Raw genomic sequence first — 57,671 nt, 5'->3', positions numbered from 1 at the left:
ATGCGCCAGCTCGAGCGTGAAGGTTTCGAAGTCACCTACATCGAGCCCGGTGAAGATGGCCTGATCACCCCGGCCATGGTCGAGGCGGCCCTGCGCGAGGACACCACGCTGGTGTCGATCATGCACGTCAACAACGAGATCGGCACCGTCAACGACATCGCCGCGATCGGCGAGCTGCTGCGTGCCCGTGGCGTGTTCTTCCACGTCGATGCTGCCCAGTCGACCGGCAAGGTCGAGATCGACCTGGAGAAGCTCAAGGTCGACCTGATGTCCTTCTCGGCGCACAAGACCTACGGCCCGAAAGGCGTCGGTGCGCTGTACGTGCGTCGCAAGCCGCGTATCCGTCTGGAAGCCCAGACCCACGGTGGCGGCCACGAGCGCGGCATGCGTTCCGGCACCCTGGCGACCCATCAGTGCGTCGGCATGGGTGAAGCCTTCCGCATCGCCAAAGAAGAGATGGCCGCCGAGAGCGCCAAGGTACTGGCGCTGCGCGATCGCTTCTTCAAGCAGGTCGAGAGCCTGGAAGAGCTGTACATCAACGGCAGCATGACTGCCCGTGTACCGCATAACCTGAACCTGAGCTTCAACTACGTCGAAGGCGAGTCGCTGATCATGGCCCTCAAGGACCTGGCGGTATCGTCCGGTTCGGCCTGTACCTCGGCGTCCCTGGAGCCTTCCTACGTCCTGCGTGCCCTGGGCCGCAACGACGAACTGGCGCACAGTTCGATTCGTTTCACCTTTGGCCGCTTCACCACCGAAGAAGAAGTCGACTACGCCGCACAGAAGGTCTGCGAGGCCGTTACCAAGCTGCGCGAACTGTCGCCGCTCTGGGATATGTTCAAAGAAGGTGTCGACATTTCCAAGGTGGAATGGGCAGCACACTAAAAGCTGCCGGTGAGCGGCGCCTGATGAGAGAGGATTGAAAAATGGCTTACAGCGAAAAGGTCATCGACCACTACGAGAACCCGCGCAACGTCGGCAAGATGAACGCGGAAGACCCCGACGTGGGCACCGGTATGGTCGGCGCGCCGGCCTGCGGCGACGTGATGCGTCTGCAGATCAAGGTCAACGAGCAGGGCGTCATCGAAGATGCCAAGTTCAAGACCTATGGCTGCGGTTCGGCCATCGCTTCCAGCTCCCTTGCCACCGAGTGGATGAAGGGCAAGACGCTGGACGAGGCGGAAACCATCAAGAACACCCAGCTCGCCGAAGAGCTGGCGCTGCCGCCGGTGAAGATACACTGCTCGGTACTCGCCGAGGACGCCATCAAGGCGGCTGTGCGCGACTACAAGCAGAAGAAAGGTTTGCTCTAAGGAGGTTTGTCGATGGCCATCAGCATGACTCAAGCCGCTGCCCAGCATATCCGTCGTTCGCTCGACGGTCGCGGCAAGGGTGAGGGCATCCGTCTCGGCGTTCGTACCACCGGGTGTTCCGGTCTGGCCTACGTGCTGGAGTTCGTCGACGAAACCGCCAGCGAAGATCAGATCTTCGAGAGCCATGGCGTCAAGGTGATCATCGATCCCAAGAGCCTGGTCTACCTCGACGGCACCGAACTCGATTTCGTCAAGGAGGGGTTGAACGAAGGCTTCAAGTTCAACAACCCGAACGTGCGTGGCGAGTGCGGCTGCGGCGAAAGCTTCAACGTCTGATGAAGAACGCCGGCCCCTGTCACTTCGCCCTGTTCGAGCTGCAGCCCAGCTTTCGCCTGGATCTCGATCAGCTCGCCGCTCGCTACCGCGAGCTGGCGCGCAGCGTGCACCCGGACCGTTTCGCCGATGCCTCCGAGCGTGAGCAGCGCGTGGCGCTCGAGCGCTCGGCGAGCCTCAACGAGGCTTACCGCACACTGAAGAGTGACTCGCAACGTGCGCGTTACCTGCTAGCCATGCGCGGGCCCGAGCTGCCGCTGGAAGTCACCGTGCAGGATCCCGACTTCCTGCTGCAGCAGATGCAGTGGCGTGAAGAGCTCGAAGATCTGCAGGATGAAGCCGATCTGGCTGGCGTGGCGGCTTTCAAGGGACGTCTCAAAGTCGCTCAGCAGGAACTCAACGAACGCTTCGCCGAAGTTTGGGAGGACGATGCGCGCAGAGAAGAGGCCGAACGCCTGATGCGCCGCATGCAGTTTCTCGACAAGCTTTCCCACGAGGTGCGCCAGCTGGAAGAGCGCCTCGACGATTAACGCTCGCGCGGCTGCCGTGGCCGTGCCTGATACCCAGATAAGCACCGACTACCTATGGCTTTATTGCAGATTGCTGAGCCCGGCCAGAGCCCTCAACCCCACCAGCGTCGCCTGGCGGTAGGGATCGATCTGGGCACCACCAATTCCTTGGTCGCAGCCGTGCGCAGCGGCGTCAGCGAGCCGCTGGCCGATACAGAGGGTCGCCTGATCCTGCCGTCAGCCGTGCGCTATCACGCCGATCGCGTCGAAGTCGGCGAAGCCGCGCGCGCCCAGGCTTCCAGCGACCCGTACAACAGCATCCTATCGGTCAAGCGCCTGATGGGGCGTGGCCTAGCTGATGTGAAGCAACTGGGCGAGCAACTGCCTTACCGCTTCGTCGCCGGCGAGTCGCACATGCCGTTCATCGACACCGTGCAGGGCCTGAAAAGCCCGGTGGAAGTGTCCGCCGATATCCTCAAGGTGCTGCGTCAGCGTGCCGAAGCGACGCTGGGGGGTGATCTGGTTGGTGCGGTCATCACCGTGCCCGCTTACTTCGACGACTCTCAGCGCCAGGCCACCAAGGATGCCGCACGTCTGGCCGGCCTGAGCGTGCTGCGCCTGCTCAATGAGCCGACTGCCGCTGCCGTGGCCTACGGTCTCGACCAGAAGGCCGAAGGCGTTGTAGCGATCTACGACCTAGGCGGCGGCACCTTCGATATTTCCATCCTGCGCCTGACCGGCGGCGTATTCGAAGTGCTGGCGACCGGTGGCGACAGCGCACTGGGCGGCGACGATTTCGATCACGCCATCGCCGGCTGGATCGTCGAGCAGGCGGGCCTCTCCGCCGATATCGAGCCCGGTGCCCAGCGCAGCCTGCTGCAGGCGGCCTGCGCCGCCAAGGAAGCGCTGACCGCTGCCGACAGCGTCGAGGTGAGTTACGGGCAATGGCGCGATGTGTTGACCCGCAGCCATTTCCAGGCGCTGATCGAGCCGATGGTGGCGCGCAGCCTGAAGTCTTGTCGCCGTGCGGTGCGTGATGCCGGTATCGAGGTCGAGGACGTCGGCGCTGTGGTCATGGTCGGTGGTTCGACCCGCGTGCCGCGTGTGCGTGAGGCGGTCGGCGAGCTGTTCGGCCGTCAGCCGCTGACCGATATCGACCCGGATCAGGTGGTTGCCATTGGCGCCGCAATCCAGGCCGATGCCCTGGCCGGCAACCGCCGCGCCGATGGTGAAGAATTGCTGCTGCTCGACGTCATCCCGTTGTCCCTGGGGCTGGAAACCATGGGCGGGCTGATGGAGAAGGTGATTCCGCGCAACACCACCATCCCGGTGGCGCGCGCTCAGGAATTCACCACCTACAAAGATGGCCAGAGCGCCATGATGATTCATGTGCTGCAAGGCGAGCGTGAGCTGGTCAGCGACTGCCGCTCACTGGCGCGTTTCGAGCTGCGCGGCATTCCGCCGATGGTGGCGGGAGCTGCGAAGATCCGCGTGACCTTCCAGGTCGATGCCGACGGTCTGCTCAGTGTCAGTGCTCGCGAACTCGCCTCGGGCGTCGAAGCCAGCATCCAGGTCAAGCCGTCCTATGGGCTGACCGATGGCGAGATCGCGCGCATGCTGCAGGATTCCTTCCAGCATGCCGGTGGCGACAAGGCTGCCCGTGTGCTGCGTGAGCAGCAGGTCGATGCCCAGCGTCTGCTCGAAGCGGTCGAAGGTGCGCTGCAGGCCGATGGCGAGCGCTTGCTGGATGCCGAAGAGCGCATGGTCATTGAGCTGCAGATGCAGGAGTTGCGAGATTTGTTGACGGGCACCGATGGCCTGGCCATTGAGCAGCAGACCAAGCGTCTGTCGCAGGTGACCGATGCCTTTGCCGCCCGGCGCATGGATTCGACGGTAAAAGCCGCGCTGGCCGGGCGCAGCCTGAATGAGATCGAGGAATAAGCGATGCCCGTGGTAACTTTTTTGCCCCACGAGAAATTTTGCCCCGAAGGGCTGGTGGTCGAGGCGCCGTCAGGTACCTCGATCCTGGAGCTGGCCCACGAGCACCATATCGAGATGGAAAGTGCCTGCGGCGGCGTGTGTGCCTGCACCACCTGTCATTGCATCGTGCGCAAGGGGTTCGACTCGCTGAACGAAGCCGACGAACTCGAAGAGGATTATCTGGACAAGGCCTGGGGGCTGGAAGCGCAGTCGCGCCTGGCCTGCCAGGCGATCGTCGGTGAGCAGGACATTACCGTCGAGATTCCCAAGTACTCGCTCAACCACGCCGCTGAAGCGCCGCACTGATCAGGAAGCCACGACATGAGCCTGAAATGGGTTGATGTGCTCGAAATCGCCATCCAGCTCGCTGACAGCAAGCCGGACGTCGATCCCCGTTATGTCAATTTCGTCCAGCTGCACCGCTGGGTGGTCGAGCTGCCGGAGTTTTCTGACGACCCGCAGCGCGGTGGCGAGAAGGTCCTCGAAGCCATTCAGGCTGCCTGGATCGAAGAAGCGCAGTAAGTCAGGGCCGGACGATATCCGCCTCTTTTATGCCGAGCAGATGCCACCTTGGGGCATCGCTCTTATGCTTTTGACTGGAACCCGCGTATAATTCGCGGGTTTAATTTTTGGCTTTAATCCACCGTTTCTGGAGTTTCACATGGCTGTTCAACGTACTTTCTCCATCATCAAGCCGGATGCCGTTGCTAAAAACGTTATCGGCAAGATCACCACTCGCTTCGAAGAAGCCGGCCTGCGCATCGTTGCTTCCAAGCAGCTGCAACTTTCCGAGCGCGAGGCTGCTGGCTTCTACGCCGAGCACAGCGAGCGTGGCTTCTTCAAGGATCTGGTTGCTTTCATGACTTCCGGTCCGGTCATCGTTCAGGTTCTGGAAGGCGAGAACGCCATCGCCAAGAACCGCGAGCTGATGGGCGCTACCAACCCGAAAGAAGCGGCTGCCGGCACCATCCGTGCTGACTTCGCCGTCTCCATCGACGAGAACGCCGTTCACGGCTCCGACTCCGAAGCTTCCGCTGCTCGCGAAATCGCTTACTTCTTCTCCGCTACCGAGATCAACGCCCGCATTCGCTAAGGCGAAGCGTGCGAAGGTGACGTCATGACCGACACGAATGGCAAAATCAACCTGCTGGGCCTGACCCAGCCGGAAATGGAGCAGTTCTTCGAGAGCCTCGGGGAGAAGCGCTTTCGTGCCGGTCAGGTCATGAAGTGGATTCACCACTTCGGCGTCGACGATTTCGCCGCCATGACCAACGTCGGCAAGGCCTTGCGCGAGAAGCTCGAGGCCGCTGCCTACATTCGCGGGCCTGAAGTGGTCAGCGAAGACATTTCTTCCGATGGCACGCGCAAGTGGGTCGTGCGTGTGGCGTCGGGCAGCTGCGTGGAAACCGTGTACATCCCCCAAGGTGGGCGTGGCACCCTGTGCGTTTCCTCGCAAGCCGGCTGTGCCCTGGACTGCAGCTTCTGCTCCACGGGCAAGCAAGGCTTCAATAGCGACCTGACCAGTGCCGAGATCATCGGCCAGGTGTGGATCGCCAATAAATCCTTCGGCAGCGTGCCGGCCAAGATCGACCGCGCCATCACCAATGTGGTGATGATGGGCATGGGCGAGCCGCTGCTGAACTTCGACAACGTCGTCTCCGCCATGAAAATCATGATGGATGACCTGGGCTACGGCATCTCCAAGCGCAAGGTCACCCTGTCGACCTCCGGCGTGGTGCCGATGATCGACAAGCTCGCCGAGGTCATCGACGTGTCCCTGGCGTTGTCGCTGCACGCGCCCAATGACGAGCTGCGCAGCCAGCTGGTACCGATCAACAAGAAGTACCCGCTGGACATGCTGTTGGCCGCCTGCAAGCGCTACATTTCCCGCCTTGGCGAGAAACGTGTGCTGACAATCGAATACACCCTGCTCAAAGATGTCAACGATAAACTCGAGCACGCCGAGCAGATGGTCGCACTGCTGGCGGACGTACCCTGCAAGATCAACCTGATTCCCTTCAACCCGTTCCCCCATTCGGGTTACGAGCGCCCGAGCAACAATGCCATCCGCCGCTTCCAGGAGCTGCTGCAGAAGGCCGGGCACAACGTCACGGTGCGTACCACCCGTGGTGAAGACATCGATGCGGCCTGTGGGCAACTGGTCGGCCAGGTCATGGACCGCACCCGTCGTAGCGAGCGCTACATTGCCGTGCGCCAGCTGAATGCCGACGCCGAGGCGGCGCGTCCCATCGCCAGCCGTAACTGAGAGGATCTCCATGACCGTGCTGCGTTCCCTGCTGTTCCTGTTCGGCATCAGTCTGCTCACTGCGTGCGTATCGACCGGTGACGTCGACCCGATGAAAACCTCTGAAGGGCGCAAGAAGGCCTACGATTCGTTCGTGCAACTGGGCATCGGGTATCTGCAGCAGGGCGAGACGGGGCCGGCCAAGGTGCCGCTGAAGAACGCGCTGGATATCGACCCGTCGGGCTCCGATGCCCACGCGGTGCTGGCCCTGGTGTTCCAGCGGGAAATGGAGCCCAAGCTGGCCGATGAGCACTTTCGCAAGTCGCTGTCCAAGAATCCCAAGGACGCGCGCCTGCTGAACAATTACGGCGGCTTCCTGTTCGAGCAGAAACGCTACAAGGAAGCCATGGAGCGTTACAGTCTGGCCGCCGAGGACAGCCTCTATCCCGAGCGCGCTCGGGTCTTCGAGAACATGGGCATGACCGCCATGATGCTCAACCAGCGCCAGGAGGCCAAAGGCTATTTCGAGCGCTCGTTGCGCCTCAACAGCCGCCAGCCGCGTGCCTTGCTGGAAATGGCCAACTTGTCCTTTGAAGATCGCGAGTACGTGCCGGCGCGCAGCTATTACGAAAGTTTCAGCGCCATTTCCGAGCAGAACGCCCGCAGCCTGCTGCTGGGCGCCCGCCTGGCGACGATCTTCGACGATCGTGACCGCGCTGCCAGCCTCGGCCTGCAGCTGAAACGTCTTTATCCCGGTACGCCGGAATATCAGCAATATCTGTCGGAGCAAAGATGAAAGCGGCCCAACCCGAAGTTGCAGCAGCTCATCGCGTCAATCCTGGAGAAGCCCTGCGTGCAGCGCGCGAGAGCCGGGGCTGGTCGGTGGCCGAAGTCGCCACCCAGCTCAACCTCACCCCGACGCGCCTGAGCCAACTGGAGGCCGGCGAGTTCGAGAAGCTGCCGGGTAATACCTTCTCTCGTGGTTACATTCGCGCCTACGCCAAATTACTAGGGCTCGAGCAGGCGCCGCTGGTGGCTGACTTCGACCAGTTCACCGGCAGTAACGCAACCGGCGCCAGCGTGCATGCGTTGGGCCGTATCGAGGAGCCGACTCGTTATTCGCAGAGCATCCTGCGTCTGGTCAGCTTCCTGTTGCTGTTAGGCGTGGGGAGTGCCTGTTTCTACTGGTGGCAGGAACAAGGCTGGCAGCTCGACGACCTGAAGAACGTCGGCCTTGGCCACGTCGAGGTCGAAGGTGCCGATGGCAGCACACAGATTCATCAGCTCGACGAGCCGGAAGATCAGGCCGTTGTCGAGGCGCAGAGCCAGGGCACCGAACTGCCGCTGCCAGGCGTGTCGAGCGAGCAGACCCAGGAAGAAGCGCCGAGCGAAACACCGCCGGCGACCGCCACCGAGTTGCTGCAGCAGAATCCGCCCGCCCAGCAGCAATCCGCACCTGCCGAATCCCATGCTGCCGCGCCGGCTGCTCAGGCACCTGCTGCAACCACGGCTCAGCCGCAAGCCGCTGCTCAGCCGCAAGCGCCGGTCGCTGCCGGTGAAGGGTTGATCAGCCTGAAATTTACCGCTGACTGCTGGATCCAGGTAACCGACGCCAATGGCAAGGTCATCGCCAGCGGCCTGAAACGCGGTGGCGACAGCCTCGATGTTCGTGGCCATGCGCCCATGGAACTGCGTCTGGGCTTTGCCCGTGGCGCCCAGGTGACTTACAACGGCGCTGCCGTCGACGTGACGCCGTATATCTCGAACGAGACCGCACGTATCAAGTTAGGTGGGCAGTAATATGCACGGTGAATCGCCGATCAAACGTCGTCTGTCTCGCAAGATCTGGGTGGGCTCGGTGCCGGTCGGTGGCGATGCCCCGATTGCCGTACAGAGCATGACCAACACCGACACCAACGATGTCGCCGCCACCGTCGAGCAGATCCGTCGCCTCGAAGCGGCCGGTGCCGACATCGTGCGTGTTTCGGTGCCGGACATGGACGCCGCCGAAGCCTTCGGGCGCATCAAGCAGCAGGTCAACCTGCCGTTGGTGGCCGACATTCACTTCGATTACCAGATCGCCCTGCGCGTGGCCGAACTGGGCGTCGATTGCCTGCGTATCAACCCGGGTAACATCGGCCGCGAAGATCGCGTCAAGGCGGTGGTCGAAGCTGCCCGCGACAAGGGCATCCCGATTCGCATCGGCGTCAACGCCGGCTCCCTGGAAAAGGACCTGCAGAAGAAGTACGGCGAGCCGACGCCCGAAGCGCTGGTTGAGTCCGCGCTGCGCCACGTCGAGCACCTCGACAGATTGAACTTCCCGGACTTCAAGGTCAGCGTGAAGGCCTCCGACGTGTTCATGGCCGTCGAAGCCTATCGCCTGTTGGCCAAGCAGATCGAACAACCCCTGCACCTGGGCATCACCGAAGCCGGCGGCCTGCGCTCCGGTACCGTGAAGTCCTCGGTGGGCCTGGGCATGCTGCTTGCCGAAGGTATCGGCGACACCATCCGCATCTCCCTGGCCGCCGATCCGGTGGAAGAGATCAAGGTCGGTTTCGATATCCTCAAGTCGCTGCGCCTGCGTTCGCGGGGCATCAACTTTATCGCCTGCCCGAGCTGCTCGCGCCAGAACTTCGATGTGGTCAAGACCATGAACGAGCTGGAAACCCGGGTCGAGGACCTGCTGGTGCCGCTGGATGTGGCGGTGATCGGCTGCGTGGTCAACGGCCCAGGCGAAGCCAAGGAAGCGCATATCGGCCTGACCGGTGGTACGCCGAACAATCTGGTGTACATCGACGGCAAGCCGGCTTCCAAACTGACCAATACCAATCTGGTGGATGAGCTGGAAAAGCTGATCCGCGAAAAGGCGGCCGAGAAGGCCGCAGCCGATGCGGCTGTGATCGTGCGCGGCTGATCCGTGCTTAAGGAAAACAAGTGAGCAAGTCCCTGCAAGCCATTCGTGGCATGAACGATATCCTGCCGCAGCAGACCCCGGCCTGGCGCTATCTGGAAAGCACGTTGGCGACCTTGCTGGATAGCTATGGCTATCAGGAAATTCGCCTGCCGATCCTAGAGTTCACCGACCTGTTTGCCCGTGGCATCGGCGAGGGCACCGATGTGGTCGACAAGGAGATGTACACCTTCCTCGACCGCAACAACGAATCCCTGACTCTACGCCCCGAAGGCACCGCAGGCTGCGTGCGCGCCGTGCTCGAACATGGCCTGACCGGGGGCGGCCAGGTGCAGAAGCTGTGGTACGCGGGCCCGATGTTCCGCTACGAGAAGCCGCAGAAGGGCCGTTATCGCCAGTTCCACCAGATCGGTGTGGAAGTGTTCAACCTGCCCGGGCCGGACATTGACGCCGAGCTGATCACCCTGACCTGGCGCCTGTGGAAGCAGCTCGGCCTGGCCGATGCGGTGACTCTGCAGCTCAACAGCCTGGGCTCCAGCGAAGCCCGCGGTGTGTATCGCGATGCGCTGGTGGCCTATCTTCGCGAGCGCTTCGATCAGCTCGACGAAGACAGCCAGCGCCGCCTGACTACCAACCCGCTGCGCATCCTCGACAGCAAGAATGCCCAGACCCAGGCGCTGCTGGCCGATGCCCCGACCCTGCACGACTATCTGGACGACGAGTCCCGCGCTCACTTCGAGGGCCTCAAGGCGCGTCTGGATGCCGTCGGCATCAAATACGAAATCAATCCGAAGCTGGTGCGTGGCCTGGATTACTACGGCCGCACCGTATTCGAGTGGGTGACTGACAAACTCGGTTCCCAGGGCACCGTATGTGCCGGTGGCCGCTACGATGGCCTGATCACCCAGTTCGGCGGCAAGCCGACCCCGGGTGTGGGCTTCGCCATGGGCGTAGAGCGCCTGGTGCTGCTGCTTGAAACGCTGGAATGCGTGCCCGCCGAACTGAGCCGTCCGGCCGATGCCTTTATCTGCGCGTTCGGCGAAGCGGCCGAGCTGGCAGCCCTGGCCCTGGCCGAAGACATTCGTAACCAGGTTCCGGGGCTGCGTCTGCTGGTCAATGCCGGCGGTGGCAGCTTCAAGAGCCAGTTCAAGAAGGCCGACAAGAGCGGAGCCCTGTATGCTCTGATCCTCGGTGAGGACGAACTGGCCAAGCGCGTGGTAGGTTGCAAACCTTTGCGCGGCGACAGCGAACAACAAAGCATTGCCTGGTCGGATCTTGCCGACCATCTGGCATCCTGCACCCAGCAGGCTTGAGCGATTTAGCGATTAAGGAGTATTGGGGTGGCGTTGAACAGCGATGATGATGAACTGGCCGGCCTGAAAGACTGGTGGGATCGTAACGGCAAGCCACTGCTGGCGGGCGGCGCCCTGGCGCTGATCGCGGTATTCGGCTGGCAGGGCTGGCAGAAGTACCAGGCCAACCAGGCGCAGGGCGCATCGGTGATCTATCAGCAACTGCTGGAGTCGGCCATGACCCCGAGCGGTCAGCCGGACGCCGCCAAGGTGGCCTCGCTTGCCGGTGAGCTGAAGAAAGACTTCGGCGGCACCCAGTACGCTCAGTACGGCAGCCTGTTCGTAGCCAAGGTTGCGGTCGAGTCCGGCAAGCTGGACGATGCGGCAGCCGAGCTGCGCAGCGTGGTCGACAAGCCCGCCAACGACACCCTGGGCGAGCTCGCCCGTCAGCGTCTGGCTCGCGTGTTGGCCGCCCAGGACAAGGCCGACGAAGCGCTCAAGCTGCTCGACGGCGACGCCGACCAGGCGTTCGTGGCCAGCCGTGAAGAACTCAAGGGCGACCTGCTGGTGAAACTGGGCCGTACCGACGACGCCCATGTCGCCTATGTGAAAGCCAAGGGTGCGCTGGCCGAAGAAGCTGCCGTCGGTGGTCTGCAGATGAAGATCGACGACCTGGCCAAAGGGGATGCATGACGTGATGCGTTGGAAGAATGCCGCAATGCTGGCCCTGGCCGTTCTGGCCGTAGGTTGCAGCAGCAACAGCAAGAAAGAACTGCCGCCTGCCGAGCTTCCCAAGTTCACCGAGGAAGTGAAGCTGCAGAAAGAGTGGAGCCGCTCGATCGGTGACGGTCAGGGCGACATCTACAACATGCTCGAGCCGGTAGTCGATGGCGAGCAGATCTTCGCCGCCGACGTCGAAGGCCTGGTCGTGGCCATGGACCGCATGACCGGCAAGGTCGCCTGGAAGAAGAAGCTGGAAGTTCCGGTTTCCGGCGCCGTGGCGGCTAGCTATGGCATGGTCGTGGTCGGCACCCTCAAGGGTGAGGTGATCGCCCTGGATTCGTCCAACGGTGAAGAGAAATGGCGCGCCCGCGTGCCGAGCGAAGTGCTCTCCGCCCCGGCCATCAGCAGCGACACCGTGCTGGTGCAGACCCAGGACGACACCCTGGTTGCGCTGGACGCCTACAGCGGCCAGCAGCGCTGGATCTTCGAGAACACCCCGGCGGTACTGACCCTGCGCGGCACCGGCAGCCCGCTGCTGACCAACCAGTTGGCCATCGCCGGCCTGTCCAGCGGCAAGGTGATTGCTCTGGATGCGCAGCGTGGCATCCCGGTATGGGAACAGCGTGTGGCCATCCCGCAAGGTCGCTCCGAGCTCGATCGTATCGTCGATATCGACGGCGGCTTGCTGCTTTCCGGCGGCCAGTTGTACGTGGTCAGCTACCAGGGCCGCGTTGCGGCGCTGGATCTGCAGAGCGGCCGGGTGATCTGGCAGCGCGAAGCCTCCAGCTCCATGGGCGTGGCCCAGGGCTTCGGTAACGTCTACGTGACCTTGGCCAACGGCACCGTGGAAAGCATCGACGAGCGCTCCGCCTCGGCGCTGTGGACCAACGATGCTCTGGCACGTCGCCAGCTGTCCTCGCCGGCGGTGTTCTCCAGCTACGTCGCGTTCGGTGATTTCGAAGGCTACCTGCACCTGGTCAGCCAGGTAGACGGTCGCTTCGTCGGCCGTACCCGTATCGACAGCGACGGCCTGCGTGCCCGTCCGCTGGTGGTAGGCGACTGGCTGTATGCCTTCGGCAACGGCGGCAAACTGGTGGCCCTGACCATCAAGTGAGCCCCGGCTCTGTTCGCCCGATAGCATCGGGCGAGCGGGGCAGATAGTGCGAGATTTGCGGCCGCTGCCTGTGCAGCGGCTTTTGTATTTTTTGAAATAACGAAGTGGAGAGCCGAATGGTTCCCGTAATTGCCCTGGTGGGCCGGCCGAACGTCGGCAAATCCACCTTGTTCAACCGCCTGACCCGCACCCGCGACGCGATCGTCGGGGACCTTTCGGGTCTGACCCGCGACCGCCAGTACGGCGAGGCCAAGTGGCAGGGGCGCACCTACATCGTGATCGACACTGGCGGTATCTCCGGTGACGAGGAAGGCATCGACGCCAAGATGGCCGAGCAGTCCCTGCAGGCCATCGAGGAAGCCGACGCCGTGCTGTTCCTGGTCGATGCCCGTGCCGGATTGTCTGCCTCCGACCAGATGATTGGCGAGCACCTGCGCAAGCGCAACAAGCGCAGCTTCCTGGTGGTCAACAAGGTCGATAACCTCGACCCGGACCTGGCCCGCGCCGAGTTCTCGCCGCTGGGCATGGGCGAAGCCCTGCCGATCGCCGGTGCCCACGGCCGTGGCATCACCCAGATGCTCGAAGCGGCCCTGGGCAGTTTCCCCAAGGATGCCGGTGAGCCGGAAGAAGGCGAGGAGGCCGAAGAGGTCGCCGAGGGCGAGGAAGCCAAACGGATTCCCGGCCCGAGCGAGAAGGACGGCATCAAGCTGGCCATCATCGGCCGCCCCAACGTCGGCAAGTCGACCCTGGTCAACCGTATGCTCGGCGAAGACCGGGTCATCGTCTACGATCAGGCCGGCACCACCCGCGACAGCATCTACATCCCGTTCGAGCGTGACGACGAGAAGTACACGCTGATCGACACCGCCGGCGTGCGTCGCCGCGGCAAGATCTTCGAGGCGGTGGAAAAGTTCTCGGTGGTCAAGACGCTGCAGGCCATTCAGGATTCCAACGTGGTGGTGTTCGTCATGGACGCCCGCGAAGGAGTGGTCGACCACGACCTCAACCTGCTCGGCTTCGTGCTCGAGAGTGGCCGTGCGCTGGTCATCGCGCTCAACAAGTGGGATGGCATGGAGCCCAGCGAGCGCGATTACGTGAAGACCGAACTGCAGCGCCGGCTGTTCTTCGTCGACTTCGCCGATATCCACTTCATCTCCGCCTTGCACGGCACTGGCGTTGGCCATCTGTACAAGTCGGTGCAGGCCTCGTTCAAGTCGGCGATCACCCGCTGGCCGACCAGCCGCCTGACGCAGATTCTCGAAGACGCCGTGCAGGAACACCAGCCGCCGCTGGTCAACGGTCGCCGCATCAAGCTGCGTTACGCCCACCTCGGTGGCGCCAACCCGCCGCTGATCGTGATCCACGGTAACCAGGTCGACGCTGTGCCGCGTGCCTATTCCCGCTACCTGGAGAACACATACCGTCGCGTGCTCAAGCTGGTCGGTACGCCGATCCGCATCGAGTACAAGGGCGGCGAGAACCCCTATGAAGGCAATAAGAACACCCTGACCGATCGCCAGGTGAACAAGAAGCGTCGCCTGATGAGTCACCACAAGAAGGCCGAGAAGAAGCGCAAGGACAAGCGCTGATTCATAGCCTGCAAAAAACAACAGGGGTAGCTCTCGAAAGGAGCTACCCCTGTTTCGTTTCAGCCTCCGCAAAGCAGCGCCCCATTTGAGGGGCGCCGCCTTGTCGCTGGGTCAGAACCGCGTGCGCAGGGTGACGGACATGCTGCGCGGGTCGCCATAGATGGCGCCGGCATAGAAGCCATAGCGGGTGTAGTAGGTCTTGTCGAACAGGTTGTTGATGTTCAGCGTTACGTCGGTGTCATCGTTGATGTCGTACTTGGCCATGGCGTTCCAGATTGCGTAGCCGGACCAGTTGACCTCGGTGGCGCTGCGGCTCTGGCCATTGGTTGGAATGCCGGCCGGACTGGACAATGCGCGGATATTGCTTTGCGCACTGACCCCAGTGCCCAGGGTTACGCGATCCAGCATGCCGCTCAGTCGGTAGGTGGTCGAGGCCTTGAACAGGTGCGACGGGTCGCTGCGGCCATCGCTGTCCAGGCGGCGGAAGTGCAGGTAGGTGTAGCCGCCGTAGACGTTCCAGTTTTCGGTCAGTGCACCGGCCACCTCGATATCGATACCGTCGGTTTCGGTGCCGCTGCCCGACACGTAAGCCTGGGCGCCGGATGGCGTCAGGCTGCCGGGATCGGTGACCGCCTTGTTCTCCTGCTTGGTGCGGAAGTAGGCGACCTGGGCGTTCAGGCTGCCGTCGAACCACTCACCCTTGATGCCGGTTTCGTAGCTCTGACCGATGATGGGTTCCACTCGGCTGCCGCCGGTGGTTTCCTCTGTCTGAGGGGTGAACAGATCTGTGTAACTGGCGTACAGCGAGTAGGTGTCGTTGAGGTCGTAGACCACGCCCGCGTAGGGCGTGACGATGCCTGACTCGGTCTGGCTGGTCTTGACGCCCGCGGCGGTTGCGCTCTTGGTGTGGTAGTCGCTGACCCGCGCGCCGAGGATGACCGACAGCGGGTCGGTGATGCTCAGGCGCGTGGCCGCGTACATGCCTTGCAGGCGGGTGACGCTCTTGCCGTGGCGGCCGGTCTTGCTGGCCGTCATATACAGGTCGTCATCCACGCCGTTGTGCCAGTTGGTGATCGGCAGGCCGTTGTTGCTGCGGAACTGGCAGCCCACCACCGGGGCAGTCTGGCGGCTTGCGCTGGACATGATGCAGCTGTATTCAGGCGTCCAGCCCACGGTACGGCTGTCGCTGTAGCCGAACATGGCCTGGTGGCTGCGGCCGAACAGCTCGAAGGCGCCGCTCAGGTTGAACTGCACGGATTGCTGGGTGGTGTCGCTGGAGCTGTGCAGGCCGTTGAGGATCATGCCGCTGCCGTCGCGCTCCGGGTAGCCGGTGTAGAGGCCACGACTGAACTGGTTGACCTTGCCCAGACCGTAATGGTTGAGCGCCTCGGTGACGCTTTGCGCGGCCTTCACGTCCAGCGTCCAGTCTTCGTTGAAACGATGGCTGAGGGAGCCGAAGGTGGTGCGCGTTTCGTTTTCGCCGTGGCTCCAGCTCGGCACCAGATTGGTACTGCGCGACCACTTGGTCTTGCTGCCGTCGGCGTACCAGATCGGGATGTTGGCGCCCCAGCCACCACCGACCGTCTTGTCGTATTCGTATTGATAGCCGGCGCCCAGGGTGGTGGCGTCGGTGAGATCAAACTCGAAGTTGGCCAGGGCAGCGCGCGAGCGCTCGGACTGGTGGTCGCGGAAGGAGTTGGCGTCTTCCTGAGTGATCACGAAGCGCGAGCGCAGGCGGCCGTCTTCACTGAGCGGCATGTTGAGGTCGGCGCCCAGACGCGTGCGGTCCCAGCTGCCATAGGTCATGTAGGCGCTGCCGCCGAAGTCCTTGCGCGGGGCCTTGCGGATCAGGTTGACAGTCGCCGACGGGTCGCCAGTGCCGCCGAGCAGGCCGTTGGCGCCACGTACGATATCAATGCGCTCGTACATGTCCATGTTCAGCGAGTTGCCGGCGCCGCTGAAGCCCGAATCGCCCTGATACTGCAGGCCGTCGACCTTCCAGTTGGTAACCTTGTAACCGCGGGCGCGGAAGTCGGTGCGGCCGCCCACTTCGTACTTGCTGGCCGTTACGCCCGGAGTGACTTCCAAGGCCTGCTCGACGTTGGTGATGCCACGGTCGGTCATCTGCTGGTTGGTGATGGTGGTGACGCTCTGCGGCGTCTGCCGCGGCGTCAGCGCCATGCCCGTGGAGCTGGTGGTGCCGCGCACCGTGTAGCCCAGCTGTTCGGTGACGTCGTCGATGGCGTTGTCTTCGATACTGATTGCGCCCAGCTCAAGGGCGCCGCCGGATGCGGGCTCTTCAGCGTAGCCGAGCGGGCTGCACAGCAGGCTGCTCAGGCTGCTCAGGCTGACGGCAGCCGCCAGCAGGCTGCGTTGCGACGGAAAACGGGCGAGGGTACGACGATGGGAAATGGCGTTCATGATGGCTCGTGTTGGTTGGCATTCATTCTCATATGCATGAGATTTTTGTTACGATTCTAAATACAGCGCAGGCTGGCTAATTTCTCGATTTGTACGGGCGTGTAATGGAATGTAATCAGGGGCGCTCACTGCTCTCGCACGGGGCGCAGGCAACGCAGGAAACCGTGTTGGTGGTGGACGATGACGACGAGATTCGCGAGCTGCTCTGCGAGTACCTGAGCGACTCGGGTTACCACGTGCTGGCGGCTGCCGACGGTCGACAGATGTGGCCGCTGCTCGAACAACACAGTGTGCAGTTGCTGATTCTCGACCTGATGCTGCCGGGCGAGGACGGCCTCAGCCTGTGCCGCCGTTTGCAGGCGCAAGGTGGCCCGGCGGTGATCATGCTGTCGGCCCGGGGCTCGGCGCTGGATCGCGTGGTGGGTCTGGAAGTGGGCGCCGACGATTACTTGGGCAAACCCTTCGAGCCACGCGAGCTGCTGGCGCGGGCCAAGTCGGTGCTGCGCCGTTCGGCTGCCGTGCCATCGCGTCCGGAACCGGTGAGCCCGTTCGAGGCGCCGGTGTTCTTTGCCGGCTACCGGCTCGATCCGGTCAAACGCACATTGAGCCAGCTCGACGGCTCTGCGGTGCTATTGCCACGTTCCGATTGCCGCGTGTTGAGCGAGCTGCTGGCCGCGCAAAACCGTGCGCTGAGCCGAGATCACCTGACCCGTTGTGCCTTCTCCCGGCCCCATCTGCCCGATGACCGCTCGGTAGACATGTGCATCAGCCGCTTGCGCCAATGTTTCAAGGGCAGCGCCGAGCGGGTGCAGATCCTCACCATTCGCAACGAGGGTTATCTGCTCAGCGTCACCGCCAATGATTCGGTGAGTTGAGGTGCCCGCGTTTGCCGCTGCCTGGCTCAAACGCCTCTGGCCACAAACCCTGTTTGCCCAACTGCTATTGATCATGGTCTGCGGCGTACTGGCCATTCAGCTGTTGTCGAGCAGCATCTGGTTCGACGTGCGTTTCGCCCAGGCGCTGGAAGCGCCGGTGCGTTTGGCTGCCAGCCGGACCGCCACTCTGGTCGCCCAAGGCTGTGACGCCGTGGAGACGCAGACCGTGCCAACCGGTTACCAACTGAACTGCATGGATCAACAGCCCCATGTCGAGGCCGCGGACAAGCGCGGTCTCAGGCGCATCGAACCACTGCTGCGCCAGGCGATGGCCCACGAACTGGGCCACGAGCCAACTGTGCACCTGCTGGAAGCACGGCTGACCGATACCCAGGGCCAGCCGCTGGTCTGGCGCAGCCTGTTCGGCCTGGATACCGCTCAAGCCCATCTCCGCTTTGCTGTCGCCCAGCCCGATGGACGTTGGCTGCAGGTGGACGGCCACGAGCAGCAGGGCTGGAGCGGTGAGTCGGCCTGGGCATTGATTGCCGATTACGTGCTGCGCGTCTACGTGCTGCGCATCCTCGCCGTACTCGGTATCTGCTGGCTGGCGGTGCGCCTGTGCCTGCGCCCGCTGCAGCGCCTCGGCGAGGCGGCCCGCGGCCTGGGCGACAACCTCGAACGGCCACCGCTGCCGCTCAACGGACCGTTTGAGGTACGCGAGGCAGCCCAGGCCTTTAACGTCATGCAGCAGCGGCTGATCGCCATGCTGCGCGAGCAGGCGCATTTTCTCGCCGCGGTGTCCCACGACCTGCGCACGCCGCTGACGCGCATGCGTCTGCGCATCGAGCGCCTGACCGATGATGAGCAGCGCGAGCGCCTGAAAAACAGCATCAATCAGATGGACGCCATGATCGCCCAGGTACTCGACTTTCAGCGTGCCGCCGAGCCTGGCGTGGCGGAGCCCGTGGATGTCATGCAACTGGTCACGGCGCTATGTGACGAGCTGGCCAGCTCCGACGAACCTTTGCCCGTCAGCGGCAGTGCAGCGCCGATACCTGGCAACCCGCTGTTGCTGCAGCGTTGCCTGCAGAACCTGATGGAGAATGCCCTGCGTTATGCCCGTGCGGTCGAGGTGGTGGTGATTGAGAAAGAGCAGGGCGTCGCCATTCGCATCCAGGATCGCGGGCCAGGCATCGAACCGGCGCTGCTGGAACGCATCACCGAGCCCTTCGTACGGGGGGAAACCTCGCGCAATGTGCGCTCCGGCGGCTATGGCCTCGGTCTGAGCATCGCCAGCCGTATCGCCCTGGCCCACGGTGGTACGCTCAGTCTGGAAAATCGCGCTGGAATCGGCCTGGCTGTCGAGCTGTGGTTGCCAGCCAGCAATGGGTGAAAAGCTTCGGGCACTCCGCGGCGTTTTAGTCGACTAACTCAGAACCCTAATCGCCACAAGCAAGGAGTTCATGATGAAAGTACTGATGGTGCTGACTTCCCACGACCAGCTCGGCAACACTGGCGCGAAAACCGGCTTTTGGCTCGAGGAGTTCGCTGCTCCTTATTACGTGTTCAAGGATGCCGGTGCCACGATCACCCTGGCTTCGCCAGCCGGTGGCCAGCCGCCGCTGGACCCGAAGAGTGACGCGCCCGACGCGCAGACCGACGCCACCCGCCGCTTCAAGGCCGATGCCGAGGCGCAGCGTCAGCTGGCCAGCACCGTGAAACTCGCCTCGGTGAACCAGCAGGATTTCGACACCGTGTTCTATCCGGGCGGCCACGGCCCGCTGTGGGATCTGGCCGAGTCCCGCGAATCCATCGCCCTGATCGAGTCCTTCGAGCGCGCCGGCAAGCCTATCGGTTTCGTCTGCCATGCGCCGGGCGCACTGCGCCACGTCAAGGCGGCCGATGGCAGCCCGCTGATCAAAGGCCGTCGGGTCACCGGCTTCAGCAACAGCGAAGAAGCCGGCGTGCAGCTGACCGACGTGGTGCCGTTTCTTATCGAAGACGAGTTCCAGAAGCTCGGCGGCCAGTATGAAAAAGGCGAGGACTGGAGCTCGTTCGTGATCGAGGACGGCAAGCTGGTCACCGGCCAGAACCCGGCCAGCTCGGAGGCTGCTGCCGAAGCGCTGCTGGCAAAGCTCAAGTAAGTCTCGGCCCGCTACGGCGCCACTTCCTGTCGCCGTAGTCAGGGCACTTGAAGCGGTCCTGATGAAAGGGGATGAAGGTGATTATTTAATGCAATTGTGAGCGAATCGCAGTTGGATTATGATCGCGACCCCTCCCATCTGGACCGTCTTTTCATGCGCTGGAGTCGTGCTTCAATCTGCCTGTTGTCCCTGTGTTCCGTCGGCGTTCATGCCGCTTTGCTGACAATGCCGGAAGATGGCACGCTGGAGTTGCCCGACTCCGTCGTGACCGGCAGTGCAGAGAGCGCAACTGGCCCTGTACAAGGCTATGCGGCGACTCGCTCGGCCAGCGCCACGCGCACCGATACCGCCCTGCATGAAACGCCCCAGTCGGTCAGCGTGGTGCCGCGCGACGTGATCGACGACATCTCCGCCACCCGCCTACAGCAGGCGCTAGACCAGGCCGGCGGTGTTGGCCGCGCCAACAACTTCGGTGGCCAGGGCCTGACCAACTTCACGGTGCGTGGTTTCACCTCTTCCGAGTTCTACCGCAACGGTTTCCCGATCAACCGCGGCTACCCCAATTCGCCGGATGCCAACACTCTGGAGCGTGTGGAAGTGCTGCGCGGTCCATCCGCGACCCTGTATGGCCGTGGCGACCCCGGCGGCACCTTCAACGTGGTCACCAAACAACCGCTCGACGAGCAGCGCACCACCATCGGCAGCCAGTTCACCGACCAGGGCATTCGCCGTGGCACCCTGGACACCAGTGGCCCGCTGGACGAAGACGGCCGCCTGGCCTATCGCCTGAACGTGGTAGGCGAGGGCGGCGACAGCTTCCGTGATGATGTGCAGAGCGAGCGCTACGGCATCGCCCCGGTGCTCAGCTGGCAGGTGTCGGATACCACGCGCATCACCTTCGAAGGCGATTTCATGCGCAACAACCACCCACTCGACCGTGGCCTGACGCACTTCCCCGGCCAGCGCGGCACGCCCAGCCATTCCACCTATTACTGGGGCAAGGGCAGCGACAACATGCTGCATAACGACAACGATATGGTGCAGCTGCGTTTCGAGCATCAGCTCAATGACGACTGGTCCCTGGCCGGCGGTTATCAGTACCTGGACGGTTCCCTCAAGGGCAACGCGGTCGAGGGCAATGGCATCGCCGCCGATGGTGTGACCCTGGGCCGTAACTTCAACTATCGCAAGCTGGAGTGGACCGACCACAACTACCAGCTGAACCTGACCGGTCACTTCGAGACAGCAGGTTTTGCCCATACGCTGATCACCGGCGTGGAGTACGAAGATTACGACTACCGCTCGATCATCAGCCGCTCGGCTACAGGCATTAACTATCCGGTCGATATCTTCGACCCGGTGTTCAACCAGCCACGGCCTGCACTGACCCGCACACCGACCCACGACCATGAAACCCTGAAAACCTGGGCCGCTTTCGTGCAGGACCAGGTCGCGCTGACCGAGCGTTTCAAAGTGCTGGGAGGCGTTCGCCTGGAGCGTTTCGAGCATAAATACGATGACCTGCGCCCGGTCAATGCCGACTGGAGCAAGGCCGACAACGCCGTGACCCCGCGTGTCGGCGCCATCTATGACCTGACCGACAGCGTCGCGGTCTACGCCAACGCTTCCAAGTCCTTCAAACCCAACTCCGGCGCGGCGCGCCTGGGCGGCGGTTTTGACCCGGAAGAGGGCAAGGCTTACGAACTCGGCATGAAGTGGGCAGCGCTGGACGGCCTGCTGAATATCGACGCGGCGGTTTTCCATACCATCAAGGAAAACGTGCAGACCGTCGACCCAGTCGATCCCAACTTTCGCATCGCCGCGGGTGAAGTGCGCAGCCGTGGTTTCGAGATCAACGTGGCGGGCGAGCTGACGCCTGAATGGCGGGTGATCGGTGGCTACGCCTATGTGGATGCCGAAGTCACAGAGGACAGCACGCTGCCCAAAGGCACGCGTCTGGTCAATATCCCGCGCAATGCATTCAACCTGCTCAACGTCTACGAGTTCCAGGATGGCGTTTGGCGCGGTCTGGGTCTGGGTGTGAACATCAAATACGTGGACGAGCGTGCCGGGCAGACAGCCGTACCGACCTTCACCATGGACGACTACACCGTCACCGACCTGCTGAGCTTCTACAAGGTCAACGAGCAGCTGCGGCTGAATCTGGATGTGCGCAACTTGTTCAACAAGGGCTACGAAGAAAGCTCGTGGAACAACTACGCCTACCCGGGCGAGCCACGCACCGTGCAGACCGGCTTCACCTACACTTTCTGATCACCCGTGGCGCTCAGGCGAAAGCCTGAGCGCTTAGCGGTTGCACCACCGGCCGCCCCTGACGGTCCTTCAGAATATCCACCGCCACGCCATAAGTGCTCTGCAGCAGTTCTGCGGTTACGATCTCGCCTGGGTGGCCGCTGGCGGCCAGTTGGCCTTCGACCAGTACCAGCAGGTTGTCGGCGTACTGGCAGGCCAGGTTCAAGTCATGCAGCACCACTACGGTCACCAGGTTGCGGCTGCGGGTTTCCTGGCGCACGCGGTCGAGCAGGGCGATCTGGTGGCGCAGGTCCAGGGCGCTGACCGGCTCGTCGAGCAGCATCACCTTGGGTTCGCGCATCAGTACCTGGGCGAAGAACGCCATCTGTCGCTGGCCGCCGCTGAGCGAGCCGATGCTGCGCCCGGCCAGGTGGGCGATGCCTACCTGGGAGAGCTTTTCCATGGCGCGCTGCAATTGCTCATCGTCCAAGCGCAAGCCGATCTGTCCGAGGTTGCCCAGCACCACCACTTCGAGCACCGACAGCGACACCTCGGTGCTGCAGTCCTGCGGCATATAGGCGAAGTCGCGGCGCCAGGCTTCCAGGACGCGCCGGCCTGGCGACTGAGCGCCGCGGCTGTGTTCGCCATGGGTGATGGCACCGCCGGCCAGCGGCAGATCGCCGGCCATGGCGCGCAGCAGGGTGGTCTTGCCGGTGCCGTTGGGGCCCAGCACCACATGGATGGCGCCCGGCTCCAGGGTGGTACTCAGGCCATGCAGGATGGTGCGCCCGGAGCGGGCGAGGGCGAGGTTGTCGAGCTGGATCATGAGCGGCCTCGCTGTGGGGCGAAGATCAGCCAAAGCAGGAACGGCACGCCGACGATGGCCGTGACGATGCCGATGGGAAACAACGCGCCCGGCACGATGGATTTGGACAGCACCGAGGCCGCCGACAGCATGAAGGAGCCGCAGATGGCCGACAGCGGCAGCAAGAAGCGCTGATCCTCGCCGACCATCATCCGCGCGATATGCGGTGATACTAGGCCGACGAAGCCGATCACGCCGACGAAGCTAGTTGCCGTGGCGGTCATCACCGCCACCAGAATCAGGATTTTCAGGCGCAGCACGCGGATGTTCACGCCCAGGCTCACCGCACGAGTTTCGCCCAGGCTCAGGGCCGCCAGCTTCCAGGCATCGCCCATCAGGATCACGCAGCACAATAGGGTCACGCCGGCGGTGATGCCGAGGGTCGTCCAGGTCGCCTTGCCGAGGTTGCCGAACAGCCAGAACAGGATCTGTTGCGACAGCTCCGGCGAGGACAGAAACTGCACCAGCGACAGCAGCGACTGGAACAGAAACAGCATGGCGATGCCACCGAGGATGATCGTGTGGCTGCCGGCGTGGCGCAGGGTGGCCAGGGCGAACAGGAACACCACCGCGAGCATCGAGCAGGCGAAGGCACCCAGCGGCACGCCGATCAGCGGGCCCAGGCCAAAGCTGCCGAAGGCCAGGCTCAGCGCCGCGCCAAAGCCGGCCGCGGCGGCCATGCCCAGGGTGTAGGGGCTGGCCATGGGGTTGTTGAGCAGCGTCTGCATCTGCGCACCGCCAGCGCCGAGGGAGGCTCCGACCGCCAGCGCCATCAGCGCCACGGGCAGGCGCAGGTCATGGACGATGGTGTCGGTCATCGCCGGGCGCTCGCCGATATCCAGCAGCGAGCGCAGCACGTCCCACGGCGAGAGCATCGACGGCCCGGTGGCGATATCCAGCACTAGGCAGGCGCCGCACAAGAGGGTGAACAGCAGGCAGTTGCGCCAGCGCTTGCGCTCACGCAGGCGGTGCTCGGCGATGGCGTCGCGCTCGACCGCCGCCGGCAGCGCGGTTTCCGGCTTATTCATGGGCGCTGATGGCATAGGTGCCCTCTAACGGAATCGGCAGGTACTTGCGGTAGTAATTCTGGTAATTGGCCATCGGGTCGAGGTCGGCGAACAGATCCGGGTACAGCTGCTTGGCGATGAACTGCAGCATGGTGAAGTCGCCCAGGCTGCGCGACGCGCCTTGGTAAACGCCGTACAAGCGACCATCACGAATCGCCGGCAGTTCCGACCAGCCCGGTCGTGCGGCGAAGGCCTGCAGCTGTTTGCGCGCCGTGGCTGCGTCCACGCCTGGGCCCATGGACAGGGCGGTGGGGTTGGTGTTGTCTTCACGGCCGGAAATGATGATCACCTCGGGGCGCGCGACCAGCACCTGCTCCGGGTTGATCTGGCCCCAGTCGCGCACGTACGGCGCGGCGATATTGTCGCCACCGACCGCAATTGCCATGGCGCCCCACATGTTCTTGCCGTAGGTGAAGGAGTATTCGGCCGGGCCCTTGTTGCCGAACTCGATATAGATGCGCGGCTTGGACTTGTTGGCCTTGGCAATGCGCGACTCGATATCCTTGACCGCCTCGCTGTACAGGTCCGCCAGCTCACGGGCGCGGGCCTGCTGGCCGGTCACTTCGCCGAGCAGTAGGGTGGACTGCACATGGCGTTCGAGGGTCTGGGCGTTGTAGTCGATCACCAGCACCGGCACGCCGGCCTTCTCCAGCCGCGCCACCTCATCGGGCAGCGCCTGGAATTGCCAATCGGTTAGCACCAGCAGATCCGGCTCCAGGCTCAGCACCTTCTCGACCGAAAAACTCTGGGTTTCCACCTCACCAACATCGGCCAGGGTGTTCAGCCGCGGGTAATGCTCTACATAGCGCTTCCAGATCGTCGGCACCTTGCGCTCCCAGGCGCCACGGGAAATCCCCACCACCGAATCGAACGCCTTCTCGCCACCGACCGCCGCGTAATCCTCGAAGTTGAACCCCAGCACCACCCGCTTGGCCGGCAACGCCACCGTCACGCTTCGGCCCAGCACATCGACCACCTGCCCGGCGTGACAAAGGCTAGAAAAAAGAAAAGCGATAACCATTACTACTAGCGGGTAAGCGCGTTGCTTGCTCATCGTCTTGTTGTCCGTTTTTACCGTGGTGTGCGGGTTTTGCCGTTGGGCCAGAGGGGCGCGAAAAACTCTGCGAGGGCGGGGCTTTGGTGGGGAAGGTAAGTAAGGGATTCGAACCCTTCTTCAGCTCACGCAACGCCCCTGCCGTACTCGTGTGCGCGCGGATTTTACACGCTTTCCGCTGTGGCCGCGCTGCAGCGGTTTCGGCACCGGAATGCTCGGGGGTGGCTAGGCTGCAAAAGGGTTATCACGCAGCTACCGCCCGGCAGCCAATTGAAGGGAGATACGCCATTGGCGTACTATTGCGCATGATCTTTATCGAGACCCCGGTGTTCACTAGGCGCTTGAAAGAGCTGTTGGCAGACGACAGCTACGCCACGTTTCAGCGCGCCTTGGCGGAGCGCCCGGATTTGGGCGATGTGATCGAAGGCACGGGCGGTATTCGCAAAGTGCGGGTTGCTTCCAGTGGCCACGGCAAGCGCGGTGGATCCAGAGTGATTTATTACCACTTCACGTCGGCGTCGCAGATCGCCTTGTTGCTGATCTACCCCAAGAACGAGAAGGACGATCTGTCGGCAGACGAGCGCAGGGCGCTCAAGCAAATCATAGAGCGGTGGAGGTAATCACCATGAGCAAGTTCTTCGACGAGCTGCTGGAAAGCGTCCAGCAAATGGACGAAATTCACCGCGGCGAACGGCAGCCATCCCGAGAATTCACCGTGGACGCCCTGCAGGTGAAAGAGATCCGCAAGGCCACTGGCCTTACCCAAGCCAAGTTCGCGGCCATGATCGACGTACAGCTCGGCACCTTGCGCAACTGGGAACAAGGCCGCCGCGAACCCACCGGCCCGGCCAAGGCGTTGCTGCGTGCCATTTATAACGATCCTAAACACGTTATTCAGGCGCTGTCTGGCTAGCAGTCTTTGGGCGCTAAATGAATCTGTACTTCTTTTTTGACTCTTGGCATCCAGAAATTCACTCGGAGAATATCAGATGAAAGCTGTAGGACTTTCCTGTGGATGGGGCTTCACGGCCGAGTACCAATTCGTAAATGCGTTGACAGCCATGTTGTAAAAGCTCTTTTTCCTCATTACTAAGCGGCCCGCCGAAGTGCAGTTCAATGCATCCACTGAACCGGGCCGCATCAGGATTGTTTTCACGGGCATAGTATTGAATGAGTCCGTCATCAAGAGCAGCCAACGATTGGCGTAATAGCTTAGAAAAAGCGGCCTCTCCAGAGAAGTTAATTAATAAGTCGAAAACCTCTCCGTGCTCACGCTTCTCAACCTGAAATAGTGGTTGCTCTAGTTCTAGGCGTGGGCAGCCGTTGTGACGGATGGTCAAAGTTAAAGCGTAGATTAGTCGCCTGTCGTGGCTGGGAGCACGCAAGTAACCGACCATTTTTCCTTTTTCTGCATGAAGAGAGCTAAAGGAATATTCTGGCAATGGAATAGCTATTTCATCACGTACGTGCTTCAGCTCATGATCATAGAGGCGTACTGCGCTTTCATCCTCGAAAAAAATACAGATCCCCTGCGCGTTGAGATAGAATCCTCCAATGGTACGTCCCGGTAATACCTGTTCGACAACTTCTCCGTTAAAGTGGAAGAGCGTACTTCCCCATTGGAAGTACCATCCTTTTTCATGTCTATAAATGTCTGATGTATATCCTGGGTGGTGATCAAAAGTGAAAATGCCAATAGCTTTTTTGGCCACTAGGTCGAAAATTTCACAACACGCTTTGCGATTAGTTTCATTGCCAAAAACTAAAATATGATCGCCTAAAATTTTTGCATATTTGGCTCTGGACATAGTTGGAGAAAAAAGTGTGCGCCAATTACCATTCGTGTCTAATGTGATAACACCTACTCCAGTTGCTCTGAATAATAACTGCTTTTTCCACTCGCCTATATAGGTGAGTCCTGCGCCTATATACTCAGCAACCAGCGAATCACTAGCGTTCTTAATTTGATTAACTATGCGGGTGGAGTCTGTTGGATCATACTCCAAGAAATATTCACCACAGCGGCCATTGCCGAATTTATCCCATGTGTCTGGTTGAACTGAAAACACACTGTCACCAATGAGTTCATAAAAAAAATCCGAACCGCAGTTTATGCCTATGTCACCATTTTTTCTTGAGTAAACAAACGTCACATCATCACTCAATCGCCACACTCGTTCCGATGTCTCGGAGAGCTCAAGAAGCATATCGAAAATAGCTAGAAAAGCTCGGCCTTCCTGTAAGTAAACTATGCTCCCCGTGAATGGGCAGATGTATCCAAAATCATTATTTTGAGGCTTCATTTAATGACCTTTTAGCTACTATTTAAGTGCGTGTACGAGTTGAAAATATTTTTTGATGGGAAATGGTTTTTCCATTTTGAGAAAAGGGGACTGAGAAAAGGGGACACCCATTAGCCGGCCCTGCGTCAAGACTCAAAGCCACCCGCTCTGCTTTTTAAGAGCAGAGTTTTCCAGCGTCGAACCTGATGGGTTGATCCGGTCGAGTCCGTTTCCTCGTTCTTGGCTGCGATCGAGTCGCGCCAGTCACCCATATGGATCAAGCGGCAGCTAACGCTCAGCGCCGCCCTGGCGGGAAGCCCGCCCCAGAGAAACGTTGGTGCCGCCAATGTGTCCAAACCGTTTCACAGAACTATGGCTCGTATAAAAACTACACGTCCAGTCTCTTCTGGCTCACTTGGCAGGCGACTCGGGTACAACACACTCAGGCGGTGGCAGCAGGCCTCCACTCAGACTCGCTGGCTAGCATCCAGTCCCCTTTCCGGCTGACCTGCTACCACCTTCACTCGCCTCAGGCGAAACAGCGGCTCACATCAAATGGCTGTTTCTCCTTGAGGATGTGATAGCTCGCTCGGGCCAGCTTGTGAGCCAATGCCTTGGTGGCTACCACATTGTTCGTTTTTGCTTTCTTCTTGTCGAAGAAGCGTTTGGCTTCTTCGTTAAAACGTCGCGCAAAGTTAGCCGCTTCGACAAAGGCCCAAACCAGGTAAGCATTGCCGTTCTTCGTGTTGCCTTCACCCTTTTTCTTGCCATTTGAATAATGGGCGCTATTCACGCAGCGCGCATATGAGGCGAACTTGCCGACATCGGCAAAGCGCTCGATGCTTCCCGTTTCCAGCATGATCACGGTCGCCAGAACCTCACCAACGCCCGGCATTGACTTCAGCAAAGCGTACTCTGGGCGCAGGCGCACACCGCCTAACAGACGCTGTTCCAAGCAATCAATTTGAATGTTGAGTGTTTCAATCACGGCCACATTGGCACTGATCGCCAGAGCCACATCATCGGGCAGGCCAAGGTTATCTATTGTGGTGCTCGACAGGCGCTTGACGGCAGCGCTGCTGAGCCGGCTACCCTGCTGACGCGCCATGATGTTTTCCACTGCCAGCACATGTTGAGTCCGGCTACGCACCAGTTGAATGCGTTTACGTGCCAGATCCCGCAGTGCACGCTCTTGCGGCGGATGCACGTAACCCGTAGGTAAAATCCCAAGCCTCAACAGATGTGCGAGAAAGGCCGCATCATCCTGATCATCGGAGTGCTTCAAAGCGTCATAGCGTTTCATCGCTACAGTATTGGCCAGCTTTACGTCGAAACCGGCATCCTTCAGCCCATCGACCAGCCAATACCAGTTGTAGGTGGACTCGACCACCACGCCCTCCAGCTCGGTACGATGAGGCTCGAGCAGCAGGACGATTTTTGCCAGATCGTTAGGGCAGCGCCGACTAAGCAGAATCCGGTCGGCTTCGTCGGTGATCACCACAACGCTATTGTTCGAGTGCAGGTCTATGCCACAGAATTTCTTCACGGCCTCCTCACAGCAAAAGACAATGTTCGCACTTTGAATTTTGCGCCTACTCGGGAGTGAGGAGGCCGGCTAGATGATTCTCAGATTTATTTTCTTGGTTAGCCCATCTTCACTGAATTGCAAAACGCCATCTTTCCCGGCTCCAACCCTCGCGGTCAAGCCCTCCAAACGCCAGAAACAAAAAAGCCCCGTCATCGCTGACGGGCTTTTTTGTTTCAGATCTGGAGCGGGCTAAGGGAATCGAACCCTCGTCATGAGCTTGGGAAGCTCAGGTAATGCCATTATACGAAGCCCGCTTAAGGGCGCCTTTATACCCGAATCCATCCGCAAAATGAAGCCCGCGTTGCCTGGTGGTGGTTGGCCGGGGCAACGCGGGCGGCTCTGCTGCGCGTCATACGGCCATGGCGTGCAGGCCGGGGTGGACGGTGAAGCGTTTGTTGGTGGTGCTGTGTTGCAGGAAGCCCAGCAGGGCATTCTGGGTCTGCAGCCAGGCGCCTTTGTGTTCCATGTCGATGAAGTGGCCGGCGTTGCTCACCGTGGCGAAGTGGCAGTCGTCGATGTGTTGGGCCATCAGGCGGGCGTCGGCGGCGGAGGTGTATTCGTCGTGCTCGCCGTTGATAAACAGCAGCGGGATGTCGATGTCGCTCAGGCAATCCAGTTGGCAGTGGGCTTCCATGCGCAGCACCTGCTGTACGTGGGCATTCATTTGCCGGTATTCGTGGTTGCTGAGGCGGCTGATGTGCTTGTGGTTGTAGCGTTTGAACAGCGAGGGCAGGTGCTTGCCGATGGTGTCGTTGACCAGGTGGCCGACCTTGTCGCCGTCTTCCTGATTGAGGCACACCAGAGCGCGGCCCAGGTAGTCGAGCATCGGCTCGTTGAGGATCGGTGAGAACGAGGCAAAAATGGCCTTTTCCAGGGTAGGCGGGCGTTTGGTGAGGGCCAGCATGGTGGCCACGCCGCCCCAGGAAAACGACATCACGTACTGGGCCTGGAAGTGGTCGATCAGGTCGAGCAGGATCGCCGCTTCGTCTTCCTTGCTGATGCAGTGGTCGTTGCGGTTGTGCGCCCGAGACTGGCCGGCGTAGGGCTGGTCGAAGAGCACCACGTTGAAGCGGGTGCCGAGGTATTTGACCGTCTGCGCGAACGAGGCGGTGGTCGCCAGCGAGCCGTTGACCAGGATGATGGTCTTCTGGGCCTGGGGGTTGGCGTGAAACTCCGTGTGTACCTTGTACGTCCTGTGCACATCGACGACAGCGATTGCTGGCTTCATATGTATTTCCTCCTGGCGCAAAAGATGAAAGCGGCTGACGGCGAACCGTAAACCGGGCAAGTCGGATAGCTAGGAAAACGCCTGGACATGACAAAGCAATGTCAGGCTGGAGGATCTTGTGATTAGAGGGGTGACGCAGGTTTCAGGGCTGTAATCGAACGGCTTGAGCGCACGTTCTTCTCACCAGGCAGGAGCCCCTTTCGCGGGTGCCGCTGGCCACGCGGTGGCGGCCCGGTAGCGCCTGCTGCCATGCAGCGGCATGGCGTTACCTTTCTCGAGTTAAGCAGTGGCCCCAAGGGCTGGCAAGGCAGCTGAAAGGATTGCGCACGACCGCCTGTCGGCTCAGACGCTGGCGACTTCCGCGGCGGTGAGGGCGCGGTACTGGCCGGGCGCCAGGTGCGGGTCGAGGACGATCTCGCCCATGCGTTCACGGTGCAGGGCGACGACGCGGTTGCGAAAGTGGCCGAACATACGCTTGACCTGATGGTAGCGCCCCTCGAACAGGGTCAGCCTTGCGTGGTGGCTGCCCAGCACCTCGAGCCCGGCAGGCAGGGTGGTGAGGTTCTCGAAGGCGAAGTACAGGCCGCGGGCGAAGACCTCGGCGTACTCGCCTGTGATCGGCTGTTCGGTGGTGACGTGATAGACCTTGGGCTTGCGCTGCTGCGGTTGGGTGATGCGCCGCGACCAGCGCCCGTCATTGGTGATCAGCAGCAGGCCGCTGGTGTTGAGGTCCAGGCGCCCGGCCAGGTGCAGCTCGCGCTTGTCCGGCTCGTCGAGCAGATCGAGCACGGTGCGGTGTTCGTCATGCTCGGTAGCGCTGACCACGCCGACCGGTTTGTGCAGCATCCAGTAGCGCGCGCTGCGCCCGGCCTGCAGCAGTTCGTCGTCCAGCTCCACGCGCTGGAAGTCGCGGATGTCGAAGCGTGGATCAGAGATGACCTCGCCGTCCACGCGCAGTCGACCGGCGCTGATCAGCAGGCGGCTGTCCTGGCGGCTGAAACGGGGGAAATTGCTGAGGAAACGATCCAGGCGCATGGTTCAGTCGGACCCGCCGTCTTGCTTGCTGGAAGCGGCTTCGCGCACGGCGCCCGCGCAGGCGGGGCAGAGGCAGGCGCGATTCAAGGCTTCGAGCGGCAGATTCTGCAGCGCCTGCGGCTTGACCTCGATCTCGAAGCACCAGCAGTGCGTCACCTCGCTGCCGCTGGTGGCCTGGGCGCAGTTGTTGAGCTTGCCGCAGGCTGGGCACAGGTTGGTGTTCATTGGCTTTCTTCACACAGGCGGTTGCGCCCGGCCTGCTTGGCGCGATACAGGGCGCGGTCGGCACGGGCGATCAAGGCCTGCAGGTCGTCGCCGTCTTGCAGGGTGGCCAGGCCGATGCTGGTAGAAGTGTGCAGCGTCTGCTCGGCGAAGTTGAAGGCGCTGGTAGCTGTCTGCTGGCGGATCTTCTCACCGAGCTGCCGAGCGGCGTCGAGCGGGGTGTCCTTGAGCAGCAGAATGAACTCTTCGCCGCCCCAACGGCAGATGATGTCCGATTGGCGCAGGTTCTGCTGAAGGTGCCGGGCGAAGCCGCGCAGCACCGCATCGCCGGCGAGGTGGCCGTGGCTGTCATTGAGCAGCTTGAAACCATCGAGGTCGAAGAGTAGAGCGCACAGCGTGCTCTGGCTGCGCCGCGCTTCCTGAATGGCCTGGTTGGCCAGCAGTTCGAAACCACGTCGGTTGGGCAGTTCGGTCAGCGAGTCGGTGGTCGCCAGGGCAGTGATGCGCGCCTGGTAGCGGCGCAATACCAGGGTGACCAATACCAGCACGAGCAGGGTGACCACGCCGCAGATCAACAGATTGATGTACAGCGACTGACGGATGCCGGCCACGGCGCCTGTTTCGTGCTTGTCGACTAACAGGTACCAGTCCAGTTCGGGAATGAAGCGCACGTTGAGGAAGTGGCCGCGGCCATGCTCTTGATAGAAGAAGTTGCCGCTCTTGGGATGGGGCAGTTTGCTGTGTAGCTCCTCGAGGCCCTCGACGTCGCTCAGCTGGTCGCCAATGCGTGCGCCCATGGGGCCGCCGCCGGCACCGGTGAGCACGATGCGTCCGGTGGTGTCGACAAAGTACACGCTGCGGTCGTAGCGGCGCTGATATTGGTCGATCAACTGTACCACGGCGTCCACCGTCAGGCCAACGCCGGCGGCACCGATGAAGCGGTGCTCGTAGTCGAACACCTTGTAGTTGATGAACACTGTCATCCGGTCGCCGTTGGCCATGTCGATATCGACATTGATCTCGTAGGGCTCCTCCTGATCGCGCAGACGGTAGTACCAGACGTCGCGCTCGGCCTGCTGGTCGATTTTTTTCAGCACGCCTTTGGCCTGGTAGTAGGTCTTGCTCTGCTCGGAGACGAAGAAGCTGGTGACTGCACCGTAGTGGCTCTGCACTTCCTGCAGATAGCGGATCATGGGTTCGGTGTTCTGCTCGCCGCCGATCACCCAGTCACGCAGAAAGGTGTCGCGGGACATCATCGAGGAGATGAGGATGGGGCGCACCAGGTCCTTCTGGATTTCCGAGTAGACGTTGTCCGAGGTCAGCGGTAGTTCGGTGTTGACGATGCTGTCGCGGATCGAATCCAGCGCTGCGTGATAGCTGGCCAGCGAGGTGGCGACAAAACCGCAGGCGAGCAGGACCAGCAGAATGAACACCAGCGAGCGAGGGCTGGCAGCTTTGGCGGATTGTGATGGCATCGTGCTGGCTTCTGTATAGATGGCCGCAATCCTAGGTGGGCAAAAGGCAGTGTGCAAGCCGGGCCGTGTGAAGCACTTGCTTCACACGGCCCGGCCGGTGGCCGAGGGGCTTACGCCTGTTCAATAACCGCCACGCGTTGGCCGGCACGCACCGCGGCGCCCGGTTGCACGCGCACCTCGCGCACGATACCGGCGACCGGTGCGGTGAGCGGGATTTCCATCTTCATGGATTCCAGAATCACCAGCACGTCGCCGGCTTCCACCGCTGCGCCTGCCTCGACCTGCACCTGCCAGAGGTTGCCGGCGATGTGGCTGTCGACGCTGCACTGACCGGCTTCGAGCGGTGCATCCTCGGTGACTTCGACCACGCCTTCGTCGCTCTCGAAATGCGCCTGGCCGGAGTCGATCCAGCGTTGGCGTTCGGCGGCGAAGGCGGTGCGCTGCTGATCGCGGAAGGCGGCGATGCCGTCGGCTTCGTCGGCGAGGAACTGCTGGTAGTCGGCCAGGGCCAGCTCGCTCTCCTCGATGCGCAGCTCGAAGCGGCCCAGGGGGAAGTCGCGGCGGATGCGCAGCAGCTCGTCGGCACTGACCGGGTAGAAACGGATCTGGTCGAAGAAGCGCAGCAGCCAGGGCTTGCCGCCGAAAGCCTCGACCGCGCGATAGCGGTTCCACATCTGCAGGGTGCGGCCGACGAACTGGTAACCGCCGGGGCCTTCCATGCCGTACACGCACATGTAGGCGCCACCGATGCCCACCGAGTTCTCGGCGGTCCAGGTGCGCGCCGGGTTGTATTTGGTGGTGACCAGGCGGTGGCGCGGGTCCAGCGGGGTGGCCACCGGTGCGCCGAGGTAGACGTCGCCCAGGCCCATCACCAGGTAGCTGGCGTCAAACACGGTGCGGTAGACCTCGTCGAGGTTTTCCAGGTCGTTGATGCGGCGGATGAACTCCAGGTTGCTCGGGCACCAGGGCGCGTCTTTGCGCACGGTGGTCATGTACTTGTCGATCGCCAACTGGCAGGCCGGGTCGTCCCAGGACAGCGGCAGGTGAACGATGCGTGACGGCACCTTCAAGTCGCGTGCGGCGCACACGGCATCCCACTCGCCGGCAACGATATCGAGCAGCGTTTTCAGGGCCAGGGTTTCCGGCTGGTAATGCACCTGCAGCGAACGGATGCCCGGCGTCAGGTCGATCACGCCGTTGAGTCGCTTGGCTTCGAGTGCCTGCATCAGCGCATGGCCGCGGAAACGCAGCACCAGGTCGAGTTCCGGCTGGCCGATTTCCAGCAGCAGATGGGTGTCGCCGGAGAGGCGCGCGACCAGGCAGGTGTCGTCCTGGCCGATATCCAGAACGATGGGGCTTTGTAGTTCGGATGCCTTTGTGGGAGCGGATTTATCCGCGATATGGGTGTCGCCTGCATCGCGGCTAAAGCGGAGCGCCGCCCGGCCTCTCCCACCATTATCTTGTGCCAACTCCCGCGCCGTGGCGATATCCACCGCCACGAAACGCACCTTGTCGCCGGCCTTGAGCTGGCCGAGCTGCCACAGGTCGGCCTCGATGATGGTCACCGGACACACGAAGCCGCCCAGGCTCGGGCCGTCCGGGCCGAGGATCACCGGCATGTCACCGGTGAAATCCACCGCGCCAATGGCATAAGGGTTGTCGTGAATATTGGACGGATGCAGGCCGGCTTCGCCGCCGCTCTCGCGCACCCACTCGGGCTTCGGGCCGATCAGGCGCACGCCGGTGCGGCTGGAGTTGAAGTGCACCTCCCAGGCGGTGGCGAAGAAGGTGTCGATATAGGCGGGCGTGAAGTATTCGGGCGCGCCATGGGGCCCGTAGATCACGCGGATTTCGCGCACGGCGGGCATGGCGGGGTACAGCTCGACAGGCAGATGGTTGCCGGCCTGGCGATCCGCCAAGGCCGGGATGTGCAGCACGTCGCCGGCACGCAGGGCGCGGCCGCCGTGGCCACCGAACTGGCCGAGGGTGAAGGTGCTCTTGCTGCCTAGGTAATCCGGCACCTGGATGCCACCGCGAACGCTCAGATAGCTGCGCGCGCCGCTACCGGCGATGGTGCCGAGGGAAAGGGTGCTGCCGGCCTCGATCAGCAGTGCGGTGTTCATCGGCTGGGAGACGCCATCGATGCTCAGGGGAATCTCGGCACCGGTCACGGCGATCACCGCATCGGTGTTGAAGCGCAGCAGCGGGCCGCTCATGGTGATTTCCAGCGCGGCGGCGCCTTCTTTGTTGCCGAGCAGGCGATTGCCCAGGCGCAGTGCGCGGCTGTCCATCGGCCCGGACGGTGGCACGCCCACGGCCCAGTAGCCAATGCGGCCAGGGAAGTCCTGCACGGTGGTCTGGGTGCCGGCGCTGAGTACCTCGAATGTGGTGGTCTGGTAGGCCAGGTTTTCCAGGCAGCGTGTCCACGGCGAGCCGCTGGCGAAGGGCTCGTCACTGAGGATCTGGCGCAGGTAGTCGCGGTTGCATTCCACGCCATAGAGCACCGAGTCGGCCAGGGCTTTATCGAGGGCGGCGCTGGCTTGTTCACGGGTCGGCTGCCAGGTGATCAGCTTGGCGATCATCGGGTCGAAGTAGGGCGGAATCTCGCAGCCGGCCTCGACCCAGGTATCGATGCGCAGGGCTTTGCCGTCGGCTTCGGGAAACTGCACGGCGGTGAGCAGGCCGGGGCTGGGCTGGAAATCGCGGCCTGGGTCTTCAGCGTACAGGCGTGCCTGGATGGCATGGCCGGATGGCTTGAGTGCTTTGGCCAGTTCGCCGAGCGGCGGTAGATCGCCGGCCGCCAGCTCGATCATCCAGCGCACCAGGTCGACGCCCCATACCTGTTCGGTGACGCCGTGCTCGACCTGTAGGCGGGTGTTCACTTCCAGGAAGTAGAAACGCTCGGCCTCGCTGTCGTAAACGAATTCGACGGTGCCGGCACTGCGGTAACTCACCGCCTTGGCCAGCTTGATCGCCGCGGCGCACAGCTCATCGGCCATGCCGTTGGGCAGATTGGGCGCCGGGGTTTCTTCCAGCACCTTCTGGTTGCGGCGCTGCACCGAGCAGTCGCGTACGCCGAGGGCGATCACCTCGCCCTGGCCATCACCGAACACCTGCACTTCCAGGTGGCGGGCGCGTTGGATGTACTTTTCGATGAACACGCCGCTGTCGCTGAAGTTGTTCTGGCCCAGGCGCTTGACCGCCTCGAAGGCGTCGCAGAGCTCGGCCGCCGAACGGCAGACGCGCATGCCGATGCCGCCGCCGCCGGCGGTGCTCTTGAGCATCACCGGATAGCCGACTTGCTCACCGGCGACCATGGCTGCGTCGAGGTTTTCCAACAGCTCGGTGCCTTCGAGCATCGGCACGCCATGCTGTTTGGCCAGGGCGCGGGCGGTGTGCTTGAGGCCGAATACGCGCAGCTGCTCGGGTGTTGGGCCGACGAAGGCAATGCCGGCCGCTTCGCAGGCTTCGGCGAAGGCGGCGTTTTCGGAAAGAAAGCCGTAGCCCGGGTGAATGGCTTTGGCGCCAGTCTGCCGGGCGACAGCGAGAATCTTGTCGACCACCAGATAGGTCTGCGCGGCCGGGCCTTCGCCGAGGGAGAAGGTCTCGTCGGCCTGTTGGATATGCAGGCTGGCCACGTCGGCTTCGGAGTAGACGGCAACGCCCTTGACGTCGAGCTCACGTAGGGTACGCAGGATGCGGCAGGCGATGGCGCCACGGTTGGCGATCAGCAGTTTTTCAAACATTCGAGGAGCCCTCGAAGGAGGCGGGCCGTCCCGCCGGTATTCGGTCTGCACCACGGCCGTCCGTGGTTGCTTTGTTCGAGTAACGAGGTGTCTTTCGTTGGGTTGCGTAGGTGAAATCCGCGAGTGCATTGATGGGATTCACCTACGCGGCCCGACCCATCCTACGTGTCGCGGTTTTGCCGGGATCGGTGCTCAGGCATTGCCCCGAGCGGCTCTGGCAGATCAGCAGCAGGAAGCGGCGCAGGCGCTGGCTCAGTTCCATACCAGCACCTCGGCAGGGGTCGGGTTCCAGCCGTTGCAGGGGTTGTTGAGTTGTGGGCAGTTGGAGATCAGCACGATCACGTCGGTCTCGGCGCGCAGTTCGACGTACTTGCCTGGCGCGGAGATGCCGTCCTCGAAGGTCAGGCCGCCTTCCGGTGTGACCGGCACGTTCATGAAGAAGTTGATGTTGGCGCCGATGTCGCGTTTTTCCAGGCGGCCGTCGTGCAGGCTGGCGCGCAGGAAGTTGTCGCGGCAGCTGTGCATATAGCGCTTATCGAGTGCATATCTGACGGTGTTGCTTTCCTGGGCGCAGGCGCCGCCCAAGGTGTCGTGGCGGCCGCAGGTGTCGGCGACGATGGTCAGCAGGGGTTTGCCGAGGTTGGAGTAGAGCACCGTGCCGGTGGTCAGGTAGACGTTGTTCTGCTTGCGCAGGGTGCGCTGCGGGTCGAAGCGCTCGCGCGGGTTTCTGGCGGCGAAGAACAGCGTGTCGATGGCTTGGTTGCCTTCCAGGTCGTGCAGGCGCAGGGTCTGGCCGGCCTTGACCTCGAACAGGTAAGGCTCGCCCGCCGGGATGGTGTGGCGGAAGGCAGCGGTTTCGGGATGCAGGTTGCTTGCGGTCAGGCTCATGTCGGCACCCTCAGATGTACTGGCGTTCGGTGTTGTGAAAGGCGCGGCCGTTTTCCGGGCGCGAGGTGCGGCACAGCACACTGATGCCGTCGCTCTCAACCTTGCTCCAGGCGAGCTGTACCGGCTTGGGCGCGTACTGCGGGTTGGGGTCCATCGGGTGCTGCAGGGCGGTGAGCACCACCAGGATGTCCATCGGTGCGTACAGCTCGACGTAGTCACCGGCCTGGCTGTTGCCGAGCTGGAACTGGAAGGCACCGTTGGCATCGACGTCCACGCGGCTGAACAGATTGAGGTTCATCAACAGGTCTTGCAGGTTGAGATTCCACTTGCCCATTTCCACCAGCAGGTTGTCGGTGCCGTTGCGGAAGAAGCCGTTGCGCAGTTCCTGGTAGCGGCCCTGGCCGTACTTCTCAGCGACTTCGTCGGCGTTCAGTACGCCGCCGAAGCTGTCGTGCCAGCCGCAGGTGTCGGTAGTGATCGCCGCCAGCACCTTGCCCATGTCCGAATACAGGCAGTGGCCGGCGGTGAGCTTGGCGGTGTGCTGGCCCTTGAGAGTATCGGGCAGGTTCAGTCGCTCGCTTTTCTCGGCCGCGTTGAACAGCAGCAGGCTGACGTTGGCGCCGCCCTCGATATCGGTGAGGCGCAGCAGCTGGCCGCGCTTGAGCACGAAGGAGGTGTGGCCACCGCCGGGGACGGTTTCCTCATAGAGGGTGGGGCGCAGGGTGAGGGCAGTTGTCATGGGTACCTCGGATAAACAGGTGTGCGTCGGGCTCTGCGTGGAGCCCGATGGAGATTTCTCGTGGGCTCAGAGCTTGCCGTCGACTGCCATCTGCACGTAGGTGGGGTCGAAGCGCAGCTTGATGTTGGCCTTGTCGCCGGTGGTCACGTCATGGGCGAAGGTCATGCCGATGGCATCGGCGCTGCTGGCGCCTTCACCGAGAATGCCGTGGTCGAAGCTGAAGCTGGCGACCTTGCCCATGGTTTCCGGGAGGGCCGGGCTGGTCACGAAGTCCAGAGTCTCTTTCGGCGTGTAGAACAGCTTGGTGGTCGCCAGTTGCGACTTGTAGCCGGCCAGATCGGTGCCGGAAGCCTTGGCCATTTCGGTCAGGGCATCAGTGGCTGCCGGCGTGCCGGATTGCATCAGCTCGAGAATTTCGAACCAGGCGCCGACCAGGGCCTTGCCAAGGGCTGGGTTGTCTTTCAGGGTCTGGGTGTTGACGACCATCATGTCGAGAATCTCACCGGGGATCTTCGAGGAGTCGAATACTTCGGTACTGCCCGGCTGGGCCTTGATCTCGGCGAGCATCGGGTTCCAGGTGGCCGCGGCTTCTACACTGGGCGTGGCGTAGGCGCTGATGATGTCGGCGTCGGAGGTGTTCACCACCGTCACGTCGCGCTCGCTCATGCCGGCGGTTTCCAGGGCGCGGGCGAGGAAGTAGTGGGAGACCGACAGCTCGACCAGGCTGACTGGCATGCCTTTGATGTCCGCCAGGGTCTTGCCTTCGCCCTTGATCAGCAGGCCGTCGTTGCCGTTGGAGTAGTCGCCGACGATCAGCGCGGTGGAGTCCACGCCGCCAGCGGCAGGAATGGTCAGGGCGTCCATGTTGGTCATGGTGCAGCCGTCGAACTGGCCGGCGCTGTACTGGTTGATCGACTCGACGTAGTCGTTGAGCTGCACCACATCGATATTGATGCCGTACTTCTTGGCCCACTTGTCGATGATGCCGGAGGTGCTGGCATAGCCCCAGGGCATCCAGCCGGCATAAAGCGTCCAGCAGACGCTGAAGCTGTCTTTTTTCTCGGCGTGTGCGGAGAAGCTCAGTAGGGCGGCGAGACCTGCGGTCGCGAGAATCAGCAGACGGTTCTTGCGCATTGGAACCTCCAGTCGTGGTTGGGTGCGGGCAGGAGTCGCAGCACATTCCGAATCACTTCGAAAGGCGCGTTCTCCCGGGCTTTTATCCCGCCGTGTAACCTCGCTGGAGGTCGATAACTCTCGGACCAGTCATCCGCTTACGCGGATCGGAACCCTAGTCATCCATTTCGCAAATTGTGGTGCTGCAACGGCGGGACATCCCGCTTGGAACCTGCACACCCGTAGCAAAGCGAATTGCGTGCCAGCCCGCTGGCGCCCCAGTGGTCGGGTATTGGCGCCGTTTTTGTCCGTTGCTGTGCTGCTTCATGGGGCTTGGTGGGTGGGTGTCGCACCGTAAGAGGGCGAATCACGGGGCGCGGCTGGATGATTGGCGGCGTGGCGCTGGCATGGAAATCGCTACCGATCCGCTTGCAGGGATGGCCTTGCGGCTGCCCTCGGGACGACCCGACCCGCTGCTCGTCTGGACGACCAGGTAACTCACTTGTTCAAGGGAGCTTGCCATGGCGCATACCCATTTCACCTCCATTCCGGTGATCGACGTTTCCGGGCTTTACGCCGAGGATCTGGCCGAACGCCAGCGCGTCGCTGACGAGCTGGGGCGAGCGGCGCGTGACGTCGGTTTTTTGCAGATCACCGGGCACGGTATTTCCGCTGAGCTGCGCGACGGGCTGATCTGCCAGGCCCGCCGCTTCTTCGCCCGCCCGCTGCAAGAGAAGATGCGTTTCTACATCGGTCAGTCGAGCAACCACAGCGGCTACGTGCCGGAGGACGAGGAGCAGTTCGCCGGCGGCAGCAAGGATCTCAAGGAAGCCTACGACGTCAATTACGATTACACCGATGCGCCTCAGGTCTATCCGCTGCTGGGACCAACGCAGTGGCCGGACTCGGCGGACTTCAAACGCGAGGTCGGCGCCTACTATCGGGCGGCGCTGGCCCTGGGTGACACGCTGTTTCGCGGCTTCGCCCTGGCGTTGGGGCTTGCCGAAGACACCTTCGCCGGCATCACCCGGCAGCCCACCAGCCAGTTACGGATGATTCATTACCCGCTCGACCCGGATCCGGTGGCCGACCGCCCCGGTATCGGTGCGCACACCGACTACGAGTGTTTCACCATTCTGCTGCCCACCGCCGAGGGCCTGCAGGTACTCAATGGCGACGGCCAGTGGATCGACGTGCCTCTGGTAGAGGACGCCTTCGTGATCAACATCGGCGACATGCTCGAGGTACTCAGCAACGGCCATTTCGTCGCCACCTCGCACCGCGTGCGCAAGGTCAGCGAGGAGCGCTTCGCCTTTCCGCTGTTCTGCGCCTGCGATTACCCGACGCGCATCGCCCCGATCGCCGGCCTGCCGCCCCGTGGCGAGCGGGTATACACGCCCGTGAGCTGCGGCGACCACCTGTTCGCCCAGACGGCGCAGACCTTTCATTACCTGCGCAAGCGCCTGGAGGATGGTTCGCTGCAACTGCCCGAGGGCGCGGCAGGCTTGTCCAGCTTTGGCATGGGCAATCGAGAGGTGACGGCATGAACCTGCTCGAACTGGCGGCCCGTTACCCGCAACGCGCTGAAGGCAGCGTGCCGGACTGGATGCTCGGGCACTTTCGCCGCCGCACCATCAGCTTCGCTGATGGCCGCAGCGATGAGCGTACCCAGGTGCACTGGCTGCAGAGTCGCACCTTCACCATCGATCTACGCCTGCCGGACGCACCCGCGCTGCCCATGCGTGCCTGGCAGGATTACACCGCCGCCGAGCTGCGCCAACTTGCCAACCACGAGGGCTGGGTGGCCGACAGTCTCTGGGAGAACGGCTACCTGAGCTGGCACGGCGGCGTGAGCCTGCAACTGCACAACCGCTGGCCGGAGCCGGCGCAGTTGCAACGCATCGGCAACTGCATGATCGAGTTCGGTACCAGCGGCGCCTATGTCGAGGACTGGCGCCTGCAAGCCAGCAGCGGGCCACTCATCGGCCTGCGTTTGTTGGAGGAGTGCGACGCCGAAACCGGCGAAGTGCTGCAGCACGGTGGCGGCTTGATTCTCTGCGGCGAGCAGCTTGGCTGGGTGCAGGGGCGGGCGGTAGAGCCGCTAGAGCCGGGGCTGCAACTGCGCGAACGGGTTGAGCAAGCGCAAGGTGATGGGGAGGCGTTGGCGCTGCTATTGGGCTGCGAAACCTCGCTAGCGTATGCCGACGAACAGGGGCGTTATCAGGTGGCGCTGTCCACCCAGCCGGCGCTGGTGGGGCAGAGCGTTGCGCTGGACGGCTTTGATATTCCGGTGGCGGGGCGTGTCTGCCAGCATCTGCTGCGGGCGGACGGCCGCGCGGTGGTGCGCACCTTCGTCATCGATACCCTGGAGCCGGATTGGCGCGCTGACCTCACCACACCATCCACCGTGGATGCGCAGCGGTGGTTCGCCGCCGAGCGCGAAACCCTGTCGCGGTATCTGCAGGTGCTGAGTTAGGCCGCTAGCCGCGTCCGCTTAAAGGCTCGCCGCTGAAGCGCCTCCCACAGTCGTGTGGCCCTACGCGATGCGTGGGAGGGGCTTTAGCCTCGATGCTTTGACCTTGTGGTCAGCCTGCGGCGATGCGCGCGGTCAGCTCGCTGGGTAGCGGCGACTCTGCCTTGCGGGTTTCGTTGAGCGGAATGTCGTAGGTGATGCGGGCCCCAAAGGCATTCGGCGCGTGCGGGTCGATGCGGGTCTTGTCGAACACCATCAAACGGGTGCCGAGACTGAAGCCTTCGGACAGGTCATGGGTGACCATGAAGACGGTCAGGCCGGTCTCGCGCCACAGTTCGAGCAGCAGGGCATGCATGTCCTTGCGGATACCGGGGTCCAGCGCGCCGAAGGGCTCGTCGAGCAACAGCACGCGCGGCTTCATGATCAGTGCCTGGGCAATCGCCAGGCGCTGCTGCATGCCGCCCGAGAGCTGGCTGGGGTACTTGTCCAGGGCATGGCCGAGACCAACTTTTTTCAACAGCTCGGCAGCTTGCTCGCGGGCGGCGCGCTTGGCTCTGCCGAACAGCCGGCCGAGCAGGGCGGAGCGCGGCAGCTCCAGGCCGATGGCGACGTTATCCAGCACGCTCAGGTGCGGGAATACCGAGTAGCGTTGGAACACCACGCCGCGGCTGGCGTCCGGCTCTCCAGCCAATGGTTTGCCGTCCAGCAGGATCTCGCCCTTGCTGGGGCGTTCCTGGCCCAGCAGCAGGCGCAGAAAGGTCGACTTGCCACAGCCGGAAGCGCCGACCAGGGTGCAGAACTCGCCTTCGGTGATGGACAGGTTGAGGCGTTCCAGGACGGTTTGGTCGCCATACTGCTGCCAAACGTTCTTGACTTCGATGAAAGCGCCTGCTGCGCCGGTTTTGTTATTGCTCATGCCTTGGCCCCCTCGTACCAGGGAAAGCACAGCCGGGTAAGCTGGCGCAGGCCCAGGTCCATCGACCAGGCGAGTAGGGTGATCCACACCACGTAGGGCAGGATCACGTCCATGGCCATGTAGCGGCGTACCAGGAAAATGCGATAGCCCAGGCCGTCGGTGCTGGCGATGGCTTCGGCGGCAATCAGGAACAGCCAGGCCGAACCCAGCACCAGGCGCAGGGCGATCAGCAGGCGCGGTAGCAGTTGCGGCAGTACCACGCGCAGGATCAATGTCCAGGTGCTGGCGCCAAGGGTCTGGGCCTTGATCAGCAGCTCCTGGGGGATTTCCCGGGCGCGCTGCTCCAGATCACGGGCGAGGATCGGGGTGATGCCGATGACGATCAGCATCACCTTGGACAGCTCGCCCAGGCCGAAAACGATGAACAGGATCGGCAGGATGGCCAGCGGCGGCACCATCGACAGCACGGTGAGTAGCGGCGACAGCGGCGCGCCGAGCAGCGGTAGGATGCCGGCGGCGATGCCCAGGCACAGGCCGACCACGGCGGCGATGCCGATGCCGGTAGCCAGGCGCGTGAGGCTGGAGGCGGTGTCCTGCCAGAAAGCGTATTCGCCGGTGCGCTTGTCTTCGGTAAAGGCCAGGCGGTCAACGGCGGCGACCATCTGGCTGGCGCTGGGCAGCAGCTTGTCATTGGGGTTTTCGGCCAGGCGCTGCGCCGAGCCAGTGAAATAGGCGAACAGCAGCAGGGCGAAGGGCAGTAACACCAGCAGCAGGCGGCCAGCCCGGTCGGGATGTCGGTTGATCAGGCGCATGGCGATCTCGTTACAGGAGTTGGAAGTGCAAGGCGGCGGTCCGGTCCAGCCTACAACCTGGGCAGGTGGATGCTGGTCGTCTGCTGAAGATGGAGGCTGCCACGAGATCCGCGGCGAGAACGGAGAAGCGATGGGGCGTGGGCATAGGACCTCCAGTTCGAGAAAGTGCGGGCAGGAGGGCGCGGCATGTCCCATGGCTGGGGCGCGTTCTCCCGGGCTTTTGTCCCGCCGTGTAACCTCCTCGGAGGTCGCCAACTCTCGGACCAGTCGTTCGCCTATCTCTGGCGAACCGGAACCCTAGTCGGCTATTGCAAATTGTGATGCCGCAGTCCTGGCCAAGGCCGAGGACATTCCTGCATATCTGTTACAAAGCGAGGATCATGCCAGACGCTGAAAAGCACCGCGGCAGCGCACTGGCTGGTCTCGTATGGAAAATAGGTGCGCCGTGCTGGTGCGTGAATATTGATGTGTGCGCACTTTCAGCGCGTCGAATACTCATGGCGCCGTTGAAATGATTTGTAGCGACTGAGCGACGAGTGGAGCGGATTCGGCAATGTCGAGGTTGTCTGATGGGCTGGGGATATCCCCGGCATCGGCAGCCGCCGATGCGCTATTCGCGGTCGAAGGAGGCCGCCTATGATTCGCAAATCCATGCTCATCGCGTTGTTGGGTTTTTCGCTGGCTGGCTGCGCTGTGTATGGCGATAGCCGTTATGGCAACCGCTATTACGAACGTCAGTATTACCCGGGCACCTATGTGGAACGCACCGAGGTCTATGGCGCACCCAGGGTTTACGTCTACGAGGACCGCCGCTACCCACCGCCGGTTTACTACGTACCGGCGCCCCCACCACCGCCTCGGTACTACAGCACACCGGCCTACGACCCGCGTTATTACGGCCGTCACGACCGCAATCGTCCTGACTACCGTCCGGCACCGCCGCCGGGTTGGGAGGGGCAGCGTTATCACTACCAGCAACAGCAGCGGCCGCGCCCGTCACCCCCGCAATGGCAGCCGCGCGAGGCGCCTCAGCGTATCCAGGGCATGCCCATGCGCGAGCGCTGACAGCCCCACCGATGCGCACCCCGGTGCGCATCGGCACGTTCGTCGCCTGTAGTGGCATCTAGCAATTGTTTTTTAGCCTTACGCACCGCACCATGATGGCGTTGCCTGTCTGGAAGCATGGTCGTGCCCATCGGCGGTTCTGGCGTTCTCTCACTTCGTTCTCGCTGGCCTGTGCTGGTGGCGTGGCTGCTCGCCCTGTCGCTGGTGGCGGGCGGGCTGCAGGCGCAGTGGGACTTCCAGCGTATTGCCGCCCGCGCCGAAAAACTCTACGGCCCGCTGGGCGCCGGCAAACCGCGTATAGATGCCTGGCAGCGCCTGCTCGACGAGCAGCGCAATGCTCCCGAGGCCGACCAGCTCAAGGCTGTAAACCGCTTCTTCAATCTGCAACTGCGTTTTCGTGATGACCAGGAAATCTGGGGTGTTGCCGACTACTGGGCGACGCCTGTCGAGGCGCTGATGCGCGGCGCGGCCGATTGTGAAGACTACGCCATCGCCAAGTATTTCAGCCTGCGCGAGCTGGGCGTGCCGCCTGAAAAGCTGCGCATCACCTACGTAAAAGCCGTGCGCCTGAACCAGGCGCACATGGTGTTGACCTATTACCCGACCCCCACCTCGGTACCGCTGGTACTGGATAACCTGATCGATGCCATCGAACCGGCGACCGAACGCCGGGATCTGGTGCCCGTGTATGCCTTCAACGCCGAAGGGCTGTGGGTGCCCGGGCCGGCAGGCGGCAAACAGGTGGGAGACAGCAAGCGCCTTTCGCGCTGGCAGGATTTGTTGAAGAAAATGCGCGCCGAAGGGTTTCCTTAAGGCGTAGCGAGGAGTTGTGCATGTCACTGTTCAAGCAGTTGTGTGTCGCCATCTGCGTGCTGATGCTGGTGAGTTTCGCCGGCAGCGTCGTGGTCAACGTGGAGAGCTCGCGCGAGCAGCAGGTCAACCAGTTGCGCTCCCATGCGCAGGACGCCGCCACGGCGCTGGGCTTGTCGCTTGGCTCGCACCTGGACGACCCGGCGATGCTGGAACTGATGGTCAGCTCGATCTTCGACAGCGGCTATTTCGAGAGCATCCGCGTGATCGGCCCCGACGACAAGGTGCTGGTCGAGCGTTCCGGCCCGAGCCTGGGGCGCGGCGCGCCGCAGTGGTTCGCCGATCTGGTAGACCTGGCGCCGGCCCAGGGCGACGCCATCGTCAGTGACGGCTGGAACCAGGCAGCCCATGTCGAAGTGGTCAGCCATCCTTATTTCGCCATCGCCAAGCTGTGGCAGACCGCCTACGCCACCTTCCTGTGGCTGGCGCTGATCAGCCTGCTGTGCATCGGCCTGGGCGTGCTGCTGCTCAAGCGGCAGCTGCGCCCGCTGGAGTATATGGTCGAGCAGTCCAACGCCATCGCCCGCCGCGAGTTTCTCAGTGCCTCCAAGCTGCCACGCACGCCGGAGTTTCGCCGGGTGGTGGCCGCCATGAACCAGATGGTGGAAAAGCTCAAAACACTGTTCGACGAGGAAGCCTCGCGCAGCGAGAAACTGCACGCCGAAGCCTACCAGGACAGCCTGACCGGGCTGGCCAACCGTCGCTATTTCGACCTCGACCTGGAGGCCCGCCTGACAGGTGAAGAGCGGGCCAGCAGCGGTGTGCTGATGCTGCTGCGGGTTAATGACCTAGCCGGGCTGAACCAGCGTATTGGCGGACAGCGCACCGACCAACTGCTCAAAGCTGTGGCCGAACAACTGCAGCAGGTCAGCCAGGGGCGTTTCCTGCTGGCGCGTAACCGCGGTGGTGAATTCGCCTTGCTGGCTGCCGGTGTCGACCGTCAGGAAGCCGAGCAACTGGCCGAGCAACTGAGCAACGCCTTGCTGTCGCTGCAGCAGACCGGAGCCAGCGACTGCTCACCCGTGGCGCATATCGGTATCACCAGCTTCGCACCAGGGGCGAGCAGCAGCGAGCTCTATAGCGCACTTGATGCCGCGCTGGCTGAAGCGGTCAGCAACAGCCACAGCAATTGGGCGTTCGTCGAGCATCGCCCGCAAGCCGCTGCCCCCGGCGAGCGCAATGACTGGCACCGTCTATTGGACAGCGCACTACTGGAGGGGCGTTTCCTGCAGTACGCGCAGCCGGTGGTCAATGCTGCCGAGCCGACTCAGGTGTTACACAACAAGGTACTGGCGCGTTTGCTCGATGAGCGCGGCGAAACCATTCCCGCCGGCCAGTTTCTGCCGTGGCTGGAGCGCTTTGGCTGGACCGCGCGTCTGGATCTGGTGATGCTTGACGCCTTGCTGGCGCAGCTCGCTAGTCACGACGGCAAGCTGGCGCTGAGCCTGTCCGGCAGCAGCGTGCGTGACGCACGGGTGCTGGAGCAGATCTACGAACGGCTACGCCTGCATCCGGCAGTCGCTGGCCGTCTGATTCTGGAACTGGACGAAGGCCAACTGCCCGGACCTGCCGAGCTTGAGACGATCACCCGAAAGCTGCGCAGCCTGGGTGTCGAGCTGGGTCTGCAGCATTTCGGTGGGCGCTTCAGCATGATCGGTAACCTGGCCAAACTCGGCCTGGCTTACCTGAAGGTCGATGGCAGCTTCATTCGCGGCATCGATCAGGAAGGCGACAAGCGCCTGTTTATCGAGGCCATGCAGCGGGCGGCCAACAGCATCGATCTGCCTTTGATCGCCGAGCGGGTGGAAACCCGTGGGGAGTGGCAAGTACTGCAGGAAATGGGCGTCAGCGGGGTGCAGGGGCGCCTGTTCAGCGAGCCGGCGGCATGGGCCTGATCAGATCAGGCCGCGCTCTTCGTCGTTGATCAAACGGTTCATGCCGCCGAGTGCGTCACGCGCTCGGCTGCGGCCCATCAACTTGCTCTGGGCCGCCTCCGGCAGGTCGGTGATGCGCACCACGCCTTTCTTTATCAGCACGTCGATCAAATCCTCGAGCACGCGGATCATGTCCAGGTCGCTCTGCTTGAGTTGCAGCAGGCTGCTTTCCACGTTCTGATTGGAAAACCAGGCTCGCGCCTCTTCGCTATCGGCCGTCAGCTCGCCGTTCATTCCCTCGAAAGGCTCGGGCTGCACGCGCAGCAGTTCGCCTTCGGCATTACGTTTTATGTAGAACACGGCCTTCTCCGCTAAAACCTGTCTGCTATAGCTTAGGGTCTGTTGACGTTTCGCGCACGGCTCGCGCTAAAACATCAACAGACCCTAACACCCCGCCACAAAAGTGTGGCGGGGCACTGGCCTATCAGGGGTCGACCTTGATCGTGTGGTTGGCGATCAGCGTGTTGATGTCGTAGCTCGGCAGGCTGGCCTGGCCGAGATCGATCTGCACGTCGGCCTTGGCTGCGACTTGCTGGGTGGTGGTGTCGGCGTTGTTGAACTCGCCCTTGGTGCTGATCAGCAGGGTAGAGCTGCCGTTGTCCGTCACCAGCTTCAGGTAGCTGTCCAGGTTGTTGCTGTGATCCTGCAGCAGCGAGCTGAGGTCGATGGTGTCGCCCTCGGCCACGTTGAAGTCCTTGATCACGTCTTTGCCGAAGTCGCCTTTCTGCCAGGCGAAGGTATCGGCACCGGCACCACCGAACAGAATGTCGTCACCTGCACCACCGACCAGCAGGTCGTTGCCGCCCTGACCGTAGAGGATGTCGTTGCCGTTGCCGCCGTACAGCTTGTCCGCGCCGCCGCGGGTATCGCCGGCCACGTTGAAGGTGTCGTGGTTGGCGCGGATATAGTCGTACAGGTCTGCGTTGGTCGGTGCGACGCCGTTCTTCAGCTCCAGGAAGGTCTCCAGGGCTTTCACTCCCGAGCCGTTGTACATGTCGGCGGGTTTGGCCGGGTTGCCATTGAGACCCCAAGGCAGCGCGTCGGTGTTGATCACGTCGCCGAAGATGATGTCGTTGCCATCGCCGCCGAAGATGGTGTCGTTGCCCACGCTCACCGGCACATTGGCGTTGGAGCCACCGTGCAGGGCCACCGATAGCTCATCGGCCGAATTGACGATCTCGACCTTGCCGACCGGCACCTTGGTGTAGTCCACGCGGGTAATATTGTCGATCGACATGGAGGCGCTGTTGAGGTTGAACGACTTGTCGTCAACACTGAACTCCAGGCGATAGGTACCTGCACCGACCACCGAGGTTTCGACGTTCGTCCAGTTGCCGCCAGTGGTTCCGCCGCCCGTTTGTACATCGGTCCAGGCGCCATTTACCAATTGCTGCAGCTTCCAGGTGAGCGAGTCGCCGCTGCCGGTGTCCGTTGTGCCGTAGGCAAACTTCAAGCTGCTGAAGGAGCCGTCCGCAATCGTCAATGTCGGGGTTGCCGCTGTGACAGGCGTGCCGCCCCAGGTATCCCGGATTACCAGCGTGTCGGCGCTGCGGCTTACGGAGCTACCGCCACCTGTTCCGGACGTGTCCCAACTGCCCAGGTTGTTCCAGCCGCTGGTGTTGTTGTTGAAGTTGGCCAGCACGGCTTGCGTGCCATTGGTCAGGTAGGTGGATGCCAGTGTATCCGTGGTGTTGTCGTACAGGCTCAGGTTCTTCTCACTGACCCCCGAACCGATGCCGATGGCCTGCACCGAGCTCTTGCCGGCGAGCACGTTGAAGGTATCGAGCGAGCCCAGCAGTACCTGATCGGTAGTCGCCGAGCCGTTGCCACTGAGCGCAGTGGTATTGCCGTTGTAGTAGTAGGTTGGGTCGCCGTCGGACAGGAAGAACGTCAGGTTCTCGTAACCGGCTGCCTTGGTATGGCCGGCAGTGCTCTGTGCGTCGAACCAGGCGCTCGCTTCCTTGAAGGCGGCCTCGTAGTTGGTGCCGCCACTGGCGGTGAGCTTCTGGATATTCGCCAGCAAGGCGTCGAGGCTTGTGCCACTTTGCAGGTCTTCGACCTTGGCACTGAGGGTTACCTTTTCAGCGAAGCCCACCAGCGTGACGTTGACCACACCATCGTGGCCCGCCAGGGTTTTCACGAAGTTCGACAGCGCAGTCTTGGTCAGGCTCATGCGGTCACCCTGCATGCTGCCTGAGGTGTCGACGAGCAGGGCGATGTTGTAGTTGGTCGCCGGCTGAAGGGTGGTCAGCGTACCGCCGGCATCACCCAGTAGCACATCGTTGCCGGCGCCTCCACGGATGGTGTTGTCGCCGTTGTCGTTGGCGCCGTCGCCAGCCACGTGGATAACATTGGCGGCCTGGTTGACCTTTAGGGTAACGGTCGCCGTGTCGCTGCCGCCTTTGCCATCGCTGATGGTGTACTGGAAGGTGGCGTCGCCGTAGAAGCCCGACTTGGGCGTGAACACGACATTGCCGTTGTTGAGCGTGACCGTGCCGTTGGTGGCGTTCTGAACGCTGGTGATGGAGAGGCTGTCGTTGTTCGGGTCGGTGTCATTGCCGAGCAGGGTGCTGCTGGCGATGGTCAGGCTGTCGCCGGCGTCCATCGTCAGGCTGGAGGTGGTCGGCACGTGGTAGAGCATGTCCGAGTCGACGACCTTGAAGTTGCCTCCCTGGCCTACCTCGACCTTCAGGCGTGCATCGCCGCCCTGATCCCAATAGATGATCTCGATCTGCTGAGGTCCGGCATTGGCAGCGCCGATGGTGAAGGATTTGCCCGTGGCGGTCGCACTCGACTGGATGTTGTTGAATTCGGCGACCACCTGGCCATTGATACGGATACTGTAGCCGTCGTCCGCGGTCACCCGGAACTGGTAAGTACCTGCGGCCAGGTTGATGTAGCCGCTCATCTTGATGATGGCGTCGGAAGTATCACCGGGGTCCGTGGACAGGGCGTTGGCCTTGGCGCCATTACCCGTTGTGGTGTTGACGCCCAGGAAAGCCTGCAGGTTGGTGCCGTTGCCCAGGCCCGTGGCGTTGCTCAGGTTGCCGTAATCCAGCGTCGTGGCATTGAAGGTCGCCGCGGCTTTGTGGGTGTCGATGAACTGGCGAACCTGGCTCAGGTTCGTCAGGTTGGCGCCGTCGTTGCCGGCACCGGTGCCTGTGTCGTTATAGCCGAAGTACTCGGCTTTCAGACCGGTGACCTTGGTGTAGCTGTCGTCCTTCGCATCCGGCGTGCCATCGATGATGCCGCCAGTGGCGCTCTGGCCGCCGATGTCCAGCTTCACCGTCTCCAACGGCTCGCCTACTACGTTGTCGGCAAGGGTCTGCACGGTAACCGAGAAGCTGGTGACACCTGCTGGCACGGTGATCTTGCCGGTGTTGGCATCGTAGGTCACACCGTTGCTGAAGCTCTGAGCGTCCAGCTTGTAATCGACGTTGGCGGTTGCCGTGCCGGTGGCGTTGAAGGACAGCAGGGTCGGCGTCGAACTGGCGTTGCTCAGGGTGACGTTGAATACCAGGTTGTTGCCTTCGACCACATTGTCATCGGCCGTGCCAGGCTGACCGACTTCGATGGTTTTCACCGTCGGAACCGGGTCGTTGTCGATGATGGTCGCAGTACCGACCTTGCCGCCCACATTGAGCGTGAAGGTTTCGGTTGGCTCGTAAACGGTGTCGTTGATAGTCGGTACCGTGACGGTGAAGCTGGTGACGCCAGCCGGAACGGTGACGGTGCCGTTTGCGGCGTTATAGGTCACGCCGTTGCTGAAGCTTTGGTTGGTCAGGGTGCCGTTGTAATCGCTACCGGCAATCGCAGTACCGGCATTCAGGGCAAGACTGAAGGTGGTCGGCGTGCTGCTGGCGTTGGTGAGGTTGACGGTGAAGACGGCGTTATCGCCCTCATCGACCTGGCCGCCGGAGCTGTCGACCGCGGAGCTTACGGTGCTGACGGTTGGAACCGGGTCGTTGTCGATGATGGTTGCCGTACCGACCTTGCCGCCTACATTGAGCGTAAAGGTTTCGGTTGGCTCGTAAACGGTGTCATTGATGGTCGGTACCGTGACCGTGAAGCTGGTGACGCCAGCCGGAACGGTGACGGTTCCATTTGCGGCGTTATAAGTCACGCCATTACTGAAGCTCTGGTTGGTCAGGGTGCCGTTGTAATCACTGCCGGCAGTCGCAGTGCCCGCATTCAGCGCGAGGCTGAAAGTAGTAGCTGTACTGCTGGCGTTGGTGAGATTGACGGTGAAGACGGCGTTGTCGCCTTCGTCCACCTGGCCGCCGGCGTTATCAGCTGCCGAGCTCACAGAGCTTACAGTCGGCGCCGCATCGTTATCGATGATGGTCGCGGTACCGGTCTTCCCGCCGACCGTCAGTGTGAAAGTTTCGGTCTGTTCGAAGACAGTGTCGTCAACTGTCGGCACGGTGACGGTGAAGCTGGTGACGCCAGCCGGAACAGTGACGGTGCCGTTCGCGGCGTTATAAGTCACGCCATTGCTGAAGCTTTGGCTGGTCAGCGTGCCGTTGTAATCACTACCGGCAATCGCAGTACCGGCATTCAGGGCGAGACTGAAGTTGGTCGGCGTGCTGCTGGCGTTGGTGAGGTTGACGGTGAAGACGGCGTTGTCGCCTTCATCGACCTGGCCTCCGCTGCTGTCCACCGCCGAGCTGACGGTGCTGACGGTCGGAACCGGGTCATTGTCGATGATGGTTGCCGTGCCGACCTTGCCGCCCACATTGAGCGTAAAGGTTTCGGTTGGCTCGTAAACGGTGTCATTGATGGTCGGTACCGTGACGGTGAAGCTGGTGACGCCAGCCGGAACGGTTACTGTGCCGTTTGCCGCGTTATAGGTCACACCGTTGCTGAAACTCTGGTTGGTCAATGTGCCGTTGTAATCGCTACCGGCAGTCGCAGTGCCCGCATTCAGCGCGAGGCTGAACGTGGTCGGCGTGCTGCTGGCGTTAGTCAGGTTGACGGTGAAGACGGCGTTGTCGCCTTCATCGACCTGGCCACCGCTGCTGTCCACAGCAGCACTGACGCTGCCGACAGTCGGCGCCGCATCGTTGTCGATGATGGTCGCAGTACCGGTTTTGCCGCCAATGGTAAGGCTGAAGGTTTCAGTGGGCTCGCTGACGGTGTCATCGATGGTCGGCACGGTGACGGTGAAGCTGGTCACGCCGGCTGGAACGGTAACGGTTCCATTTGCGGCGTTATAAGTCACGCCATTACTGAAGCTCTGGTTGGTCAGGGCGCCGTTGTAATCACTGCCAGCAGTGGCAGTACCGGCATTCAGCGCGAGGCTGAAGGTCGTCGGCGTGCTGCTGGCATTGGTGAGGTTGACGGTGAAGACAGCATTGTCGCCTTCATCGACCTGGCCGCCGGCGCTATCAACCGCCGAACTTACAGAACCAACAGTCGGCGCGGCATCGTTGTCGATGATGGTTGCCGTGCCGGTCTTCCCGCCAACGGTAAGGCTAAAGGTCTCAGTAGGCTCACTGACGGTATCGTCAATGGTAGGCACGGTGACGGTAAAGCTGGTTACACCCGCAGGCACGGTTACTGTGCCGTTTGCAGCGTTGTAGGTCACTCCATTGCTGAAGCTCTGGTTGGTAAGCGTTCCGTTATAGTCGCTACCGGCGGTTGCCGTGCCAGCGTTCAGCGACAGGCTGAAGGTGGTTGCCGTGCTGCTGGCGTTGGTGAGGCTGATGGTGAAGACCGCGTTGTCGCCTTCATCTATCTGGCCACCGCTGCTGTCCACAGCAGTACTGACGCTGCCGACAGTCGGCGCCGCATCGTTGTCGATGATGGTCGCTGTGCCGGTTTTTCCGCCGATAGTCAGGCTGAAGGTTTCGGTCGGTTCGAAGATGGTGTCGTTGATGGTCGGCACGGTGACCGTAAAGCTGGTGACGCCGGCCGGAACGGTGACGGTGCCGTTTGCGGCGTTATAGGTCACGCCGTTGCTGAAGCTTTGGTTGGTCAAGGTGCCGTTATAGTCGCTGCCGGCAGTCGCAGTACCCGCATTCAGCGCGAGGCTGAAGGTAGTCGGCGTGCTGCTGGCGTTGGTGAGGTTGACGGTGAAGACGGCGTTGTCGCCTTCATCGACCTGGCCGCCATTGCTGTCCACCGCAGCGCTAACGGTGTTTACGGCAGGCGCCGTATCGTTATCGATGATGGTCGCAGTGCCGGTTTTCCCACCTACGGTCAGGCTGAAGGTTTCAGTTGGCTCGAAAACGGTGTCATTGATGGTCGGCACCGTGACGGTAAAGCTGGTCACGCCCGCCGGTACGGTGACGGTTCCGTTGGCGGCGTTGTAGGTCACGCCGTTGCTGAAGCTCTGGTTGGTCAGCGTGCCGTTGTAGTCACTGCCGGCCGTTGCGGTACCGGCATTGAGCGCGAGGCTGAACGTGGTCGGCGTGCTGCTGGCATTGTTGAGGTTGACGGTAAAGACGGCGTTGTCGCCTTCATCGACCTGGCCGCCAGTGCTATCGACTGCAGCGCTGACGGCATTGATAGCTGGAGCGGCATCATTGTCGAAGATTGTCGCGGTACCGGTCTTGCCGCCAACGGTCAGGCTGAAGCTTTCGGTCGGCTCGAACACGCTGTCGTTGATGGTCGGCACGGTGACCGTGAAGCTGGAAACGCCTGCAGGCACGGTGACGGTTCCGTTGGCGGCGTTGTAGGTCACACCATTGCTGAAGCTTTGGTTGGTCAGCGTACCGTTGTAGTCATTGCCCGCTGTTGCGGTGCCCGCGTTAAGCGCCAGGCTGAAGGTCGTGGTGGTGAGGCTGGCAGTGCTGAGGTTGACGGTGAAGACGGCGCTGTCGCCTTCATCCACCTGGCCCCCGGTGTTGTCCACGGCATTGCTGACCGCACCGATACTCGCAGCCGCGTCGCCCGTCACGTTCACCGTGACCGTGGCTTTGCTGGTTCCACCATTGCCATCGCTGACGGTGTAGCTGAACGAAGCGGGGCCGTAGTAATTGCTTGCGGGTGTGAAAGTGATGGTGCCGTTGTCGTTCAGCGTAACGGTGCCATGCTTGGGATTATCCACGCCGACGATACGCAGGCTGTCACCGTCCGCGTCGCTGTCGTTGGCGAGCAGCGTTGCCTGGGAGATCGTCAAGGCATTGTCGTGCCCGGTGACCAGGGCAGGGTTGGCCTGGGCCGGAGAGTAGTTGCCCAGCGGCTGGTAAGGGCCGCCAGCGAAACTCAGCGTGGGTTGCAGTACGGCCTGACCACCCTGGTCCCAGTAGATGATTTCGATGGTGTGCGCGCCAGGCTCACTGATGGTGAACGAGCCGCTGTTGGTGCTCGGCGACTGGTTGCCATCGAACCTCGAGACGATCACGCCATCGATCGCAATGCTGTAGCCATCGTCCGCCCTGACCTGGAACTGGTAGTTGCCCGCCTGCAGTTGCAAGGTGCCGCTGAGTCTGATGATCGCGTCACTGCTGTTTTCCGGGTCGACGTTCAACGATGCCGCGTCAGAGCCCAGGAATGACTGCAGGTTGTTATTTCCGCCGAGGTCGCCGCCACTCAGGCTGTAATTGATGTTCTTCGCCACGAAGGCGGCATCAGGCGAGTTGGCGGCGATAAAGGCGCGCACCTGAGCCAGGGAGGTCAGGTTCGCCCCATCCAGGTTCGCCCCTTCGTGGTAGGCGTAATATTGGCCGGTGAGACCGGCTGCCATGCCTGGGTCGTTAACCGCGATCGGATCCTGGTTGGCGATGATGGTGACTTTCTGGGTGTCGGTGGAGCCCACGTTACCCGCATCATCGATGACGCGTACCTGATAGGTGTGATCACCCAGCGACAGGGTGCGGCCATCCGCGTAGTCCCAGTTTCCGTTGCTGACGGTCAGGTCCGTCCAGGTGCTGCCGCCGTCCACGCTGATCTGCGCTTTCTCGCCAGCGCCCAGAGGGCCGACCGTACCGCTTACGGTCAGGGTGCTGTCACGGGTGATGAAGTCCCCGGGAGTTCCCGTGTCTTCAGAGATCTTGACGATATCGATTGCCGCTGCAGGCGGTGTGATGTCGACGCGGTAGCTTTCGGTATCCGCGCCAATGCCAACGTTGCCTGCGGCATCGGTGGTTCTGACGCTGGCATCGATGGTGCGATCGCCATCAGCGGCCAGGTCGGCGCCGGGCACGTTGATGCTAAAGCCCAGCGTGCCATTTGGACTGGCAACGACCGAACCGGTGAATTCTTTGCCATTGACGGTCAGGGTGACGGTATCGCCGACCTTGGCATCGCCACCGACAGTGCCGGTGACCGGAATCTGCTGAGTGGACTCAGCGATGTTGATCACGTCATCGGCGGTGATGTTGGCATCGAGGGTGATGGTCGGGACAGGGGCGGTAACGTCGACGCTATAACTTTCGGACGTGGTGCCGGTACCGATATTGCCGGCAGCATCGATGGTGCTGATGCTGGCATTGATGGTTTTGCCGGCATCGGCAACCAGGTCGGCGCCGGGGACATTGATGTTGAAGCCCAGCGTGCCGTTGGTATTGGTTACCAGCCCGGTGAATTGCTTGCCATTGACGGTCAGGGTGACGGTGTCGCCGACCTTGGCATCGCCACCGACAGTGCCGGTGACCGGGATCTGCTGAGTGGACTCAGCGATGTTGATCACGTCATCGGCGGTGATGTTGGCATCGAGGGTGATGGTCGGCACTGGTGCGGTGACGTCGACGCTGTAGCCTTCGCTATCCGTGGCAGTACCAATGTTGCCGGCAGCATCGGTGGTGCTGATGCTGGCATTGATCGTCTTGCCGGCATCGGCGACCAGGTCGGCGCCGGGGACATTGATGTTGAAGCCCAGCGTGCCGTTGGTATTGGTTACCAGCCCGGTGAATTGCTTGCCATTGACGGTCAGGGTGACGGTGTCACCGACCTTGGCATCGCCACCGACAGTACCGGTGACCGGGATCTGCTGAGTGGACTCTGCGATGTTGATCACGTCATCGGCGGTGATGTTGGCATCGAGGGTGATGGTCGGAGCGGGTGCAGTGACGTTGACGCTATAGCCTTCACTGTCCGTGGCAGTACCAGTGTTGCCGGCCGCATCGGTGGTGCTGATGTTGGCGTTGATGATTTTGCCGGCATCGGCGACCAGGTCGGCGCCCGGTACGTTGATGCTGAAGATCTTGTCGGTCTGTACCTGACCAGTAAAGGTCTTGCCATTGACGGTCAAGGTGACAGTGTCACCGACTTTGGCGTCGCCACCGACAGTGCCGGTGACCGGAATCTGCTGAGTTGACTCAGCGATGTTGATCACGTCATCGGCGGTGATGTTGGCATCGAGGCTGATGGTCGGCACCGGCGCGGTGACGTCGACGCTATAGCCTTCGCTGTCCGTGGCAGTACCAATGTTGCCGGCAGCATCGGTGGTGCTGATGCTGGCATTGATCGTCTTGCCGGCATCGGCGACCAGGTCGGAACCTGGGACGTTGATGCTGAAGGTCTTGTCGGTCTGTACCTGACCAGTAAAGGTCTTGCCATTAACGGTCAGGGTGACGGTGTCACCGACCTTGGCATCGCCACCGACAGTACCGGTGACTGGGATCTGCTGAGTGGACTCAGCGATGTTGATCACGTCATCGGCAGTGATGTTGGCATCGAGGCTGATGGTCGGGACTGGGGCAGTGACGTCGACGCTATAGCCTTCGCTGTCCGTGGCAGTACCAATGTTGCCGGCAGCATCGGTGGTGCTAATGCTGGCATTGATCGTCTTGCCGGCGTCGGCGACCAGGTCGGAACCTGGGACGTTGATGCTGAAGGTCTTGTCGGTCTGTACCTGACCAGTAAAGGTCTTGCCATTAACGGTCAGGGTGACGGTGTCACCGACCTTGGCATCGCCACCGACAGTACCGGTGACCGGAATCTGCTGAGTGGACTCTGCGATGTTGATCACGTCATCGGCAGTGATGTTGGCATCGAGGGTGATGGTCGGAGCGGGTGGCGTTGTATCGATAGCACCGGTGTCAGTGGCCGAGCCAGTATTGCCGGCTGGGTCAGTGACCTTGGCGTCGACCGAGTACGGGCCTTCAACCAAGCCAGCCGGTACATCAGCAGAGTAAGTGCCGCCAGCCACGACCGTAGCAGTGGTGGTCAGCACGGTCGTGCCCTGCGTGATGGTCAGTGTCACGGTGCTGCCGACCGGAGCATCGGTGGTGCCGACGATAGTCGGGGTGGTGTCGTTGGTAATGGCTGGAGCATCGACAGTGATCTGCGGAGCCGTGGTGTCGATAGCGCCGCTGTCAGTAGCCGAACCGGTGTTGCCAGCCGCGTCGGTGACTTTGGCATCGACCGAGTACGGACCTTCAGCCAGCGGCTGAGTCAGCTCGACGCTGTAGGTGCCACCCGCCAGAACCGGTGTGGTGACGGTAAAGGTGTTGGCACCCTGAGTAATGGTCAGCGTCACGATGCTGCCGACTGGCGCATCGGTGGTGCCGACGATGGTCGGGGTGGTGTCGTTGGTAATGGCTGGAGCATCGACAGTGATCTGCGGAGCCGTGGTGTCGATAGCGCCGCTGTCAGTGGCCGAACCAGTATTGCCGGCTGGGTCAGTGACTTTGGCATCGACCGAGTACGG

The 57,671-nt window shown here is 62.2% G+C and carries 45 protein-coding genes, 1 tRNA gene and 2 riboswitches (1 of these 48 running past the window's edge); of the genes, 27 read left to right on the top strand and 19 right to left on the bottom strand.

From position 1 onward, the window contains the following. The 16 genes from BM279_RS10770 to der all read left to right on the top strand — a co-directional run. Nucleotides 1-885 carry the 3' portion of an IscS subfamily cysteine desulfurase gene (locus BM279_RS10770; protein WP_093503610.1) on the top strand. Its footprint begins 330 nt before the window's first position, so 885 of the gene's 1,215 nt are visible here — the last part of the coding sequence; its start codon lies beyond the left edge, outside the window; it ends in the stop codon at nucleotides 883-885. A 41-nt stretch (nucleotides 886-926) separates the two neighbouring features. Then, on the top strand, nucleotides 927-1,313 hold the full coding sequence (gene iscU, locus BM279_RS10765) for a Fe-S cluster assembly scaffold IscU (protein WP_002552476.1): 387 nt from the start codon (nucleotides 927-929) through the stop codon (nucleotides 1,311-1,313). 12 nt (nucleotides 1,314-1,325) lie between these two features. Further along, nucleotides 1,326-1,649, top strand: coding sequence for an iron-sulfur cluster assembly protein IscA (gene iscA / locus BM279_RS10760; RefSeq protein ID WP_013792390.1), 324 nt, complete (start codon nucleotides 1,326-1,328; stop codon nucleotides 1,647-1,649). Continuing rightward, nucleotides 1,649-2,176, top strand: coding sequence for a co-chaperone HscB (gene hscB, locus BM279_RS10755; protein ID WP_013792389.1), 528 nt, complete (start codon nucleotides 1,649-1,651; stop codon nucleotides 2,174-2,176). Before iscA ends, hscB begins: the two co-directional genes overlap by 1 nt. A 54-nt stretch (nucleotides 2,177-2,230) precedes the next feature. After that, a complete protein-coding gene (gene hscA, locus BM279_RS10750; protein WP_093503608.1) occupies nucleotides 2,231-4,096 on the top strand; it encodes a Fe-S protein assembly chaperone HscA in 1,866 nt (621 codons plus the stop codon). A gap of 3 nt (nucleotides 4,097-4,099) precedes the next feature. Beyond that, nucleotides 4,100-4,441, top strand: a complete 342-nt coding sequence (gene fdx / locus BM279_RS10745) for an ISC system 2Fe-2S type ferredoxin (RefSeq protein WP_070887881.1) — start codon at nucleotides 4,100-4,102, stop codon at nucleotides 4,439-4,441. A gap of 15 nt (nucleotides 4,442-4,456) precedes the next feature. Then, complete coding sequence (iscX, locus tag BM279_RS10740; protein ID WP_013792386.1) at nucleotides 4,457-4,657, top strand: Fe-S cluster assembly protein IscX; 201 nt, start codon at nucleotides 4,457-4,459, stop codon at nucleotides 4,655-4,657. Between the two features lie 139 nt (nucleotides 4,658-4,796). Further along, nucleotides 4,797-5,228 (top strand): nucleoside-diphosphate kinase, encoded by a 432-nt coding sequence (gene ndk / locus BM279_RS10735; protein WP_013792385.1) that lies wholly within the window; start codon nucleotides 4,797-4,799, stop codon nucleotides 5,226-5,228. A 24-nt stretch (nucleotides 5,229-5,252) separates the two neighbouring features. Then, the gene (rlmN, locus tag BM279_RS10730; protein WP_093503606.1) at nucleotides 5,253-6,401 is read left to right on the top strand and encodes a dual-specificity RNA methyltransferase RlmN; all 1,149 of its coding nucleotides are present in this window, start codon (nucleotides 5,253-5,255) and stop codon (nucleotides 6,399-6,401) included. A gap of 10 nt (nucleotides 6,402-6,411) precedes the next feature. Then, nucleotides 6,412-7,176: a type IV pilus biogenesis/stability protein PilW gene (gene pilW / locus BM279_RS10725; RefSeq protein ID WP_093503604.1), complete on the top strand. Its 765-nt coding sequence runs from the start codon at nucleotides 6,412-6,414 to the stop codon at nucleotides 7,174-7,176. Beyond that, the gene (locus BM279_RS10720; protein ID WP_093503602.1) at nucleotides 7,173-8,180 is read left to right on the top strand and encodes a RodZ domain-containing protein; all 1,008 of its coding nucleotides are present in this window, start codon (nucleotides 7,173-7,175) and stop codon (nucleotides 8,178-8,180) included. Before pilW ends, BM279_RS10720 begins: the two co-directional genes overlap by 4 nt. 1 nt (nucleotide 8,181) lies before the next feature. Beyond that, on the top strand, nucleotides 8,182-9,294 hold the full coding sequence (gene ispG, locus BM279_RS10715; protein ID WP_013792381.1) for a flavodoxin-dependent (E)-4-hydroxy-3-methylbut-2-enyl-diphosphate synthase: 1,113 nt from the start codon (nucleotides 8,182-8,184) through the stop codon (nucleotides 9,292-9,294). A gap of 20 nt (nucleotides 9,295-9,314) precedes the next feature. Next, a complete protein-coding gene (gene hisS / locus BM279_RS10710) occupies nucleotides 9,315-10,604 on the top strand; it encodes a histidine--tRNA ligase (RefSeq protein ID WP_093503600.1) in 1,290 nt (429 codons plus the stop codon). 33 nt (nucleotides 10,605-10,637) lie between these two features. Beyond that, nucleotides 10,638-11,276: a tetratricopeptide repeat protein gene (locus BM279_RS10705; protein WP_093504254.1), complete on the top strand. Its 639-nt coding sequence runs from the start codon at nucleotides 10,638-10,640 to the stop codon at nucleotides 11,274-11,276. Beyond that, on the top strand, nucleotides 11,269-12,420 hold the full coding sequence (gene bamB / locus BM279_RS10700; protein ID WP_093503598.1) for an outer membrane protein assembly factor BamB: 1,152 nt from the start codon (nucleotides 11,269-11,271) through the stop codon (nucleotides 12,418-12,420). The genes BM279_RS10705 and bamB overlap by 8 nt, the downstream gene beginning before the upstream one ends. 116 nt (nucleotides 12,421-12,536) lie before the next feature. After that, entirely contained in the window at nucleotides 12,537-14,009 is a 1,473-nt protein-coding gene (gene der, locus BM279_RS10695) for a ribosome biogenesis GTPase Der (protein WP_075963735.1), read from the top strand. A 111-nt stretch (nucleotides 14,010-14,120) separates the two neighbouring features. On the opposite strand, the gene BM279_RS10690 is transcribed toward der, so the two are convergent. Continuing rightward, the gene (locus BM279_RS10690; protein ID WP_093503596.1) at nucleotides 14,121-16,430 is read right to left on the bottom strand and encodes a TonB-dependent siderophore receptor; all 2,310 of its coding nucleotides are present in this window, start codon (nucleotides 16,428-16,430) and stop codon (nucleotides 14,121-14,123) included. 104 nt (nucleotides 16,431-16,534) lie between these two features. On the opposite strand from BM279_RS10690, the gene BM279_RS10685 reads away from it, so the two are divergent. The 4 genes from BM279_RS10685 (at nucleotide 16,535) to BM279_RS10670 (ending at nucleotide 21,723) form a co-directional block, all read left to right on the top strand. After that, a complete protein-coding gene (locus BM279_RS10685; RefSeq protein WP_093503594.1) occupies nucleotides 16,535-17,305 on the top strand; it encodes a response regulator in 771 nt (256 codons plus the stop codon). A gap of 73 nt (nucleotides 17,306-17,378) precedes the next feature. Further along, nucleotides 17,379-18,698 carry an ATP-binding protein gene (locus BM279_RS10680; protein ID WP_093504252.1) on the top strand — a complete coding sequence of 440 codons (1,320 nt, stop codon included), beginning with the start codon at nucleotides 17,379-17,381 and terminating at the stop codon, nucleotides 18,696-18,698. 73 nt (nucleotides 18,699-18,771) lie between these two features. Then, nucleotides 18,772-19,449: a type 1 glutamine amidotransferase domain-containing protein gene (locus BM279_RS10675; RefSeq protein ID WP_093503592.1), complete on the top strand. Its 678-nt coding sequence runs from the start codon at nucleotides 18,772-18,774 to the stop codon at nucleotides 19,447-19,449. 225 nt (nucleotides 19,450-19,674) lie between these two features. Next, nucleotides 19,675-21,723, top strand: a complete 2,049-nt coding sequence (locus BM279_RS10670) for a TonB-dependent siderophore receptor (protein WP_425272682.1) — start codon at nucleotides 19,675-19,677, stop codon at nucleotides 21,721-21,723. 13 nt (nucleotides 21,724-21,736) lie between these two features. Here the strand turns inward: BM279_RS10670 and BM279_RS10665 are convergent, their stop codons facing one another. Genes BM279_RS10665 through BM279_RS10655 form a run of 3 tightly spaced genes read right to left on the bottom strand, consistent with a single transcriptional unit; the run spans nucleotide 21,737 to nucleotide 24,601 of the window. Continuing rightward, on the bottom strand, nucleotides 21,737-22,528 hold the full coding sequence (locus BM279_RS10665; protein ID WP_093503590.1) for an ABC transporter ATP-binding protein: 792 nt from the start codon (nucleotides 22,526-22,528) through the stop codon (nucleotides 21,737-21,739). Beyond that, nucleotides 22,525-23,595, bottom strand: coding sequence for a FecCD family ABC transporter permease (locus BM279_RS10660; protein ID WP_093503588.1), 1,071 nt, complete (start codon nucleotides 23,593-23,595; stop codon nucleotides 22,525-22,527). The genes BM279_RS10665 and BM279_RS10660 overlap by 4 nt, the downstream gene beginning before the upstream one ends. Next, on the bottom strand, nucleotides 23,588-24,601 hold the full coding sequence (locus BM279_RS10655; RefSeq protein ID WP_244154155.1) for an ABC transporter substrate-binding protein: 1,014 nt from the start codon (nucleotides 24,599-24,601) through the stop codon (nucleotides 23,588-23,590). Before BM279_RS10655 ends, BM279_RS10660 begins: the two co-directional genes overlap by 8 nt. 392 nt (nucleotides 24,602-24,993) lie before the next feature. Between BM279_RS10655 and BM279_RS10650 the strand changes: the two genes are divergently transcribed. Further along, the gene (locus BM279_RS10650) at nucleotides 24,994-25,308 is read left to right on the top strand and encodes a type II toxin-antitoxin system RelE/ParE family toxin (RefSeq protein WP_093503584.1); all 315 of its coding nucleotides are present in this window, start codon (nucleotides 24,994-24,996) and stop codon (nucleotides 25,306-25,308) included. Nucleotides 25,309-25,313: 5 nt separating this feature from the next. After that, nucleotides 25,314-25,601: a NadS family protein gene (gene nadS, locus BM279_RS10645; protein ID WP_027903402.1), complete on the top strand. Its 288-nt coding sequence runs from the start codon at nucleotides 25,314-25,316 to the stop codon at nucleotides 25,599-25,601. Nucleotides 25,602-25,659: 58 nt separating this feature from the next. On the opposite strand, the gene BM279_RS23140 is transcribed toward nadS, so the two are convergent. From BM279_RS23140 to BM279_RS10595, 11 genes are all read right to left on the bottom strand, one after another. Beyond that, complete coding sequence (locus BM279_RS23140; RefSeq protein ID WP_143103583.1) at nucleotides 25,660-26,991, bottom strand: hypothetical protein; 1,332 nt, start codon at nucleotides 26,989-26,991, stop codon at nucleotides 25,660-25,662. 508 nt (nucleotides 26,992-27,499) lie between these two features. After that, nucleotides 27,500-28,516 (bottom strand): IS110 family RNA-guided transposase, encoded by a 1,017-nt coding sequence (locus tag BM279_RS10640; protein ID WP_093503582.1) that lies wholly within the window; start codon nucleotides 28,514-28,516, stop codon nucleotides 27,500-27,502. Between the two features lie 222 nt (nucleotides 28,517-28,738). Next, nucleotides 28,739-28,812, bottom strand: a tRNA-Gly gene (locus BM279_RS10635). A 95-nt stretch (nucleotides 28,813-28,907) separates the two neighbouring features. Continuing rightward, nucleotides 28,908-29,786 (bottom strand): alpha/beta fold hydrolase, encoded by an 879-nt coding sequence (locus tag BM279_RS10630; protein ID WP_093503580.1) that lies wholly within the window; start codon nucleotides 29,784-29,786, stop codon nucleotides 28,908-28,910. 342 nt (nucleotides 29,787-30,128) lie between these two features. Next, nucleotides 30,129-30,821 (bottom strand): pseudouridine synthase, encoded by a 693-nt coding sequence (locus tag BM279_RS10625; RefSeq protein ID WP_093503578.1) that lies wholly within the window; start codon nucleotides 30,819-30,821, stop codon nucleotides 30,129-30,131. Nucleotides 30,822-30,824: 3 nt separating this feature from the next. Further along, entirely contained in the window at nucleotides 30,825-31,046 is a 222-nt protein-coding gene (locus BM279_RS10620) for a cysteine-rich CWC family protein (protein ID WP_093503576.1), read from the bottom strand. Next, nucleotides 31,043-32,518, bottom strand: coding sequence for a sensor domain-containing diguanylate cyclase (locus BM279_RS10615; protein WP_093503574.1), 1,476 nt, complete (start codon nucleotides 32,516-32,518; stop codon nucleotides 31,043-31,045). The genes BM279_RS10620 and BM279_RS10615 overlap by 4 nt, the downstream gene beginning before the upstream one ends. A gap of 110 nt (nucleotides 32,519-32,628) precedes the next feature. Then, on the bottom strand, nucleotides 32,629-36,264 hold the full coding sequence (uca, locus tag BM279_RS10610) for an urea carboxylase (RefSeq protein ID WP_093503572.1): 3,636 nt from the start codon (nucleotides 36,262-36,264) through the stop codon (nucleotides 32,629-32,631). A 252-nt stretch (nucleotides 36,265-36,516) separates the two neighbouring features. Next, nucleotides 36,517-37,152 carry an urea amidolyase associated protein UAAP2 gene (locus BM279_RS10605; RefSeq protein ID WP_013792361.1) on the bottom strand — a complete coding sequence of 212 codons (636 nt, stop codon included), beginning with the start codon at nucleotides 37,150-37,152 and terminating at the stop codon, nucleotides 36,517-36,519. 10 nt (nucleotides 37,153-37,162) lie between these two features. Continuing rightward, the gene (locus BM279_RS10600) at nucleotides 37,163-37,891 is read right to left on the bottom strand and encodes an urea amidolyase associated protein UAAP1 (protein WP_093503570.1); all 729 of its coding nucleotides are present in this window, start codon (nucleotides 37,889-37,891) and stop codon (nucleotides 37,163-37,165) included. Nucleotides 37,892-37,957: 66 nt separating this feature from the next. Next, nucleotides 37,958-39,025, bottom strand: a complete 1,068-nt coding sequence (locus tag BM279_RS10595; protein ID WP_093503568.1) for a putative urea ABC transporter substrate-binding protein — start codon at nucleotides 39,023-39,025, stop codon at nucleotides 37,958-37,960. A 69-nt stretch (nucleotides 39,026-39,094) separates the two neighbouring features. Then, nucleotides 39,095-39,194: riboswitch (guanidine-I (ykkC/yxkD leader) on the bottom strand. Between the two features lie 331 nt (nucleotides 39,195-39,525). Between BM279_RS10595 and BM279_RS10590 the strand changes: the two genes are divergently transcribed. Together BM279_RS10590 and BM279_RS10585 are read left to right on the top strand one after the other, a co-directional pair. Beyond that, entirely contained in the window at nucleotides 39,526-40,551 is a 1,026-nt protein-coding gene (locus BM279_RS10590) for an isopenicillin N synthase family dioxygenase (protein ID WP_093503566.1), read from the top strand. Continuing rightward, a complete protein-coding gene (locus tag BM279_RS10585; protein ID WP_093503564.1) occupies nucleotides 40,548-41,480 on the top strand; it encodes a hypothetical protein in 933 nt (310 codons plus the stop codon). Before BM279_RS10590 ends, BM279_RS10585 begins: the two co-directional genes overlap by 4 nt. A gap of 109 nt (nucleotides 41,481-41,589) precedes the next feature. Here BM279_RS10585 and BM279_RS10580 read toward each other — a convergent pair whose 3' ends face one another. Both BM279_RS10580 and BM279_RS10575 read right to left on the bottom strand, forming a co-directional pair. Next, nucleotides 41,590-42,393, bottom strand: a complete 804-nt coding sequence (locus tag BM279_RS10580; protein ID WP_093503562.1) for an ABC transporter ATP-binding protein — start codon at nucleotides 42,391-42,393, stop codon at nucleotides 41,590-41,592. After that, nucleotides 42,390-43,205, bottom strand: coding sequence for an ABC transporter permease (locus tag BM279_RS10575; RefSeq protein WP_093503560.1), 816 nt, complete (start codon nucleotides 43,203-43,205; stop codon nucleotides 42,390-42,392). Before BM279_RS10575 ends, BM279_RS10580 begins: the two co-directional genes overlap by 4 nt. Nucleotides 43,206-43,412: 207 nt before the next feature. Further along, nucleotides 43,413-43,517, bottom strand: a riboswitch (guanidine-I (ykkC/yxkD leader). A 324-nt stretch (nucleotides 43,518-43,841) separates the two neighbouring features. On the opposite strand from BM279_RS10575, the gene BM279_RS10570 reads away from it, so the two are divergent. The 3 genes from BM279_RS10570 to lapD all read left to right on the top strand — a co-directional run bounded on the left by BM279_RS10570 (nucleotide 43,842) and on the right by lapD (nucleotide 47,035). Further along, nucleotides 43,842-44,270 (top strand): hypothetical protein, encoded by a 429-nt coding sequence (locus tag BM279_RS10570; RefSeq protein ID WP_093503558.1) that lies wholly within the window; start codon nucleotides 43,842-43,844, stop codon nucleotides 44,268-44,270. A 117-nt stretch (nucleotides 44,271-44,387) separates the two neighbouring features. Next, entirely contained in the window at nucleotides 44,388-45,083 is a 696-nt protein-coding gene (lapG, locus tag BM279_RS10565) for a cysteine protease LapG (protein ID WP_244154154.1), read from the top strand. Nucleotides 45,084-45,103: 20 nt separating this feature from the next. After that, nucleotides 45,104-47,035, top strand: coding sequence for a cyclic di-GMP receptor LapD (lapD, locus tag BM279_RS10560; protein WP_093503556.1), 1,932 nt, complete (start codon nucleotides 45,104-45,106; stop codon nucleotides 47,033-47,035). Here lapD and BM279_RS10555 read toward each other — a convergent pair whose 3' ends face one another. Together BM279_RS10555 and BM279_RS10550 are read right to left on the bottom strand one after the other, a co-directional pair. Beyond that, nucleotides 47,036-47,374 carry a hypothetical protein gene (locus BM279_RS10555; RefSeq protein WP_013792353.1) on the bottom strand — a complete coding sequence of 113 codons (339 nt, stop codon included), beginning with the start codon at nucleotides 47,372-47,374 and terminating at the stop codon, nucleotides 47,036-47,038. It lies immediately after the preceding gene. Between the two features lie 124 nt (nucleotides 47,375-47,498). Then, nucleotides 47,499-57,602, bottom strand: a complete 10,104-nt coding sequence (locus BM279_RS10550; RefSeq protein WP_279626499.1) for an Ig-like domain-containing protein — start codon at nucleotides 57,600-57,602, stop codon at nucleotides 47,499-47,501. Between the last annotated feature and the right edge of the window lie 69 nt (nucleotides 57,603-57,671).

It is taken from the genome of Phytopseudomonas straminea, assembly GCF_900112645.1.
Lineage (GTDB): Bacteria > Pseudomonadota > Gammaproteobacteria > Pseudomonadales > Pseudomonadaceae > Aquipseudomonas > Aquipseudomonas straminea.
Note: the sequence above shows the minus strand (reverse complement) of the source record. Positions and strands in the feature narration are given on the sequence as shown.

What these genes read in the sequence shown, in the direction of transcription:
- ispG (WP_013792381.1), top strand. Translation starts at nt 8,182, where the DNA reads ATGCACGGTGAATCGCCGATCAAACGTCGTCTGTCTCGCAAGATCTGG.
- BM279_RS10615 (WP_093503574.1), bottom strand. Translation starts at nt 32,518, where the DNA reads ATGCCATCACAATCCGCCAAAGCTGCCAGCCCTCGCTCGCTGGTGTTC.
- BM279_RS10580 (WP_093503562.1), bottom strand. Translation starts at nt 42,393, where the DNA reads ATGAGCAATAACAAAACCGGCGCAGCAGGCGCTTTCATCGAAGTCAAG.
- BM279_RS10585 (WP_093503564.1), top strand. Translation starts at nt 40,548, where the DNA reads ATGAACCTGCTCGAACTGGCGGCCCGTTACCCGCAACGCGCTGAAGGC.
- nadS (WP_027903402.1), top strand. Translation starts at nt 25,314, where the DNA reads ATGAGCAAGTTCTTCGACGAGCTGCTGGAAAGCGTCCAGCAAATGGAC.
- uca (WP_093503572.1), bottom strand. Translation starts at nt 36,264, where the DNA reads ATGTTTGAAAAACTGCTGATCGCCAACCGTGGCGCCATCGCCTGCCGC.
- hscA (WP_093503608.1), top strand. Translation starts at nt 2,231, where the DNA reads ATGGCTTTATTGCAGATTGCTGAGCCCGGCCAGAGCCCTCAACCCCAC.
- hscB (WP_013792389.1), top strand. Translation starts at nt 1,649, where the DNA reads ATGAAGAACGCCGGCCCCTGTCACTTCGCCCTGTTCGAGCTGCAGCCC.
- BM279_RS23140 (WP_143103583.1), bottom strand. Translation starts at nt 26,991, where the DNA reads ATGAAGCCTCAAAATAATGATTTTGGATACATCTGCCCATTCACGGGG.
- BM279_RS10605 (WP_013792361.1), bottom strand. Translation starts at nt 37,152, where the DNA reads ATGAGCCTGACCGCAAGCAACCTGCATCCCGAAACCGCTGCCTTCCGC.
- BM279_RS10675 (WP_093503592.1), top strand. Translation starts at nt 18,772, where the DNA reads ATGAAAGTACTGATGGTGCTGACTTCCCACGACCAGCTCGGCAACACT.
- BM279_RS10630 (WP_093503580.1), bottom strand. Translation starts at nt 29,786, where the DNA reads ATGAAGCCAGCAATCGCTGTCGTCGATGTGCACAGGACGTACAAGGTA.
- iscA (WP_013792390.1), top strand. Translation starts at nt 1,326, where the DNA reads ATGGCCATCAGCATGACTCAAGCCGCTGCCCAGCATATCCGTCGTTCG.
- BM279_RS10660 (WP_093503588.1), bottom strand. Translation starts at nt 23,595, where the DNA reads ATGAATAAGCCGGAAACCGCGCTGCCGGCGGCGGTCGAGCGCGACGCC.
- BM279_RS10665 (WP_093503590.1), bottom strand. Translation starts at nt 22,528, where the DNA reads ATGATCCAGCTCGACAACCTCGCCCTCGCCCGCTCCGGGCGCACCATC.
- BM279_RS10720 (WP_093503602.1), top strand. Translation starts at nt 7,173, where the DNA reads ATGAAAGCGGCCCAACCCGAAGTTGCAGCAGCTCATCGCGTCAATCCT.
- BM279_RS10680 (WP_093504252.1), top strand. Translation starts at nt 17,379, where the DNA reads ATGGTCTGCGGCGTACTGGCCATTCAGCTGTTGTCGAGCAGCATCTGG.
- ndk (WP_013792385.1), top strand. Translation starts at nt 4,797, where the DNA reads ATGGCTGTTCAACGTACTTTCTCCATCATCAAGCCGGATGCCGTTGCT.
- BM279_RS10590 (WP_093503566.1), top strand. Translation starts at nt 39,526, where the DNA reads ATGGCGCATACCCATTTCACCTCCATTCCGGTGATCGACGTTTCCGGG.
- iscU (WP_002552476.1), top strand. Translation starts at nt 927, where the DNA reads ATGGCTTACAGCGAAAAGGTCATCGACCACTACGAGAACCCGCGCAAC.
- fdx (WP_070887881.1), top strand. Translation starts at nt 4,100, where the DNA reads ATGCCCGTGGTAACTTTTTTGCCCCACGAGAAATTTTGCCCCGAAGGG.
- bamB (WP_093503598.1), top strand. Translation starts at nt 11,269, where the DNA reads ATGCATGACGTGATGCGTTGGAAGAATGCCGCAATGCTGGCCCTGGCC.
- lapD (WP_093503556.1), top strand. Translation starts at nt 45,104, where the DNA reads ATGTCACTGTTCAAGCAGTTGTGTGTCGCCATCTGCGTGCTGATGCTG.
- BM279_RS10650 (WP_093503584.1), top strand. Translation starts at nt 24,994, where the DNA reads ATGATCTTTATCGAGACCCCGGTGTTCACTAGGCGCTTGAAAGAGCTG.
- BM279_RS10690 (WP_093503596.1), bottom strand. Translation starts at nt 16,430, where the DNA reads ATGAACGCCATTTCCCATCGTCGTACCCTCGCCCGTTTTCCGTCGCAA.
- BM279_RS10595 (WP_093503568.1), bottom strand. Translation starts at nt 39,025, where the DNA reads ATGCGCAAGAACCGTCTGCTGATTCTCGCGACCGCAGGTCTCGCCGCC.
- BM279_RS10625 (WP_093503578.1), bottom strand. Translation starts at nt 30,821, where the DNA reads ATGCGCCTGGATCGTTTCCTCAGCAATTTCCCCCGTTTCAGCCGCCAG.
- pilW (WP_093503604.1), top strand. Translation starts at nt 6,412, where the DNA reads ATGACCGTGCTGCGTTCCCTGCTGTTCCTGTTCGGCATCAGTCTGCTC.
- rlmN (WP_093503606.1), top strand. Translation starts at nt 5,253, where the DNA reads ATGACCGACACGAATGGCAAAATCAACCTGCTGGGCCTGACCCAGCCG.
- lapG (WP_244154154.1), top strand. Translation starts at nt 44,388, where the DNA reads ATGGTCGTGCCCATCGGCGGTTCTGGCGTTCTCTCACTTCGTTCTCGC.
- BM279_RS10600 (WP_093503570.1), bottom strand. Translation starts at nt 37,891, where the DNA reads ATGACAACTGCCCTCACCCTGCGCCCCACCCTCTATGAGGAAACCGTC.
- BM279_RS10670 (WP_425272682.1), top strand. Translation starts at nt 19,675, where the DNA reads ATGCCGGAAGATGGCACGCTGGAGTTGCCCGACTCCGTCGTGACCGGC.
- iscX (WP_013792386.1), top strand. Translation starts at nt 4,457, where the DNA reads ATGAGCCTGAAATGGGTTGATGTGCTCGAAATCGCCATCCAGCTCGCT.
- BM279_RS10685 (WP_093503594.1), top strand. Translation starts at nt 16,535, where the DNA reads ATGGAATGTAATCAGGGGCGCTCACTGCTCTCGCACGGGGCGCAGGCA.
- BM279_RS10620 (WP_093503576.1), bottom strand. Translation starts at nt 31,046, where the DNA reads ATGAACACCAACCTGTGCCCAGCCTGCGGCAAGCTCAACAACTGCGCC.
- der (WP_075963735.1), top strand. Translation starts at nt 12,537, where the DNA reads ATGGTTCCCGTAATTGCCCTGGTGGGCCGGCCGAACGTCGGCAAATCC.
- BM279_RS10570 (WP_093503558.1), top strand. Translation starts at nt 43,842, where the DNA reads ATGATTCGCAAATCCATGCTCATCGCGTTGTTGGGTTTTTCGCTGGCT.
- BM279_RS10575 (WP_093503560.1), bottom strand. Translation starts at nt 43,205, where the DNA reads ATGCGCCTGATCAACCGACATCCCGACCGGGCTGGCCGCCTGCTGCTG.